Origin of the sequence: Sphingomonas sp. GC_Shp_5 (genome assembly GCF_026540855.1) — a bacterium.
Taxonomy (GTDB): domain Bacteria; phylum Pseudomonadota; class Alphaproteobacteria; order Sphingomonadales; family Sphingomonadaceae; genus Sphingomonas.
In genome coordinates, this window is record NZ_JALNUP010000003.1 from 57672 (window position 1) to 115342 (window position 57671).

A 57671-nucleotide genomic window follows, 5' to 3' on the forward strand; every position below is an offset into this window, starting at 1 on the left:
GCACGTATCTTGATTGTAGCGCGGACATGACCAAAGCTGCCCCGATGCCCGCTTCGCCGCCGTTCGCCCGCTGCCTCGTCGTCGATGATGACGAGGATATCCTGTTGTCGGCGCGGCTGTTGCTCGCGCCGATGTTTGCCGAGGTCACTACCACCATGTCGCCGGCCGAGGCGGTCGCGATGATGACGCGTACCCCAGTGGACCTGGTGCTGCTCGACGCCAATTTCGCGCGCGGCGCCACCGATGGCGCCGAGGGCTTCGCCTGGCTAGCGCGGATGATCGCGGCCGACCCCGCCGCCGCGATCGTGATGATCACCGCGCACAGCAGCGTCGGCGTCGCGGTCGCCGCGATGAAGCATGGCGCGACCGACTTCGTCTCTAAGCCCTGGAACAACGATCGCCTGCTGGCGACGGTGCGCAACGCCGCCTCGCTCGGCCGGTCGCGCCGCGGCAACGGCACCGAGGCTCCCACGGCGACGGCCGCTTCGCCGCTGCTCGGCGGCTCGCCGGCAATGGCGCGGGTCCAGTCGCTGATCGAGAAGGCGGCGCCGACCGACGCCAATGTGCTGATCCTTGGCGAGAACGGCACCGGCAAGGAACTGGTTGCGCGCGAGCTCCATCGCCTGTCACGCCGCGCCGCGCGCGAGATGGTGACGGTGGATCTCGGCGCGGTCGCCGAAACGCTGTTCGATTCCGAGCTGTTCGGTCATGCCAAAGGCGCCTTCACCGATGCCCGCGCCGACCGTGTCGGCCGCCTTCAGGCCGCCGACGGCAGCACGCTGTTCCTCGACGAGATCGGCAATCTGCCGCTGCATCTCCAGCCCAAATTGCTCACCGCGCTCGAACAGCGCCGGGTGACGCCAGTCGGCTCGAACAAGTCGATCCCGATCGACGTCCGCGTCATCTCCGCGACCAACGCCGCAGTCGACGACGAGCGCTCGTTCCGCCAGGATCTGTTGTTCAGGCTCAACACCGTCGAGATCGAACTGCCCGGCCTGCGCGAGCGGCGTGAGGACATCCCGCTGCTGCTCGCGACCTTCCTCGCCGAGGCGCGTGCGCGCTACGACAAGCCCGATCGTCGCCTGCCCGCCGAACTGCGCGCGGCGCTGGTCGCGCACGACTGGCCCGGCAACGTCCGCGCGCTGCGCCATGCCGCCGAGCGCGCGGTGATCCTCGCCGAGGGGCCAAGCTATACCGCGGACGACTTCCCGCTCGGCCGGACGGCGACGCCGCCGGTCGCGCCAGCGTCACCGACACCGGCCTCACCTGCCAGCGACGATCTCAACCTCGATCGCGTTGAGCGGCAGGCGATCGAACAGGCGCTGAAGAAACACGCGTTCAACATTTCCACCGCCGCAAGTGAGTTGGGGCTGTCGCGCGGCACGCTTTATCGGCGCATGGAGAAGCACGGTCTTTAGGCGGCGTTTCGCGCTGCGCCTCGCCGGCCGGGTGGCGCTGCTGCTGGCGGCGCTCGCGGTGGCGAGCCTGCTGGCCGCTTATGGCCGGGCGCCGACCGCGATGTTGCTGGCGTTCGCCTTTGCCGCGCTGCTCACCGTCAGCCTGTGGCGGCTGGTCGCCGAGAGCAACATCGAGCTCGCGCGGTTCGTCGCCGCGCTCGACCGCACCGATCTCAGCCAATCGTTCGCCTGGGCCGGGCGCGGCGCCGGCTTCGACCGGCTGGGCGACGCCTATGAGCGCGCGCTGGCGCGGCTCCGGCGCGAACGCGCGAGCGGCCTGGAAGCGACCACCTTTGCCGCCGCCCTTGCCGATGGTGCGCCGACGCCGCTGCTGGTGATCGGCCCGGGCGAGGCGCTCGTCCTCGCCAACAAGGCAGCGCGCCGCCAGTTCGGCCGCGGCGCGCCGACCAGTCTTGCCGCGCTTGCGCCGTTCGGCGAGCCGTTCGTCGAGCTGTTGCGCGGCGCGGGGCCCGGCCCGAGCCGGCTCGGCCGCATTCTCGCCGACGGGCTGTCGCAGCGCGTGGTCGTGGATACCACCGTGATCGAAACCGGGGGCGAGCTCAGGCGGATCGTCGCGGTCAAGGTGATCCAGGCCGAGCTCGACGGCGCAGAGTTGGCGGCGCAGATCGATCTGGTGCGCGTCCTCACCCATGAGATCATGAACTCGCTGACTCCGGTCACCTCGCTCGCGGCGACCGCCAAGCGGCTGCTCGACGGGCTTGACGACGACGGCAACCAGGGTGCCGCCGACGCCCGGCTGGCGGTCGATGCGCTGGCGCGGCGCGCCGGCGAGCTCGAGCATTTCATCGAGACCTACAAGGGTTTCAGCGAGGCGCCAGCACTACGCCGCGCGCCGATCGACGTCGCCGACTGGCTGATGCGAACCGTGGCGATCCACCAGGCCGGGCGCGACGGCACGCCGGTGACGCTCGACATCGCCGCGGGGCTGCCGCGGCTCGACGGCGATGTCGCGCTGCTCACCCAAGTGCTGCTCAACCTGTTGAAGAACGCCCACGAGGCGACTGCCGCGCTGCCCAGCGCTCAGATCCGGCTGGTCGCCACGACCGCCGGCGCCAGCCACCTGCGCATCGCCGTGATCGACAATGGCGCGGGCATCCCCGCAGCCCTCGCCCGCGAGGTGTTCCTCCCCTTCTTCACCACCAAGCCGCACGGCAGCGGCATTGGCCTCAGCTTCGCGCGCCAGATTGTGCTGCTGCACGGCGGCCAGATCGGCGTTGCCGCTGGCCTGCCCAATTGCGTAGAAATGTCGCTGCCGCTCTAGGGCGCTGGGGGGAACCCGAAGACAGCTATTTCACTTCCGCCTCCTTGTCTCGGGTCTTGGTGATGTAGCTCTCGAGGATCTCGCCCTCATGATCGACCGCTCGCCAGAGGTAGACCATCTCGCCATTGAGCTTCACGTACATCTCGTTGAGATGTCACCGCCAGTGGCGGAAGCCTCGCATCCGCGACACCTGTTGGCGGCGTAAATTACCGGCGAACATCGGCCCGAACCTGTTCCACCAAATCCGTACCGTCTCGTGGCAGATAGCAAGAACTTAACGCCTGCTCGCAGGCTAATAGGAGTCGCCGTGCGATATTTCTAGTTGATGCACAGCTATATAGGCAGCGGTCACGCTAACATCCTCGCACATCTTGCGCCACCGTCATCTCGACATGCCGCCCTGTTAAACGTACTTCTGTATTGAAGCGCAGAGCATTGGTGGAACGGCGTATTCTGGTCGAGAGCGGTCTGGCAGCTTGCGGCGGCTTGGACCCGCAACTGGACGTGGGCTTGTTCTTATCGGCTCCCTAACATCGGACATCCGTTCATCTCGATCAGCGGAGCCGTAGACGCGCTTCTCCATACTCCCCTGATGACTGTCCTCAGCGCAACTTTACAGGTACGTCTGCCGGTGAGCTACCGTCCCGCATGAATGATGGCTTGGGAGAATTTGGAAGCCGCCATCTCACGGCGCACATTGCGACCGGTAGGCGGCATGTTGGCTTTGAGCAGCAATGCGTCTAATGACTGCCGAATAGCCGAAGCGAAACCCGCCAGGCTGATCGCGACGATCCCGCTCCCCGCTATCAGCAACGCGCGCGCGCCGAACATCTCGATCAGCCGCGGCGCGCCCTTGCTGATCGCAAAGACCGTGATCGTCAGCGGCATATAGCCGAGCCCGGCGGCAAGTGGCGTCCAGCCCAGCACGCGCTCGAGATATTGCACGAGCAGGAACAGCATGGCGAAGTGCACGCCGACGATCAGCGCCATCACGCCAAGCCCGCCGAGCCGCGATCGGTCGCGCAATAGACCCAGGTCGAGCAACGGCGCCGCGTGGCGCTGCTCGATCCGGAAGAAGAGCACCAGCAGCGCTGCCGCGCTGGCGAAGGCGGCAAGCGTGCCCGTAGCGGTCCAGCCATGGTCCGCGGCGCTGATGAAGCCATAGACCAGAGCGACCGAGCCGAACGTCGCGGTAAGCGCGCCGGCCACGTCGAGCCGCGCCGGCCTCGGATGCGTTTCTGCGACGAGGCGACCGATAGCGGACACTACAAGTACCCCGACCGGCACGTTAATGAGCAGCGCCCAGCGCCACGACAGGAAATCGGTCAGCACTCCGCCAAGGATCAGACCGGCGGACGCGCCGATCGACGATACCGCAGTGAACAGCGAGAGGCCCCGCGCGCGCTCTGCCTCGTCGCGCGCCATGACCATCACCAATGCGAGAACGCTTGGCGCCGCCAGTGCAGCCCCTGCTCCCTGCGCTACGCGTGCCGCGATCAATATCGCGGGCATGTGCGCCAACCCGCCGACGAGCGAGGCAGCCACGAAGACGGTCAGCCCGATCCGGAAGGCGCGGACCTGCCCGACCATATCGCCGAGCCGGCCGCCGAGCAGCAGCAACCCGCCGAACGCCAAGCCGAAGGCGTTGGGCACCCAGGTCAGCCCGGCTGCACTGAAGCCGAGATCCGCCTGGATGCGCGGCAGCGCGACGACGACGATCAGGAAGTCCATCGCGAGCATGAGCTGCGCCGCGAGGACCGTCCATAACGCGAGCGCGCGACGATGGGCCGCGGGGACGGCGTCCCCGCGGTGTGAACTTGGCATGACGACATTCCCTATCGAAAGGAGAGCAAGCCCGGGGGCGTCGCCCCCGGCCTGCACCGTTCAGAGCCCGCGCGCGCCGCCGGTGACGCGGATCGATTCACCGCTGATCCAGTGCGAATCGTCCGAGGCGAGGAACACCGCGGTCGGCGCGATATCCTCCGCTTCGCCGACGCGGCCGAGCGGCGTCTCGGCGAGCAACCGCTCGCGCAGGTCGCCCACGAACGCGCCGTCGGTGGCGGGCGTGTTGGTATAGCCCGGCATGATCGCGTTCACCCGGATGTTGCGCGGCCCGAGCTCACGCGCGAGGCCGTAGGTCATGTTGTCGACCGCGCCCTTGGTCGCCGAATAGACGCTGCCGCCAGCGGACGGGTGCGTGCTGAGGATCGAGCTGATGTTGACGATGCTGCCGCCGGCCTCGCCGAAATGCTTCACCGCCTCGCGGGTGGCGAGGAAATAGCCGAGCACGTTGAGGTTGAACTGCTTGTGGAACGCGTCCTCGGTCAGGTCGGTGACCATCTCGAACACCGCGACGCCGGCATTGTTGACGAGCACGTCGACCTTGCCATGATCGGCGACGACCGTGTCGAACAGCCGCACGACATCGGCCGACTTGGACATATCGGCCTGCACCGCTACCGCCGTGCCGCCCGCTGCGACGATCGAGTCGACCACCGCGTCGGCGCGGTCCTTGCTACCCATGTAATTGACGATGACGACCGCGCCCTCGGCGCCGAACGCCTTGGCGATGCCGGCGCCGATGCCGCTCGATGCGCCGGTGACGATGGCTACTTTTCCGGTGAGTTTCATGGAAACTGTCCTTGGATGATCGCGAGTGACGGCGTCGCTCGCTTGCCTCCCCAAGATGGTGCCGCAGGCGGGCGACCCCATGCCGGTTATTCTCCCGTTCTTGCCCGATCTTCTCACAGCCGGTTGTTTCGGGGCCCCGCCCGGGCCACTTGGGGCTGATGGAAACAGCGATGGACGAGTTGCGCGGCATCGTGATGCGCGCGGGGAGCAGGTGGACCGATACCGGCATCCCCCGCGTGCAGATGGTGCGATCCGAGGGCTGTGCCGATCAGGTCTACGAGCCGATGCTGCACCTGGTGCTGCAGGGCTCCAAAAGTTTGTCGATCGGCGAGCAGAATCTGCGCTTCGACGAGGCGCGCTATTTCGTCGTGCCGGTGCATGTACCCGCGACCGGCGAAGTGCAGCCCGACGGCGCGGCGCCCTATCTGGCGGTGAGCCTGAAACTAGACCCGACGATCATCGCGTCGCTGATGGCGGAGATGCATGGTGCGGGGACGACGCCGCACCCAACGGGCTTTGCCGTATCGGCCGCGACGCCCGAACTGATCGACGCCTGGCTGCGGATGATGCGGCTGATCGACCGGCCGAACGAAGCGCCGATCCTCGCCGCGATGATCGAGCGCGAGATCCTCTTCCGCGTACTGATCGGCCCACAGGGCGACAAGTTGCGCGAAGTCGCCTGCGCCGACAGCCGGCTGGCGCAGGTACGGCCGGCGATCGACTGGATCCGCGACAATTTCGCCGAACCTATCCACGCCGAGCCGCTCGCCGGCATGGTGGGGATGAGCGTCGCGGCCTTCTATCGCCACTTCAAGGCAGTGACCTCGATGGCGCCGATTCAGTATCGGAAACGACTTCGCCTGCTGAAGGCGCGCCGCCTACTGCTGTTCGAGACGCACGACGTCGGCAAGATTGCCTATGCGGTCGGCTATGAAAGCGCGTCGCAGTTCAGTCGCGAATATGCGCGAATGTTCGGCCTGCCGCCGGGGCGCGACGCGGCGCGCTTCAAGATCGCGCTACCGGCCGAAGACGATGTGTTGCTGGCAGCGGAATAGGCGCCGGCCGGGAGCTTGATGCCCCCGGCCGACGCCAATCGCTTCAGAGATCGACGATGCTGGTGTCGGCGATCGTCTCGGCAAAGCCGGCGCCGAACAAACCCGCCGGCGTCTGGAAGCCGGGGCGCGCCTCGCCGCTCAGCACGCGCCGCGCCGCTTCCGCCGCTGCGATCGTCGTGAACGTATAGCCGTTGACGGTATCGAGCACCGAACGCACCACGCTGCTGTCGTCGCCGGTCACTTCGACTGCCGCATGATAACGGTTGGCCTCGCGCTGATCGAGCGTCGGACCATCGGGCATCGCGGCAAGATCGCCTTCGGGGAACGCGCCGTCGGTCAGATAGACATAGGTCGCGATGTTCGCGACGGCGGTGTCACGCCAGATTGTGATGAGATCGGGCAGCGTCACCGGGAACGACGTCGCTGGCCCATTGCCGAAATCGAAGTCGCGCACGTCGGCGCTGCGGTCGACCAGTTGGCCATTGATGCGATGAAGCAGCGCGGTGTTCAGATTCTCGCTCGCCGAGACCGCCGATCCGCGCGAGAAGCCCCCTGCCACGTGCATCGCGATGTTGATGCCGACGGGCTTGGTGACACGCTTCACGGCGTGCGCGGCGAGCGAACCCAGCATCGCCACGCTGCCGCCGCTGCCCGGCAGCAGCATCACGCCCGCTGCGGTCGCAGCCTCGTCCAGCTTCTCGGCGAGCTGATAGCTGTCCAGTTCGGCGGCGATATCGAGATAGTGCACTTCGCTGGCGATACTCGCCTGCATCAACGGCTCGGCGGTGCGCATGAACGGACCGGCGGTGTTGAGCAGCACGCCAACGTCGCTAAGCGCAGCCCGCACCGCGGCGAGGTCATCGACCGCGAACAGCCGGTATTCCGCACCGATCTCGGCCGCCAGCGCGGCGAGCTTCGCTTCGTCCTTCGCGCGGCCCGCGACGACGACATCCACGCCAGCGGCGCGGGCGTTGGTGGCGGCCATGCGGCCGGTATAGCCAGCGGCGCCGTAGATCAGCAGTTTCTTCATGATCGTTACTCCGGTCCCCGGGGTACTTCCGGGCTGCATCCCAGATAGGCGCACCTCTGCTCGCCCGCGCACCCGATCCTCCTCGAAACCTGCCTGATCCTGCTCGCACCTTGGTGCGAACGCACCCGTGCGGTACGACGAGGCATGAACGACAACCTCAACGAACTCCGCCAGCTCTGCGCCCGCGCGCAGAACCGCGCCACGCCGAGCGGCATCCCGCGCATCGCGATGGTCCAGGGCGAGATCCCCCAGCACAAGCTGGCCGCGGTCTATAGCCCGATGGTCAACCTCATTCTCACCGGCTCGAAGACGATGACCGTCGGCGAGCGCACCCTGCTTTACGATCCGGCGACCTATTTCGTGATGTCGGTCGACCTGCCCGCGATGGGCTCGGTCCACCCGTCCGAGAAGGGAGAGCCGTATCTCGCGGTCAGCCTGACGCTCGAACCGGCGATCATCGCCAACCTGCTCGCGGATCTGCCCAAACCTGCCGGAGGCGAGCTCTACAGCTCGGGCTTCTCGGTCGCTCCGGTTACCGACGAGTTGCTCGACGCCTGGGTTCGGATGCTCCGGCTGATGAACCGCCCCGACGACATCCCCGCGCTCGCGCCGGCCTATGAACGCGAACTGCTCTACCGCATCCTGCAGGGCCCGCATGGCTGGATGTTGCGCGACATCGCGTCGCCTGGAACGGCGCTGTCGCGCATCGGCGTGACCATCCGCTGGATCCGCGAGAATTTTACCGCGCCACTGAGGGTCGAGGCCTTGGCATCGATGGCAGCGCTGAGCGTCTCCGCCTTCCACCGCCACTTCAAGGCGGTGACTGCGCTCAGCCCGCTGCAATATCAGAAGCGGGTCCGGCTGCTCCATGCGCGTAACATGCTGATCGCAGGCGAAGGCAACACTACGTCGGTCGCGTTCGGCGTTGGCTACGAAAGCCCGACCCAGTTCAGCCGTGAATATTCCCGCTTCTTCGGTCTGCCCCCGTCCAAAGACACGCGCCAGATCGTGCGAGCGCTCCACCCGGCAACAATGTAGCGATCGGGAGGTGTCGGCAGGCCGCGGAGTTGACCCGTCCGCCATCAATGCCTGCGGCGGCCTCCAAAGGCGGACGTCCCATTATCGTGCCTGCCACTGCTCGCGCTCGGCGAAGATGCGCGTGACCTCCGCCATATTGTCAGTCCCCCAATTGCACAGGGGAACGAGCGCCTCGGCCAAGGTGCGGCCGAGCGGCGTCAGCGTGTAGTCCACGCCCGGCGGGACTTCCTGATAATCCTTGCGCGTGACGACGCCGTCGGCCTCCAACTCCTTTAATTGCTGGATCAACATCTTGTCGCTGACCCCGCGCACCGCCCGCTTGAGCACGCCGTAGCGGTTCGGTCCCTGGATCAGAAAATAGATGATGAGCGGGTGCTGTCAGTCTCGTTCATCGCTGCACGGTAGCTGCGCAGACATCGGTGGTGATCGCCTCGGGTGATCCATGGCGCTTTATTGACTTCTTCATGAAGGTTAGCGCCACGGCCTTGTTTCTCGTCTTCGTGACGTAGCTCTCCAGCACCTCGCCCTCGTGATCTACCGCGCGCCACAGGTAGACCATCTCGCCGTTAAGCTTCACGTACATCTCGTTCAGGTGCCACCGCCAGTGCCGAACCCTCGCATGCGGCTTACTCGCTGCCGCCTGATCTCGCCGGCGAACATCGGACCGAACCTGCTCCACCAAAGCCTGAGCGTCTCATGGCAGAGGTCGATCCGCGCTCGAACAGCTGGTCCTCCACGTTCCGCAAGGAAAGCGGGAAGCGAACATACATCAGTACCACAAGCCGAATCACCTCAGGCGACGAGTTGAAGTAGCGGAACGGACTGGCTGGCTTGCGGGAGCGAGGCATGTGCACGCCCTACCCTGCCCTCGTTGCCAGCCGGTGCACTTGCTTTAACGGTGCCAACTCCAACGATAGCGGGCCCTGCCTTAGCTACGCGGCGATGTTCCGCACCTGTAGCGGCGCCCTTCTGGCCATTTGCGAACGGGTGGGCGCTGTCCCGTGAGCCATGTCGCCATGGGTAAACGGCTCACCACCACGGGAATGACATAGCTTGTCGAGCCAGCGAAACTAGATTGGCATTGACTCTGCGAACGCGTCGCAATAGCGGCAGCCCCATAAGGGGGGACCATCATGGCCAACAACACCGTTTCATTCCTCGCGCTGTCGTGCGTCGGCGCCTTTGGCGCATCGCCGGTCTACGCGGCGGAGCCGACCACGCCTGCTGCGCCAGCCGCGCCAGCCGCTGCCGACGACCAGCGCACGCATCGTGATGACGACATCCTCGTGTCGACCGATCGCCTGCGCCAGCAAGAGGATCCCAAGGCGGTCGCGCCGCTGATCGATACGCCGCGGTCGATCGTGCTGCTGTCGAGCGAAGTGATCGAGCAGACCGGCTCGACCAGCCTGCAGGACGCTTTGCGCACCGTTCCCGGCATCACCTTCGGCGCAGCCGAAGGCGGCAATCCGATCGGCGATCGCCCGTTCATCCGCGGCTTCGACAGCCAGGGCAGCATCTATGTCGATGGCGTCCGCGATCTCGCCTCGCAGAGCCGCGAAGTGTTCGCCACCGACACCATCCAGATCGTCCGCGGCTCGGACTCGACGCTAGGCGGACGCGGGTCTGCGGGCGGCACGATCAACATCATCTCGAAGCTGCCCAAGCTCGACGATTTCGGCTCGGTCAGCGGCAGCTACGGCAACGCCGATTTCAAGCGCATTACCGGCGACCTCAATCTCAAGCTGTCCGACACGGCGGCATTTCGCGTCCAGGGCCTGTGGCACGACCAAGACGTGGCCGGGCGCGATGCGATCTGGTCCAAGCGCTGGGGCTTCGCACCGTCGGTGACGATCGGGCTCGGCACGCCGACCCGCCTGACGGCAAGCTATTACTATCTTGAAAGCCACGAGCTTCCCGACAGCGGCCTGCCGTATCTCTACACGCTCGCCAACGCCCCCGGCACCGGCAAGATCATCAGCCGACCGGTGCTCGGTGACGTTACTCTAGCCAACGGGCAGACCCGCACCGTCGACCGGTCGACCTTCTACGGCCTGGCCGACCGCGACTTCCGCGATGCCACTACCAACCAGGCGATGATCCGCGCCGAACATGACTTTGGTGGCGTGACGCTGCGCAACACGGCGCGCTACAACCACACCGATCAATCATACATCTACACCCAGCCCGACGACAGCCAGGGGAACGTCTATGGCACCACCGCGGCCAATCCGACGACGGGCGCCGGCGCTACGCGTGGCGATCAGACCTCGGGCGGCTATGTCTGGCGGCGCGGCAACACCCGCTATGGCTATACCGAAAGCATCATCGATCAGACCGATCTCTACGGCAAGTTCAACACCGGCAGCATCGAACACAGCTTCTCGATCGGCAGCGAGTTCGCCTGGGAGAAGACGCGTCGCGGCACCTATCTGCTGGCGACCGGGTCGACGGTGACGCCGCGATGCAACGCCTCGACCATCGCGCGCTATTATTGCACCAGCCTGTTCAACCCCAATCCGAACGATCCGTGGGTGAACTACACGTCGGACACCTCGACGGTGCAGGCGCCGATCGTCAAAGGCGCGCCGTCCACCGAAACGCAGAACGACGGCACTACCCAGGCCGTCTATGGCTTCGACTCGATCACGCTGCTGCCGCAGCTGATCCTCAACGTCGGCGCCCGCTTTGATCGCTTCAAGTCGACGACGATTCTGCCGGGGGCGACCCAGTTTCGGATCTCGCGCACCGACGAGCTGTTCAACTGGCAGGCGGGCCTGGTCGCCAAGCCGACGCCGGATACCAGCATCTACGCCAGTTATGCGACCTCTGCGACGCCGCCCAACAGCCTGCTCGGCGAAGGCCGCGAAGACAATGCGCTGCCGACCACCGCAGCCACCGCGTCGGTCACCGATCTGCTCAAGCCGCAGAAGACCCGCTCCTACGAGGTCGGCGCCAAGGCCGCGCTGTTCGCGCAGCGCCTGCAGCTCAGCGCCGCGGCGTTCCAGACCGAGATCAAGAACGCCCGCGTGCTCGACGACAACAACACCGCCTCGTTCATCGGCGAATCTCGGATCCGCGGCATCGAGCTGAGCGCGAGTGGCACCATCCTGCCCGGCTGGACATTGTTCGGCGGCTATACATATCTTGATCCCAAAATCATTGATGGCGGTTCGACCATCCTCACCGCCGCGGCAGTGACCCGGACGGTCGGCGGTGTTACCACCGTGCTGCAGCCGGCGCGGACGGTCGCGGTTGATTCGATCAACAACGGCAAGCAGATGCCGCAGACCGCCAAGAACAGCTTCACCGCGACCACCAACGTGACCTTGTTCAAGCGCCTCCAGATCGGCGGCAGCGCGATCTACATGGACAAGCAATATGGCGGCTATCAGGATAATCGCAGCGCCACCCAGGATGCCGCCGGCGTGGTGACGCTCAACGCCGCTACCAAGACCATCTACCGCGAGATCCCGAGCTATTGGCGCTTCGATGCCCGGGCAAGCTACGACCTCACCCATAATGTGGTGCTCAGCGTCAACGCGCAGAACCTCGCCGACAAGGCCTACTTCAACCAGGCCTTCGCTACCCATTATGCCTCGATCGCGGCCGGGCGCACGGTGTTCGGCACGGTCGGCGTCCGCTTCTGATGGACGCAGCGGCGCTCAACACGCTCAGCCGCGACGACATCGCCGCGCGCCTCGCCGGGTCACCGGCGGAGCGCGCGGCGTTCGTGCGCCAGGCGGCCGAGAGTGGCGTGGCGGAGGCGCAGGCGGTCTATGGGCAGATGTTGCTCGATGGCCATGGCGTCGAAGCCGATCAGGCAGCGGCGCTCGGCTGGTTCAGCAAGGCGGCGGCGCAGCACCATCTGATGGCGCTCAACATGGTCGGCCGCTGCTACGATCTCGGCTGGGGCACCCGCATAGACAAATCTCGCGCTGCGCAATGCTATCGGATCGCGGCCGAGCGTGGGCTCGATTGGGCGATGTACAATCATGCGACGCTGCTCGCGCTCGGTGAAGGCGTCGACGAAGACAAAGCGGCGGCGCTGGCGTGGCTCGAGAAGGCTGCGGCGCTTGGCAACGCCAAGGCGATCAATTTTGTCGGCAGCTTCGCCGAGGATGGTTGGGTCCGCCCCCGCGACATGAGCAGGGCCGCCGATTGCTATGCCCGCGCCGCGGCAGGCGGCGACTTTCGCGGCTGCTTCAACCATGCACGCATGCTGGGTGCGGCTGGGCGGGCCGACGAGGCGCTGCACTGGCTGCGCCGTGCGCGCGAGCTTGGTCATGCCCGCTTCGTTGGCCAGATGCGGCTGTGGCTGGCGACCTGCGACATCCCGGCATTACGGAGCCGCGGGCCGGCGGTGCTGGACGGAGAATGATGACATGCTGATAGCGGTTCCCGATGTGCTCGATGCTGCCGGCGTCAAGCAGCTGCGCGCCATCATCGACGCCGCCGAATGGGTCGACGGCAACGTTACCTCGGGCCACCAATCAGCGCTCGCCAAGCGCAACGAGCAACTGCCCGAAGACAGCGTCGCGGCGCGTGACGGCGGCGCGATGGTGCTCGATGCGCTCAGTGGTTCGGCGCTGTTCATCGCCGCGGCGCTGCCGCTCAAGGTCTTCCCGCCCCTGTTCAACCGTTATGGCATCGGCGAAACCTTCGGCACCCATGTCGACAATGCGATCCGCATCCGCCGCGGCAGCGATTTCCGAATTCGGAGCGATTTGTCGGCGACACTCTTCCTTGAAGACCCTGCTTCGTATGACGGCGGCGAGTTGATCATCGAAGGCCAATTCGGCGAGCAGGCGATCAAGCTGCCCGCCGGCCATCTGGTTCTTTACCCCTCGTCGAGCCTCCACCGCGTCGCACCGGTAACCCGCGGCAGGCGGGTGGCCTCGTTCATGTGGATGCAGTCGATGGTCCGTGACGAGGGCGAGCGGCGGACGCTGTTCGAGCTCGACCAGTCGGTGCAGAATGTCGCGGCAGAGCGCGGCCAGGGCGATCCCACCGTGATCCAACTGACCGGCGTCTACCACAATTTGCTGCGCCGCTGGGCCGACGCCTGAACGTCGCAGAGCATGCACCAGCCGTATACGGCAGATGTCTCCTTACTGGACTTAGTCGACATCGCCTGCGCGCTCATCGCGCTATTGTCCGCGCCGGCACTGCTCCTGATCCTGCTGGTGCGGCATCACCGCCTAGTGTGCTTCGCACGCATTGAAGTCAACAGTCGGCCTGCTTTCGAAGAGCCGAACGTGGAGTTCGCCCCGCAACAAGGATCATGGTTGATGATAAACCCGGTGGCAGTAGGCGCGTGGCCGCCGCCCGAAGGCTGCAACGAAGGCCGGCGTACACGGCGATGCTTCAGGCTCATGCAAACTATATTGCTAGTTGAGCATCAGCAGGAGCGGCAGCACTGTTCCCGCGAAAAGCGCCAGTAAAGACGCGTGCCGCGTCGTCCTGTTGTTCAGCGCAATCGCGACACCGAGCGATGAGGAGATAATCAGCCCGATCGACAGCAAGACTACAAATGCTCGCATCGGCAACCTGGAAGGGCCTTTATGTGTGGGTGGCGGATTGGAGCTGGCATCAGCCGTCTTGACCACGCTCGTAGCCGGGCGCCTATCCTTGTGCTCCGTTCCTCGATCCCTTGGCATCGACGAGTCCTTGTGCACGCTCGCCATCCACACGATCCACGCCGGAAGGGTGCCCCCGTAACCCTTCTCTTCCTGCAACCGGAACGTCTGCAACGCTCCACTAAGCGCGAATAAAAGGGTCGCGGGGGTGAAGAAGACGCCGATGTAGAGGTGAATGCGACGCATCTGTTTCATCGTCTGCGCTTTGATCATGAATATGCCATTCTGCTGGTGATTTGGAAAACACCAAGCCGATCGTATATCCTGCAAATGCGAATGGAAGGCCGCGGCTGTAGCACGGATGTCGAGCCCCTGCGGCCAGCAGGCTCGTCGTCACCTGCAAATCACCGCCGCAGTCACCTTTCACGGCAGGAACGCCAAGTGTCGCTCCGTCCAGCAGATCGCGCCCTACGCTGCTCGCTTTGACCCAGCCACGGTGACCGGCGGCGGCGGGGAAAAGCGCGGCCAAGACCCTCCCCAACGATGAGCACGCCATGTTCATTGCCGGCAGCTCACGGCACGGCATTACCGAACACGGCGGTGTTGAGGCATCCTCGCCTGTTGACCAAATTGCGGTTGGTCAGCATATGCGCGGCCACGGCGATGGATTTCCGCCGGGCCAACTGGCCGAACCGCCCTCGCAAGGGCCGATGATTCCTACCAGGCGCCGCAAGGCAGCAAGGAGGAATTGTGCGCGCGACATTTTGCAATCTCTACGACCAATTCAACGTGGCGGCTTTCGTTCTTGATCGTCACGGCCACGCCGTCTCTGTGCTGCGTTGGGGGCTGATCCTGGTCCCGATGGCCGCAGCCGTGGGAACGCTTTGCGCAGCCTTCCTATGGAGCCTTGATGCGGTGACGCGGCTTCGCTTCGCCTTTCCATGGCTGTTGTACCTGCTGCCGATCGGCGGGTTCGTCGTCGGGCTGCTGTACCATTTGACCGGACGCTCGGTTGAGGGCGGCAACAACCTCATCGTCGAGCAAATTCACGAACCTGGGGGCGGCGTGCCGCTACGCATGGCACCGCTCATATTCTTCGGCACGGTCGCGACGCATTTGTTCGGCGGATCCGCCGGGCGCGAAGGCACCGCCGTCCAGTTGGGCGGCAGCCTCGCCAGCGGGTTCGGGCGGATACTGAAGCTCGACGCTGAGGCGACACGAACCCTGCTGATGACCGGCATCGCGGCGGGATTCGGCGCGGTGTTCGGCACGCCGATTGCGGGGGCGGTCTTTGCGCTGGAGGTGCTGGCGATCGGCCGCGTCGAGTATCGCGCACTGGTGCCGTGTCTCGTCGCCGCGCTGGTGGGCGACTGGACCTGCCTTGCCTGGGGCGTTCATCACGGCGTCAATCATGTCGGTGCGCTGGTGCCGGTCGATGCGCTGCTCGTCGCCAAGGCTGCCGCTGCCGGTGTCGCATTCGGACTTGTCGGGCTGGCCTTTGCGGAGGCCAATCATGCGCTGGGCGGATGGCTGAAGCGCATGGTGCCCTATGGGCCGCTGCGCCCCGTCATCGGCGGCCTAGCCGTGATCGCCCTGGTCTGGCTGTTCGGCACGCGCGACTATCTCGGGCTCGGGACGGTAGCGGCGACACCGGACGGCTTGACCATCGCCAGCTTTTTCGATCCCGACACGCATCCGTGGAGCTGGGCACTGAAGCTGCTCTTCACCGTCGTTACTTTAAGCGCCGGCTTCAAGGGCGGCGAGGTGACGCCGCTGTTCTTTATTGGCGCTGCGCTCGGCAACGCGCTCGCGCCAATGTTCGGGGTCCCGACAGGTATGTTCGCCGCGATCGGTTTTGTCGCACTGTTCGCGGGCGCGGCCAATACGCCGCTCGCCTGCACCTTCATGGGGATCGAACTGTTCGGCGCGGCCTATGCGGTACCAATCGCGGTCGCTTGCTTCGTTGCCTACCTCTGTTCGGGACACAACGGCATCTACCTGTCGCAGCGCGTCGCCGTACCCAAGGTGCCTGCCGCGCACCTCTCACCCGATGCGACCCTGCGCGACGCCGGCACCCACCGTGCTTCCCGCCGACGCACACGCGTCTGATTACCGTCTCCTGTCGAAAGCTCTACCATGCCTGATCGTTTCACCGTCCAGCACCGCGAAGTCGGGATGCTGCGCATCTACCTAAAGCCCTCCGACAAGATCGGGTCGCGTCGCTTCTGGGGTGCCAAGCCGCTCTATCGCGAGCTGATCCGCACCGCGAAGGGGGACGGCATCATCAACGCCGTCGCGCAGCATACCCATTGTGGCTTCAGCAACCACGGCCCGATCCGCGAGAACGGTTCGGAAATTGCCGATTCGCAACTGACGATGTGCGTCGAGCTGGTTGGCGAGCGTGGCCAGCTCGACCTCTTTTGCCGCCAGCGTGGCGCTCTGCTTGGCAACAAAGTGATCGTCTACAAGCAACTGGAACACTGGTCCATCATGCCGCGAAAGGCCAACACATGATCGAATTTGCGGCGCTGCTCGCCGGGGCGTTTGCAGCGGCCGCGATCTCGGGCTCGGCCGGCTTCGGCGGTGCGCTCCTCCTGCCGCCGCGTCTGCCGTTTGGCCAACTCCGATCTCATCGCTGTCTCCCGGAACGACCTGAAGAGACGGAGAAGCGAGTCCCGCGCTTTCTCACCTACGTGCTTTTGGAAAACGCCTTTTGACCCAGAACTCGCCATTAAGAGTGGCCTTATCGCTCCCCGAAACCTGCCGGTCGTTAAGCTCGATTTATGCTTAATCGGAGCGGCAAGAGGGGAACGTCACTCAATCGTAACTGTGAGCCAGACGGTGCGGAAACCGCAGCTCGGGCCCTCCGCGATGCGGTCACAATCATCCCCCTGATTTTGGGGATGACGATGCGGTTCACGGAAATCGCAAGAGAGCAGTGGCGCGCAGGCACTGAAAGCGGGCGATCTCGCTACGCACCCCGCCTTTCCGCTGTAATGAAAACCGGCTGTATCGCCTCGTGGACGAGAATCATCGCTGGTCGGCCGGAACTCGGCACGGATTTGGTCCGATCGCGCGCAAACGTCTGGATTTTGCGAGCATTCTGTCGCTAGTCTACGCGAAACGAAAAGGCGACCGGGGGACGATCGTGGGAAATTGCGAAATAAGCGGCGCTGGCCGTGCCCGCGGGGGCGCCACAAAGCTCCTCATGTCCGCGTCGACGGTCCCCGCCGCATGAGCGCCAGCGCGACCGGGGCGCCGCCGATCGCCAGGCTGGTCGCGCACATGATCGCGGTCGACGGCCTCGTCGACGACGCCGAGCTCGCGGTGGCGCATCAGGCGCTCGCCCGCTTCGAGATAGCACCCGAGCAGCTTAGGTCCGCGTTAAACCTTACGGCGAGCGCAACGCGGAGCGAATTCGTGTCGACGCTTGACGAGGTGCCCGGGGAGCATCGCGAGGCGGTCGCCTCGCTCATTTTTGAAATCGCGTCGGCCGACGAGCGGTTGGACCGGCGGGAGGCGGAACTGCTGGACGCCATGCGCGAGGCATGGGGCGTCTCGGTCGCCTTCCTCAACAAGCCGATCGAGTGGGACGAGGAGCAGCAGCTCGTCATCGAGGCAGACCCCTCCGACAAGCTGCTTGTCTCGGCAGGCCCTGGGATGGGCAAGACCTCGGTCGCTTGCTCGCGCGTCGCGCATCTCGTGGACCGGGAGAACGTCACCGATTCGAACATCTGGCTGGTGAGCTTCACGCGCGCCGCAATCACCGAGGTAAAGGCTCGCATCTCAGACTTTGCCGAGAATCCGGACAACGTCTTCGCCGTTAAGATCTCCACGATCGACTCGCAGGCGTGGAAGATCAGATACGGCTTCTCGCCGGAGCAGGTTAGCGACCTGTTCGGCGGATTCGAGACCGGCATTTCCCGCGCGATCGAGGTGATGCAGGAGCGCGCCGAGGACTTCCGCGACTCTTTCTACGACATCGAGCACGTCATTGTCGACGAGGCGCAGGACGTCACTGGCGAACGCGCGCGCTTCCTGCTCGCGTTCATCGCCCTATTGCAGCCGTCCTGCGGGCTCACCGTGTTTCACGACCCCGCTCAAGCGATCTACGATTATGCTGAGGACGAAGAGACGCCGCTGCGCTTTACTGACGGGCTGAAAGAGATGCTCGGGGACCGCCTCCAAGAGCATTTCCTCAAGCGCATCTACCGGACCGAAGAGCCGGCGCTGCTCCGGCTCTACGAGGATCTCAGGCTCGACATTCTAGGCAACGCGGACACCACCCCCGACGACTTTAAAGCCCGCGCGGACCTGGTGCGCCAAGCGGCCGTCTCCATCGGGGGCAAGCAGTTCGACCAGGCTGAATTGGCCGGTTATGACGACGCGCTCGTGCTGTTCCGACGCAAGATCGAAGTCGCACAAGCATCGGCGTTCATGGCACGCGACGGCCTGCCGCATCGCCTCCGGATGTCCGGTCTGCCGAGACACCTCCAGCCTTGGCTCGCCCTCACCCTCTCCGGCACCAACGGGCGGAGCGTTTCCCGCGAGCAGTTCGCCGAAAGCCACGCCCGCGCGGCGGCGGCGCACACCGACCTCGTCGGCGGAGACGAGCAGGCCGAGCAGCGGTGGGACCAGATGATCCGTCACGCGCGGGGCCCACGCGGCGAGGTTGATTTGCTCAAGCTGCGGTCCCGGCTCGCGTCGAGCCCCCCGGACGAGTTCGTCTTGCCCGAGTTCGGCCACAAAGGCCCGATCTTGGGTACGATCCACGCCTCGAAGGGACGAGAGGCCGACCACGTTTTCTTGCAAATAAACGAGGGCTGGGGTGCCGGCGGGCGGACCGACCTCAACCTCGTCGAGGAATCGCGCGTGCTGTTCGTAGGGGCCACGAGGGCCAGACGCAGCCTCGCAGTGCAGGGCGGCTACGCGCTGCCGTTCGCCACGTCTACCAACAGCGGACGCTGCTACCGGTCGATAAAGAAGTATCGGACGGGGTTCCAGGTGCAGGTGGGGATCACCGGCGACGTGGACCCGTTCTCGGTCGCCCGCCTCGTCCTCCCCGTCGAGGAGCTGATCGACACCCCGACCCCTTTTCCCTGCATCGCAACGCTCGAGAAGGGCGTTTGGGTCTACCGTTTTACCACCGTGAAGGGTCGCTCGCTCGGCAGCACTACCACCGGACTCGGCGGCGACATGCTAGAGATCGGGCGCGAGAACCCGGGACGCGGGCGCAAGTCGCCTGACCGGATCGAGAACATCAGCGTGCTGGGCTTCGGCAGCGCAGTGGCGGCGCCTGGCGACGACCGCCTAGCGACCGCCAAGGGCACCGCCGCCTCGTCCGGGTTCTGGATCGTGCCGCAGGTCTGCGGCCTCCCTATGGCGTTCCTCCAGTGGTGAGCGCCCCGCCGCAAAGCGTTCGCACGCTGCTGCTGCTGCGGCTTAAGGCCGATCTTGTCGGCCCGAAGGACGGCCCCGAGGAGACGATCGACGAGCGTCCGTCGGCCCGATACCTAACAGGCATCCTCTATCCGCAGCAGAGCGAGTTCTCCGAGGAGGAGGACGACAGCCTCGACGCCGAGAACGGCGGCGGCTCAACCGGGGACGAGGACGAGCAGCGCGAGGCGACCTCGCTGTTCCGGTCATTCAAGCCCGCCACCTGCGGCTTCTCGTTCTCGGTTGAGACCGAGGAGGAAGCCGACCTCAGGCTCACCGTTCGGTTCGGCCGCTACGCCGCAGCCGAGATCCAGATCGAGGGCGGCGGCAGGCCGCACCTGACCTGGACGCGGACGCCGCACGAGCACGCCGACCTCGCCGTCCCGCTCGAGGCGGGCGTCGAGGAGACGCGGCTTGAGCAGGGGCTGACGCTGCACCGCCGCGTCCGCCGAGAGGGCGCGCGCGCCACCGTCACGCTCCAATTCATCAACGAATACCGGGAGGCGAAGACCGGCCGCGCGGGAGATCCGCTCGTCGTAACCGACATGATGGGACGGGAGGCCGCCGGGCTCCACCAGTTCGAGGCCAGCGTCGAGTGCCGGTCCGGATGCACGTTCGTGCCGCGCCGCCGGTCGTTCCGCGGGAACGACGAGGACGAGCGCATCGCCGACCTCATATACCGGGAGGCCGCGGAATACGCCGTCGGGCACACCGCGTCGGCGCAATGGGAGCCGGTCGACCACCCCACCGTCGTAAGGCTCGGCTGGTTCCCGACGGCGATGGTCAAGCGCATGGACGCCGACGGCGATCCGCTGCTGTCCTCCGCCATCGCGGCGTCTCCACTCGGCAGGCTTCACGGCCTCACGCTGTACGCCGCCGACAAGCCCAACCTGGTCGCGACTCTGGCGTCGGTAGCCGACGGATACGCCGCCTGGATCGCCGCCGAGCGCGACCGCAGCGCCGATCTGCCCGACTCGCTCGCCCTGCAAGCACGGCGCAACCTGGATCGGTGCGAGCGCGCTCTGGCGCGGATGCACGAAGGCATCGGGCTGATCGACGCCGACCCGCAGGTAGAGACTGCGTTCAGGCTCGCCAATCGCGCGATGTATCTGCAGGCGGCGTGGGCGGGCGAACGGCGGGCCGCGGCCGATGACGTCGACGGCTCGGACGCCTTCGACTTCCAGTGGCGCCCCTTTCAGATCGCCTTCGCGCTGCTGTGCCTGCCGTCGTCCGCAGACCGCGGCCATCCCGATCGCGAGATCTTCGACCTCATTTGGTTCCCGACGGGCGGCGGAAAGACCGAGGCCTACCTGCTGCTGACCGCCTTCGTGCTGTTCCACCGCCGAATGCTCCACGGCGACGAGGGCGCGGGCGTCGGGGTCCTGATGCGCTACACCCTGCGGACGCTTACCGTGCAGCAATTCCAGCGTGCCGCGGCGCTTATCACAGCCTGCGAGCAGCTGCGCCTCGACGGCGATCGTCCCCTCGGATCGACGCCGTTCTCGATCGGCCTCTGGGTCGGCTCGGACAGCACACCGAACAGCTACGACGCGGCGGTTGAGGCGCTCGCCGACCTCGACCCGAAATCAACCCCCAAACAGCTAACGCGTTGTCCCGTTTGCCGGGGCGAGGTGCATTGGCGCGCGGACGCGAAGACGCGCACGATAACGTGCGAGTGCCCCGACCCGCGCTGCAACGAGGAGCGGCCGCTTGGTCGACTAACTGTGCTGACCGTCGACGAGGATCTCTACGCCGCCCCGCCGTCGCTGCTCATCGGCACCGTCGACAAGTTCGCGCAGATCGTGCGCAAGCAGGAGTCCGGCGCGCTGTTCGGCCTCCGCCGCAGGCTGCGGCCGCCCGACCTGATCATCCAGGACGAGCTGCATCTGATCGGCGGGCCGCTCGGGTCGTTGACCGGCCTCTACGAGACGGCGATCGACGAGCTCTGCCGCAGCGAGGGTGGCCGTGCGAAGGTTGTCGGATCGACTGCGACGATCCGCCGCGCTGACGAGCAGATCAGGCATGTCTTCAATCGCTCGGTGTTCCAGTTCCCGCCGCCCGCGATCGACTGGTCGAACTCTTGCTTCGCGCGTGTCGACGAGGCCGACGAGGGCCGACTTTACGTGGGCGTCACCACGGCTGGCCGGTCTGAAAAGTTCGCGCTGCAGGCGGCCTCCGCGTCGCTGCTCCAGGCTGGCGCAGACCCGGCGATCCACGCGGCGGGCGACATCGATCCTTACTGGACCCTCGTCGCCTACTTCAACTCGCTCAAGGTCCTCGGCGGCGCCCTCGTGCTGATGGAAGACGACGTTCGCATCACGGTTGCCGCCCTCGCGCAGCAGCACGGCGAATTCGCGCGCCGCCTCGGGACGCCTGAGGAGCTGACCAGCCGCAAAGCGTCGTCGGAGATACCGATGATTCTCGACGCGCTGTCGCGGCGGCGGGGCGACGCGGAGTGCATCGATGTCCTGCTCGCCAGCAACATGCTCAGCGTCGGAGTCGACATCCCCCGGCTCGGGCTGATGCTGGTCAACGGGCAGCCGAAGTTCATGGCTGAGTACATCCAGGCGACGAGCCGCGTAGGCCGCCGGTCGCCGGGCCTCGTCGTGACGCTCTATAACAACAACAAGATCCGAGACCGCGCGCACTACGAGACGTTCGCGTCGTGGCACGGCGCGCTATACCGGTCGGTCGAGCCGTCGAGCGTCACGCCATTTGCGCCGCGGGCCCGCGACAAGGCTATCCACGCGCCGCTGGTGGCTCTGGTCAGGCACCTGATCAGCCCAGGAACGCCGAACCTGCGCCGCACCGACCGCGCGGCCGTACTCGACATGGTTGACCGGATCGTCGAGCGGGTCCGGACGATCGATCCCGGCGAGGCAGTTCAGTGCCGCGCTGAGCTGGGCGAGTTCGTCGAGGCGTGGCTCGACGGCGTCGAGGGCGGGCGGATTAAGGCCTATTGGAACGACAGGCGGTTCAACTCCAGCCTCCTCATGTCGGCGGAGGCGGCGGCGGCGCGCCGCGCCGTCGGCGCGGGACAGGCCGAGGCGCGGCCGACCCCGAACAGCGTCCGAAACGTCGAGCCGAGCGTTGACTTCGTGCTCAAGGAGCGCCCGTGAGCCGTAACAATCACCTCGGCAAGGTCCGCCGCGCCCAGGTCCTGGGCTACGGACCGGGCGCCATCATCGACTTCCGGGCCGGTGCCGAAGGCGGCGGGCCCGTGTCCGTCATCGCGTCGTCGCTCGAGAGCTGGGAGCAGACGGCGCGTACGTTCGGCATGAACGACCCCCACGTCGTGCGGGAGGTCCGGCTCGAGAAGGTCCTGGGCAAGACCCACTTTCGGCTTCCGCCGGTCGACGATTCCGACGGCGACGGCGCGTTCCCCGACCGATTCCTGCGCGGCTACCGCTTCCCGACCTGGCTGCAGTGCCCGTCCTGCAAGGAGCTGAAGTATGCCGGGCGCTGGCAGAGCGCGCAGGGAGATCCGTCCCGGTGGTGCGCCCCTTGCTCGCGCGAGCGGCGTACGTTCGTCGTCCCGTCGCGCTTCGTCACCGCCTGCGAGAATGGGCACATCGACGAGTTCCCTTGGACCTGGTGGCTGGCGACGCGCAGCGGTACGGAACTCGCCTGCGGCGGCGAGGGAGAGCGCCGCTGCCGGCTGCGTCTCGAGAGCTCAGGCGGCAGCGGCATCGAGGGGCTTCGCGTCTCGTGTCGCGCGGACGACTGCAACGCGTCTGCGAGCATGGCCGGCGCGTTCTCGGAGGGCGGCCTCGATGGCCTGCGCTGCTCGGGCCGCCGCCCGTGGTTGGACGGCGAGCGCGTCGCCTGCGACGCCCGGCCGCGGACGCTGCAGCGCGGTGCCTCAAACCTCTACTTTCCCGTCACCTACTCGACGTTGAGCATCCCGCCGTGGACCGACCGCGTCCAAGACGACCTCAGGGCGATCTGGCAGATGCTGCAGGCTGCGCAGGAGCCCATTTTGACGCAGCTGATCGACAGCGCGGCGGCGACGAACGCGTCCCTTCACGCGATGAGCGAGGCCGAATACGCCCGTGTCGTCCGCGAACGCGTGATGCTCGCGCGCGACGTGACCGCTGAGAACCTGCGCTTTGAAGAATACGTTCGGCTCGAGGGCGAGGACGCAACGCCCGACTTCCAGGTCGCGCAGGAGACGGTTTCCCCCGCGCTCTCTGGTCTAGTCGCGCGGATCGGCCGGGTTGAGCGGCTCCGCGAAGTGCGGGCGCTCACGGCGTTCAAGCGGATCTACCAGCCCGCCGGGCAGGACGATCCCGGGCGCGGCGAGTTCGGCGATCTCAGCATCGGAACGGTGCCGTGGCTGCCCGCCGTGGAGGTCCGCGGCGAGGGCATTTTTGTCGCGCTCGACATTGACGCGGTGGACGCTTGGCTCGCAGACGACGGCGTCGCGGCACGCGCGGTGCGCGTGGACGCTGCCCACGCCGCCGAGTTCGAGCAGCGACACGATGGCGAAGGGGTGCGCGAGCCGGTGCTGCCGGAGTTCCTGCTCATCCACTCGCTCGCACACGCGGTAATCAAGCGCCTCTCGTTTGAGTGCGGATACGACGTCGCATCGCTCCGCGAGCGCATCTACGTCTCGCGGCAGCCGCGGATGGCGGGATTCCTGATCTACACGTCGACGAGCGACGCCGACGGAACGCTCGGCGGGCTCGAGCGCCAAGGGCGAGGTGAGCGGTTCGAGGCCACGGTGCGCGCGGCGATCTCCGACGCGGTGTGGTGCTCGTCGGATCCGCTTTGCCGCTCCGGCGTGACCAGCCTCAGCGAGAGCCTCAACCTCGCCGCCTGCCACAGCTGCCTGCTGCTGCCCGAGACCTGCTGCGAACACGGCAACCGGTTCCTCGACCGCGCCGCCCTTATCGGCGACGGGATCGAGGATGAGGCGCCCGGCTTCTTCGACGGCTTGGAGGGGGTCACTCGCGGGTGAGCGCGCGCGGCCCGCGAATGGTGCCCGCCGCGCTGCCGGCAGCGACGCGGGCGGACCCCAGGCGAAGCGCGGAGGTCCAGGTCTACGACGCGATCGCGGGCGACCCGCTGCTCGACGGCTTCCTGGTTCTCTATTCCTGCGAGTGGGTGGACCACTTCGACGGTCTGCTGCGCGACGGCGAGGCCGACTTCGTGCTCGCCCATCCCCACGTCGGCTACCTCGTCGTCGAGGTGAAGGGCGGCAGGGTCGGGCGCCGGGTGGCGGACGGCAAGTGGACGACCAAGGACCGCCACGGCGACGTTCACGTCATCTCCAACCCGATCGCGCAGGCTCTCAAGTCAAAGAAAGTGATTCTTGAGGCCCTGCGGCGGCGCTGGCCAAAGTCGGGCGCCGCCCCGTTCATCTGGGCCCGGCACGGCGTCGTGATGCCCCACAGCGCGCGCCCCCCCTCGCCGACAGCGATGGGCGCCTCCGCGCCGCCGGAGTTGCTGGCGTTCAGAGAGGACATGCCAAAGCTCGGGGCGCACCTGTTCCGCATGCTCGCCTGGTCGCGAGAAGGCGCCACCGAGCGGCCTGGCGGGCTGGGCACGACCGGCATCGGGCTGCTCGAGGATTTCTACGGCCGCGACGTCGACCTCTCGCCGCGGCTGAAGACACTTGTCGACGACAGCGAGGCAGAGATCCTCGAACTCACCGCAACCCAATGCCGCTACCTCGACTTCCTTGCCACGACCCGGCACGCGCTGATCGAGGGCGGCGCCGGCACCGGCAAGACCACGCTGGCGGTCGAGTGGGCTCGCCGCGCGGCCGAGGCGGGCCGCAGCGTGCTGCTACTGTGCTTTAATCGGCCGCTCGCCCGGCATATCGCGCGCGAGCTCAGCGCCTCGCCCGCGTCGGTCGCGACGTTCCACGAGTTCTGCGGCCGGATGTGTGCCAGCGTCGGCATGGACGTCGACGCCGCGCGGGCCGGGTGCGACGAGCGGACGTTCTGGCAAAGGCGCATGCCCGAGATGCTCGCCGACGTCGGTCTCGAGCAACCGCCCGAGACATACGACGACCTCATCATCGACGAGGGCCAGGATTTCCGCGGCGAGTGGATCGAGGCACTACGCCTCTTCCTGCGGCCCGACGCCTCGATCTTCGTGTTCCGCGACGATTTTCAGAACATCTACGGCGGCGTCGACGTTGCGGAGGCGCTTGGCGCGACCCCTATGCCGCTGAACGAGAACGTCCGGAACACGCAGGAGATCTTCGCCGCCGGCTGTCGCTTCCGGCGGGGCAGCGAGCAACGCTGCCTAGGCCCGCGCGGCGAAGACGTTCGCTGGATGGAGTGCACCCCGGACCGCGCGCCGCGTTCGGTCGAGCGAGAGCTGAATCGGCTCGTCACGTACGAGGGTTTCGCGCCCGAGGACATCGCCGTGCTAACGGGCGGTGCGGTCGAGGCGAGCGCGCTGGCGACCGAGACGCTCGGTCAGCACCGATTTGCCGGTGCCGACGCCCCGGAAGCGGGGATGGTGGTCCGCGATAGCGTCCGCCGCTTCAAGGGGCTTGATCGCCCGGTCGTGGTCCTGTGTGAGATGGACCGCGAACGCGAGGCAGACCTTGCGTACGTGGCCCTCACGCGCGCCAAGAGTCTGCTCGTCGTGATCGGCGACGGAGCGACGCTCGACCGGCTCGGACGCCCGGTCGCCTAAGATGGACCGGCTGACCCCGCAGGAACGGTCGCGCAACATGTCGCGCGTCCGCTCCCGCGACACGTCGCCCGAGCTATTTGTGCGCCGGGCGCTTCATGCTGCAGGCCTCAGGTTTCGGCTGCACCGGCGCGAGCTGCCGGGCACGCCCGACATCGTACTGCCTGCGCTGCGGGCCGTGGTGCAGGTGCACGGATGCTTTTGGCACGGCCACGACTGCCGTCGCGGGCGCGCTCCGTCCGCCAACGCCGCGTTCTGGTCCGAGAAGCTGCGGCGTAACGTCGACCGCGACGGCCGCGCGACCGCCGCGCTCGAGGCCGCCGGCTGGAGCGTCCGGACGGTGTGGCAGTGCGAGCTGAAGGACGCCACTGAACGGCTGGTGCAAGATCTCGCTGAGCGGCGTGCCGCTCAGCGCGCGAGCGACCCGACCAAATAGTCGGCGAAGAACCGCGCTAACCGGGGCGGCACGGCGTTGCCGATCATCCGCGCGACCGGCTCAATCATGTTCGTAGGGTGAAATACGTAGTCGTCGCCGAACGACTGAAGGGCCGCAGCTTCACGTAGTGAGATGCCACGCAGCTGCTTGACGTCGTAGTGCCCAAAGCGGCCGTTCGAAATGCTGTGGCAGCGCGTCGTGATTGTTGGTGAAGGGCTGTCCGGCCGCATTCGCCCGTAAACGTCGTTAAATCCGCCGCCTTTGGCGCGGATGCGCTGGTGGCACGCCAGGCTCAGGTCGCCGTGCACGGTATCGACCATGTAGCGATTCGTCTCGCCTGGTTTGGCGACGCCGATGCGCTTGAGGTTCAGTTCGCTGAGCGAACGGGTGCGGTGGTTTGGGATCGTGGCGTGCGTCTCGCCAGCGCCAAGCGGCGGCAAGTGGCCGATGGCCGATTGGACATCAACAGCTGGCGCGTCGGGATCGCCTTCCGGCACGAGAAGTTCGCCGCGCAGCAGGTCGGCGAGGTGCGACGCGGCCGTTAGGTCGCGCTTGGAGGCGAGCAGGATCGAGCGCTTGCGGAACTGCGGCACACCGAAGCGCGACACACAGACCGTCCGAGAACCGGTCACGAAGCCAAGCTTGCCCAGGTCGCGCCTGAACTCGGCCCAAATGCCGCCGAAGCGAGGATCGCTGATGCCGGCGACGTTTTCCGAAAGCACGAACTCGGGATCGTGCTCGGCCACGAACGCGAGCGCCGCGCACAGCAGATTGCTGTCGCGGTCGCGCTTCTCGAGCCGGCGGTCGCTCATCGCGTTTCGGGAGAGTGTGGTGAATGGTTGGCAAGGCGCGCAAATTGCGAAGAGCAGGGGCACGCCAGGGAACCGCCGCCGCGCCGCCTCGATGCCCTGAGCTAGCTCGGCAGCCAGCTCGGTCTGCTCGCCCGCTGGATAAGCGTCCGTGCGTGGGAAAACGTCGCGCGCCAGGAACAGCGGCGGCTCGCGGTCCCCGTACTCGTTGCTGTTGTTCTCGACGTAGGTGCGCTTGCACCGAAGCTCTTTGTCGATGCCCGCGACAACGTAGCCGCCCGCGTCGATCAGGCCTCGGGTCGTCCCGCCAGCGCCGCAGAAGAAATCGACCGCAATAAACTTCGGCATCGCTTCGACCTTGGCAGGCTCGGATTGCGCCGCCTTGGCGCGGCGGACACGGGTGGTCGGTCGTCGCCTCACAAACTCGCGCCGAGCGCGCGACCTGTTCAAAACCAATCTCATCGCGCGCAGTTTGCCTCCGGCATAATTACACCATGCGCGGGACGCGCCGTCAACGCGGCCCGTTCGGAAATAGCTGCGTGGTCCCTTGCCGCATCGCGATTCTGGGGTCGGAACAGCTGTCGCTGACGGTGGCTAGGATAGTGACCAGCGGTAGACACCGGGGCGACTACGTTCCGCCCAGCACTCCCAGACCTTCCGTTGGTGACGTTTGCAAGGAATTCGCCACCTTGCCGCGGGGCGACCTTTATTGTTCCAAACCGACCGATGACTTACGACCGTACGAGTGCCACCAACGACCACTCAGCGGGCGATCAGCGGCCCGCCCCGACTATCTGAACGAAAGGCCGCTTCCAATAATCGACGCTCGAAAGCGGCCAGGCTGTAATCCACCATTTTCGCCCAAGAATGCCTTCGAATCGCCTGGTTTGAACCCGCCGTTTCCGTCGTCGCATTCGACGACGGGTCTATCCTAGACGCCAATGCGATAGCCACGCATCCGCGGACGAGCGATGCATTTCGTATCCTGCAGCGTTGGCTTTTGGTCCGAAATCCGGCGATCGTGAATTTCGTACTGCGGGTCCCCCTCCGGAGAAACAGGCGCCCGTTGGGCTTCTGCCATGGTTATCAGTACCGCTCCGTGGTACAAAAAAGTGTTCCCCCAACCGCAGAATCGGCAGAAAACTGCGACTTTCGAGTCTATATCAGGAAGAGGGCGCCACGGGGCTGACTAGGTGGCGGAGCGGGAGGGATTCGAACCCTCGATACGCTTTTGACGTATACTCACTTTCCAGGCGAGCGCCTTCGACCACTCGGCCACCGCTCCGCATTTCTCCTGGAAGGGCGCGCCTAGCGTGTTGATCGGCATCTCGCAAGCGATTGCGCGCACGCGCGGGCTCGGGCAGTTTCTCGCCCATGCTTACCATGCTCGCGCTCGCCGCGCTTCAGGCTGCCACGCCTGCCGCCGTCACCCCCGCCGATCCGATCGAGGCGGACTGGCGGGCGATCCCCGATGACCAGTTGCTGGTGATCACGCTCGGCACCGGCAAGAGCGTCGTGATCCGGCTCGCGACGGCTTATGCGCCGGCGCACACCGGCAACATCCAGGCGCTCGCGCGGGCGCATTGGTGGGATGGTACCAGCGTCTACCGGGTGCAGGAGAACTGGGTGACGCAATGGGGGGACGAGAGCGAGAAGAAGCCTCTCCCCGCGGGCGTTGCACGCGCGCCGCGGGCCGAGTTCGAGATCGACCGCTTTTCGCCCGCGCAGCGTATGGCAAAGGCAGACGGCTATTCGACCGCATCGGGGATCACCGCCGACGGCTGGCCGGTGGCGACGGACGGCAAGGCGGCGTGGCTGACGCATTGCTACGGCATGGTCGGGGTCGCGCGCGACGCGCTGCCCGATACCGGCAGCGGCGCCGAGCTGTTCACGCCGATCGGCCAATCGGCGCGGCGGCTCGATCGCAACTACACCGTGGTCGGCCGGATCGTCGAGGGTATGCAGTATCTGTCGGGGCTGCCGCGGAGCGACGCGGCGATGGGCATGTATGCCACGGCCGCCGAGCGCGTGCCGATCGTGTCGGCCCGGCTGGCGTGTGACCTGCCGGCGACGAGCCGCCCGCATTTCCAGTATCGCGCCGCCGACAATCCGCGCTTCGCCGCCGCGATCGCCAAGCGCGAGAACCCCGCGCCGCCGACGGTGTCGCTCGGCGGCGCCGCGGTGTGCGACGTGCTACCCGCCGTCCGCCGCGCTCCTTAGGCGGCCCTCGCCGGCCACGGGTGCGGGGTACAGCCTCAGCGAGCGGCGCCGACCCAGTCCGCCGCTTCCGCCGCCACCTGGTTGGCGGCCTGGCTGAGCGCAGGCCCGGCCGAGCCCGCATCGATCGATGTGACCGGCACGCGAGCCTCGAAGCGGCGCTTCTCGACGCTGGTCTCGCCGGCGCGGGTCAAGGCCGCGTCATAGGTGACGACCGCCTCGTGGGTAGCGGCATCGAGCCCGAAGTTGCGCAGCTCGCCGGTCAGCACCGCGCTGGGATCGCTGATCGACTGGACGGTGGAGAGCACTACCATGTTGGTGCGCGCCGACACCGTGTCCGACAGCAGCCGCGCGAACAACCGCGCGGGCGGCTCGGCCCATTGCGCGTTCTTGACATAGGCGATCGTCGTCGGCGTCGATTGCACCGGCACCCGTGCCGTGGCGATTGCGGTCGGCGTCGCGGGCACCTGGATGGTGATCGAGCGCGCATGGGCCGAGCTCTGCTCGGCGCCGACCGCCGGCGAGGCGGCGGCCTGCAGCGTCAGCAGCGTGGGCGGGGGCTTGGCGCCGAAGCTGATGCAGCCGGCGAGCGGCGGCGTCGCGACCAGCAGCAATGACAGGGTGGCGAGCTTGGTCTTCATGGTCACTTGCCCTTGTAATCGGGGAGGCGCTGCTGGCCGACCAGCGACGTGGCGCCGCCCTGGTCGACCTTGTCGGCGATCGAGGACAGCGCGGTCGCGGTCACGCGGAGATCGCGGACCAGGCGGTTGGCCTCGGGGATGGTCTGCTTGGAGAAGGTCTGCAGGCCGGGGCGTGCATCCTGGATCGCCGAGTTGAGCGTCTCGGCGCTCTGCTGAGCCGAGGCGATCGCCTTGTTGAGGTTCTGCATCGCCGGATGGACGTCGTCGGTGAGCACGCCGTTGGTGGTGTTGGCGAGCGCGCCGATCGACTGGGCGGCATCGCCCGCCTGCTGGATCGCGACCCGGGTCTGCGCGAGCGTCGCCGCGATCTCGGGCCCGCGATCGGCGAGCGCATCGGTCAGCCGGTTGGTGTTGTCGAGGATGCCGGCGATCGACGCCTGATTGCGATCGGTGAGCAGGCCGGTGAGCCGCTCGGTGAGCGTCGACAGTCGCTCGAGCAGCTGCGGCGCCGAATTGAGGATCGCGCCGAGCCCGCCCTGCTTGGTCGGGATCACCGGCACGCCATAGGGGCAATCGTTGGCGGCATTCTGCTCGGGACAGGCGATCGCGGGCGCCCCCTTGCGGGCGCCATCCAGCGCGACCTGGCTGACCCCGGTGAAACCGACGCCGGAGATGGTCGCGGTGGTGCCGAGCAGCACCGGCGTGTCGTTGTTGACGCTGATCCGCACCCGCACATATTGCGGGTCGTTCTTCCACAGGTTGATCGCCTTCACCTGGCCCGAGGGCACGCCCGAGAAGGTAACCGACGACCCCTTGGCCAAGCCATCCACCGATTGCTTGAAGAAGATGTCATACTCCTTCTCCTCGGTGCCGCCGAGACGCGCGATCCACACGGTGAAGATCGCGAGCACGGCGAGCAGGATCAGCACCACCGCGCCGACGATCACATGGTTGGAACGCGTTTCCATCAGTTAGTCCTCGCCTGTTCGGCCGGCGTTTCGGTGTCAGCGGCACCCGTCGCCTTGAGTTCGGTTTGCTTAACGCCGGTGGGGTGCGCGGCCGCCTCGGCATCGGCGCTGCGATGCGCGACGATCCCGGCCTGCGCTTCTTGCGTCGCCACCGCGGCGCGACCGCGCGGGCCCTTGAAATATTCCTCGATCCACGGGTGATCGAGCGCGAGCAGCTCGTCGATGGTGCCGACCGCGATTACCTTCTTGTCAGCGAGCACCGCGACGCGATCGCAGATCGCATACAGCGAGTCGAGATCGTGGGTGATCAGGAACACCGTGAGCCCCAAGGTGCGCTGCAGCGAGCGGGTGAGTTCGTCGAACTGCGCCGCGCCGATCGGGTCGAGCCCGGCGGTCGGCTCGTCGAGGAAGAGCAGCTCGGGATCGAGCGCCAGCGCGCGGGCGAGGCCGGCGCGCTTGCGCATGCCGCCCGACAGCTCGGCGGGGAATTTAGGCCCGGCGTCGGCCGGCAGCCCGGTCATCACCACCTTGTAGGCGGCGATCTCGTCGAGCAGCGCCTGATCGAGCTCGGGATAGAATTCGCGCAAGGGGACTTCGACGTTCTCGGCGACCGTCAGCGTCGAGAACAAGGCGCCGCCTTGGAACAGCACGCCCCAGCGCTTGCGGATGTTGGTCGCCTCGGTTTCCTCGCGGCCGATGGTTGGCTCGCCAAACACGGTGATCTCGCCCGCGATCGGGGTCTGCAGCCCGATGATCGAGCGCATCAGCACCGACTTGCCGGTGCCCGAGCCACCGACCACGCCGAGGATCTCGCCGCGGCGGACATCGAGATCGAGTCCCTCGTGGACGACCGAATCGCCGAACGCGTTCTTGAGGCCCCTGACCTGGATGACCGGCTCGTCGCGGTCGCGGCCTGTGGTGCTGCGTGCCATCAGTTCCACCCCACCCAGGTGAAGAACACCGCGAAGAAGGCGTCGAGCACGATCACCAAGAAGATTGCCTGAACGACCGCGGAGGTGGTGCGCAGGCCGACCTGCTCGGCATCGGATTCGACCAGCATGCCCTGGAAACAGCCGGCAACGGCGATGATCAGCCCGAACACCGGCGCCTTGATCAGGCTGATGAACAGATCGGTGATCGGCACCACCTCGCGGATGCGCTGGATGAAGGTGACCGGCGGGATATCGAGGCTGATCCAGCACAGCAGCCCGCCGCCGATCATCGCGATCAGCGACGAATAGAAGGCGAGCAGCGGCATCAGCAGCACCGCCGCGAGGGTCCGCGGCAGCACCAGCGCCTCCATCGGCGAGACGCCGATGGTGCGCATCGCGTCTATCTCCTCGGTGAGCTTCATCGTGCCGAGCTGCGCGGCGAACGCCGAGCCCGATCGACCGGCGACCATGATCGCGGTCATAAGTACACCAAGTTCACGCAAAGTGAGCCTGCCGACCAAGTTAATGGTAAACACTTCTGCCCCAAATTGCCGAAGCTGGACCGCACCCTGCTGGGCGATGACGATGCCGATCAGGAAGCTCATCAGCCCGACGATCGCCAGCGCCTGGACGCCGACCACCTCGAAGCGGTGCACCGTGGCGTTGAAGCGGAAGCGACTCGGGTGGCGGATCACCATGCCAAAGGCGATGGTGGTGGCGCCGAGGAAGCCGAGCAGGCCGTAGAGGGTACGGAACGTCACCATCACGGCGTCGCCCACCTCACCGAGCAGCGCGCTGAAGGCGTTCTTCTTGACCGGGCGCATCGCCACCGGCTGATCGGCGGCGACCACCTGGTTCATCAGCTGCTGGCCGTCTTCGTCGAGCCCCTCGACCTTGGCATCGTGCCTGACCGCCAGCCGGTGGACCAGCCAGGCGCCGACGGTATCGATGCGGTCGATCCCGGACAGATCGATCTGCGCGACTCGGCCATCGACCGAATCGAGCCGCTCGGGCAGCTTGCCTAGCGAACGTAGTGAAAGATCACCGGAAAAGCGCAGCGTCCCGCCGCTATCCTGCTCGAAATCGGCCATCGCGCTCATCGCCGTCATCCTTGGGCGAAAGCAACGCGAACGGCAAGCTGATTGCTGAACGTGCCGAACCGAGTGGCGGCGGGCGATCGCATCAGAGCAGCACGTCCACCGTGTGGATGGCGAGGCCGACGAGACCGCCGACGATGGTGCCGTTGACGCGGATATATTGGAGATCGCGGCCGACGGCATTTTCAAGTCGGCGGGTGATGGTGCGCGCATCCCAGCCGCGGACCGTTTCCGAGACCAGCCTGACGATACCGTCGCCATAATCCGCGGCGACGCCCACCGCGGTGCGGCGCACGAAGCGGTTGATGGTCCGCGCCAGCCGCGGATCATGCTGCAGCGTCTGGCCGAGCTGGCGCAGCATGTCGCCGAGCTTGCCGGCCATCGCAGCCTCAGGATCGCGCGCGATGCGCAACAGCCCGGCGCGGGCCTGCTCCCACAGCCCATCGAGCCAGCGCTGCATCGCCGGATTGTCGATCAGCTCGTTCTTGAGCGCCTCCACCCGAGCGCGGGTGCGGCGATCGTGCTGGAGATCCCAGGCGAGGCGGTCCAGCCCCTCCTCCGCCTTCAGCCGCAGCGGATGATCGGGATGCTCGGCCATTTCCGCGAGCAATTTGTCGAGCCCGTTGATCAACTTGTCGGCGACCGTCTCGTCGAGCCCGGTCCAGCGCAGGATCGAGCCGGCGCGATCATGGACCATCTCGCGGATCATGTGGTCGTTGACCGCCAGCGTCTTGCCCGCCCAGCGGATCGCGGCGTCGAGCAGCGGCGCGTGGCGGTTCTCGGCAATCGCCGCCTTGAGCAGCTGACCGAGGATCGGCGACACCTCGGTGCCCCGCAGCCTCGCGCCGATGGTGGTCTTGACCATGCCGCCGAGCCGCGCCGGATCGAACGCGGCGAGCATCTCGGCAGCCATGCGCGATGCGCCGCGGCGGACGCGACCCCCGCCATGCGGCGGGTTGGCCAGCCAGCGGCCTGCCGCGCCGGCGACATCGAGCCGATACATCCGCCGACCGACCACCCGGGGGGTGAGGAAATTGGAGCGGAGGAACTGCGCCAGCGTGTCGCCGATCCGGTCCTTGTTGCGCGGCACGATCGCCGTGTGCGGGATCGGCAGCCCGAGCGGATGGCGGAACAGCGCGGTGACCGCGAACCAATCGGCGAGGCCACCGACCATCGCCGCCTCGCTGAACGCCTGGACGAAGCCCCAGGCCGGATGACGATCGACCAGCGCGCGGCTGGCAAGGAAGATCGCCGCCATCAGCACCAGCAGCCCAGTCGCGATCATGCGCATGCGCGTCAGCGCCGGCGGGGCGCCCTCTGGGTCGGCGCTCGCGCGGGAAAAGGGCATCATCGGAAGGACAATCCCTGAATGGCAGGATTGTTCAAGGACGATGTCGCTCGCCGGTGAAGGTAAACGGGGGTGATGGGCAGTCGTGGGTCGCTACAGCTGCGCACGACCATGGTGTCACCTGTGCCGGACTGGTCCCTAGAAGCATCGTGCCAGCGAAGGCTGCGGCCTCTGGCGGTACCGTCCCCGCTCCCCGACACAGATCCCCGCCTTCGCTGGGATGACGCATGGGAGGACGGCGCGGACGGGCCTCGTAGCCCAGCCCGCGCCCTCACCTCACTCGGCCGGCTGGGCACCCTCGTCGCCGTCGTGATAACCGATCCGCCCGGGGACCGGCCCCAGCGCCGGCGCATTCGGGCCGGCGATGCCGACCACGGTCGAGCCATCGTCGCCGGGGCGGTAGGTGAGCAACCGCCGGCCGAGCCGCGGCCCGACATAGCGCTCGATCCCGACCGCGAGGCTGAACGCCGCCGGCACGATCACCAGGGTAAGCACGGTGGAGAGGATCAGCCCGCCGATCACGACGATGCCCATCGGCGCGCGCCACGAGCCGTCGCCGCCGAGCGACAGCGCGGTTGGGATCATGCCTGCGACCATCGCCACCGTGGTCATCACGATCGGCTGCGCGCGCTTGTGCCCGGCATCGATGATCGCGGTCAGCGTGTCGACGCCCTTGCCCATCTCCTCGAGCGCGAAGTCGATCAGCAGGATCGAGTTCTTGGCGACAATGCCGATCAGCATCAGCAGGCCGATGAACACCGGGAGCGACAGCGGGTTGCCGGTCGCCCACAAGGCAAGCAGCCCGCCCAAAGGCGCGAGCAGCAGCGACGCCATGTTGACGAAGGGCGGCAGCGCGCGGCGGTAGAGCAGCACCAGCACCGCGAAGACGAGGAAGGTGCCCGAGATCACCGCGACCACGAAGTTGTTGAGCATCTCCTGCTGCCACTTGGCCTGGCCGAGCGTCAGCCGGTTCACGCCGAGCGGCAGGTCCTTCATCACCGGCAGATTGTCGATCTGCTTCTGCGCGATCCCCGAGACGATGCCCGGCGCGAGATCGGCGCCGATCGCGATGCGGCGCTGCTGGTTGACGCGGTCGATCTGCGTCGGCCCCGATCCCAGGCTGATATCGGCGATCAGGCTGAGCGGCACCGAGCCGCCGGTGGTGGTGGAGACCGGCAGGTTCTGGATCGTCGACAATTCGGTGCGCGCGCCTTGATCGAGCGCGACGCGGATCGGCACCTGGCGATCGGACAGCGAGAAGCGTGCCGAGTTCTGATCGATGTCGCCCAGCGTGGCGATGCGGATCGCGCTGGACAGCGCCTGGGTGGTGACACCGAGATTGGCGGCGAGATCGAGCCGCGGCTTGATCACGATTTCGGGCCGTTGGAGATTGCCCGAGATCCGTGGCTGGGTGATCGTCGCCAGGTGCGACATCTGCTCGACCAGCGTGTTGGCGGTCTTCTGCAGCAGCTCGGGATCGTCGCCACCGAGCACCACCGTCATGTCGCGGCCGGACGAGCCCCAGCCAAACTGCGAGCGGAAGCCGACGCGGGCGTCGGGGATCTTGGCGAGCTCGGGCGCGAGGTTGCGCTCGAACTCGGTGCTGGTGACCTTGCGGCCATCCTTGAGCGTCGCGGTGACGCGGCCGGTGTTGACCGCCCCGCCCGTGCCGGTGCGCGAATAGACCGACTGCACCTCGGGCTGGCGCCCGAGCAACGCCGCGACCCGGCTAACAACCGCATCGGTCTGGGCGAGCGTGGTGCCCGGCACCATCTCGATCGTCGCGGTGGAATCGTCATTGTCCTGCGGCGGCGAGAATTGCATCGGCACCACGCCGAACATGAAGATGGTGGCGACGAACGCCGCCAGGCCGAGGCCCATCACCCACATGCGATGATCGCGCCAGCGGCTGGTGAACCGGTGATAGCCACCCTGTGCGGCGCGCGCCTTGGCGCGCGTGCTGTCCAGCGTCCAGCGCAGCACCGCCATATAGGCGTCCATCAGCCTGCCCTCGCCGTGGCTGGCGTGGCCCGCCGCCTTCAGGAAATAGGCGGCGATCATCGGCGTGATCAGGCGCGCGACGGCAAGGCTCATCAGCACCGAGACGACGACGGTAAGGCCGAAGTTCTGGAAGTACTGCCCCGAGATGCCGGGCATCAGGCTGACCGGCATGAACACCGCGACGATCGACATGGTAGTGGCGAGCACGGCGAGGCCGATCTCGTCGGCGGCGTCGATCGAGGCCTGATAGGCGGATTTGCCCATCCGCATGTGGCGCACGATGTTCTCGATCTCGACGATCGCGTCATCCACCAGCACGCCCGCGACCAGGCTGAGCCCGAGCAGCGTCATCTGGTTGAGGTTGAAGCCGAGCAGCTCCATGAACCAGAAGGTGGGAATTGCCGACAGCGGGATGGCGAGCGCCGAGATCAGCGTCGCACGCCAGTCGCGCAGGAAGATCAGCACCACCAGCACGGCGAGGACGGCGCCCTCGATCATTGCATGGATGGCCGATTCATACTGCATCTCGGTGTATTTGACGCTGTTCGAGCGCAGCACGAAGTGAACGCCGGGGTTGCGCTTCTCGAGCGCCTCCAGCTTCTTCACCGCCTCCTTGAACACCGCGACGTCCGAAGCGCCCTTGGCGCGCTGGAAATCGAAGCTGATCGCCTGGCGCCCGTCCACCGCGGCACGGCTGCGCTGCTCGGCGTAGAGATCGCGGACGATGGCGATGTCGCCCAGCCGGACGGTGCGACCGTCACCGACGTTGATCTGGGTGGCGGCGAGCTGGTTGGCGTTGCGGGCGTTGCCGAGCACGCGCACCGATTGCTCGGAGCCGGCGATCTCGGCACGGCCGCCGGCGGCGTTGAGGTTGATCAATCGCAGCTGCTGATTGACCTGGCTGGCGGTAAGCCCCTGGCTTTGCAGCTTGAGCGGATCGAGGATCACGCGGATCTCGCGGCTGACGCCGCCGTTGCGGTTGACCGCGGCCATGCCGGGCACCGACAGCAGTTCCTTGGTGACGGTATTGTCGATGTACCAGCTGAGCTGCTCCACCGTCATGTCGCTGGCGATCGCCGAATAACTGGCGAGATCGTTATCGGTGGTGTCGGCGCGGAAGATCTGCGGCTCGAGGATGCCCTCGGGCAGGTCGCTGCGGATCTGGGCGATCTTGTCGCGCGTATCGTTGACCGCGCGATCGATCGGCGTGCCGATCGCGAGCTGGACCACGGTGGTGGAGCTGCCCTCGGTGACGGTGGAGGTGATCTCGTCGATGCCCTGCAGGCTGCGCACCGCCGCCTCGACGCGGTTGGTGACCTGGTTTTCAAGCTCGGTCGGCGCCGCGCCGGGCTGGCTGATGACGACGATCACGACCGGGAAATCGATATCCGGATCGTTGTTCACGTCCATCCGCATGAACGCCACGATCCCCGCCAGCGTCAGCGCGATGAACAGCACGATCGGGGGAACCGGGTTGCGGATCGCCCAGGCGGAGATGTTGCGGAAGCTCATGTCAGCTCGCCTTCAAATCGGCCGCGGCTACGGCGGCCTTGATCACCGGCTTGACCTTCTGGCCCGGCGCCAGGAAGCCACCGGCGGAGAGCACCACGCGCTCGTTGCCGGCAAGGCCGCCCCGCACGATGACGCCGGCATCCGAGACCTGGCCGATCTGGATATTGCGCCGTTCCACCTTGTTGTCGGCGCCGACGATGTAGACGAAGCTGCCCTTGTCGTCGCTCTGCAGCGCCGAATCGGGGAGCAACGGGGCCATCGCGGTGCCGCCGACGATGGTCGAGGCGGCAAAGCCGCCCGGGCGCAGCGATGGATTATAGGTGAGCGCGATGCGGGCGATGCCCTGGCGGGTCTGCGGATCGATCACCGGCGATACCTGCCACACCTGACCCTGATAGCCCTGGTCCGAACCGACCGGGGTGACGGTCGCGCGTGCGCCGACATGGATGCCGGCGAGATCGGCTTCGCTGAGCTGGGCGCGCATCTCCATCTGCCCGTCCATTGCCATGCGGAACAGCATGCCGCTGCCCGAGCTGACGATCTGGCCGGGCTCGGCCTGACGGGTCAGCACCAGCCCGGCCGCAGGCGCGCGTATGTCGAGCCGGCCGGTGCGCGCATTGGCCTCACGCCACGATGCCTGGGCGACGCGGACGCGCGCAGCGGCGGCATCGCGGGTCGCGGTCAGTCGCTGGAGATCGGCCTTGGAGATGAAACCGCGATCCACCAACTGCTTGGCGCGATCGAGCTCGGCCTGGGCGATGCTCTGGTCTGACTGCGACACCGACACCTGCGCGGCGAGCGATTGCGCAGTCTGCACCTGGACCGAGCGATCGATGGTCGCGAGCACCTGGCCGGCGCCGACCCACTGCCCGGGCTCAACGAGCACGCGGGTGATCATCCCGCCCTCGCCGGCGACGCCGACCGGCATCTCGCGCTTGGCGGCAAGCGTGCCAGTCGCCGAGACGGTGCGGTCGATCGCCTTGCGGCCCGGCACCACCACCGACACCGACGGCAGCTGCTCGGTCGGCCCAGCCGGCTTGGCGTCCTTCTTGCCCGCGGCGAACATCCACCAGCCGAGCGCCAGCAGCACGATCAGCACGAGCGCGCCGATCACGATCCTGCGACCACGGCGCGACGGTGCCGCCTCGCCCGGCAAGGCCAGCCGCTCGTCGTGCCCCAGCGATCCCGTCTCGTAGTCCATGCGTGTTACATCCCCGTCCCGGTCACGCGGGCCGCCGCGTCGCGCAGCTGTGTTATATGAATAAGTCACCGCGCTCAAGCCCCCCGGTTGGCGCGGCGCTGCTCATGCCCGATTTATTTGGCGCGCGCAATATAGTGGCGCCGTTCAGCCGGGGTTGATCTTTGTTGCACCAAGCGACGGCGCGTCACGCAAGTAACGGGAGAGAATATATGAACAGCACATCTGCAGGCTCGATCGCAATCCTGGCGCTGCTCGGCGCGGTGCCGGGCGCCGCCGCGGCGCAGAGCGCGACCACGGTGGAGCCGCTGGTGCCGGCACAGGGCACGATCCTCGACGTCAGCGCGGAAGGGCGCACCACGCGGGTGCCGGATCTCGCCACGGTGCGCGCCGGCGTCGTCTCGCAGGGCGATACCGCGGCGGCGGCCCTCGCCGACAATGCGGCGCGGATGGCGCGGGTGCTCGCCGCGGTGAAGCGCGCCGGCATCGCAGCCCGCGACGTCGCCACCGCCAGCGTTCAGCTCAGCCCGCAATATCGCTACGCCGATGGCCAGCCGCCGGCGATCACCGGCTATCAGGCGAGCAACACCGTCTCGATCCGCTTTCGCGACGTCGCCAAGGCAGGGCCGGTGCTCGATGCGCTGGTCGCGCAGGGCGCCAACCAGATCGACGGGCCGTCGCTGTCGATCGACCAGCCCGATGCCGCGCTCGACGAGGCACGCGGCGATGCCGTCAAGCGCGCCCGCGCCCGCGCCGCGCTATACGCCGCGGCGGCAGGCCTGCGGGTGGTGCGCGTGATCTCGATCGCGGAGGCGGGCGAGGATGCCGGCAATCCGGGACTGCAACCGATGTTCATGGCGCGGGCGAAGGCCGCGGATGCGAGCACCCAGATTGCCGCGGGCGAGAAGCAGGTCAGCGTCACGCTCTCGGTGCGCTTCCTCCTGCAATAGGCCATGAAAAAGGGCCGCCCGGTCGCCCGGACGGCCCTTTCCACTGTTTCGCGTGACGAAGCGAAAGCTTAGCGGACGCTGCCGCGACGCACCAGGTTGACGATCGCGAGCAGGATGATCGCGCCGAGCAGTGACACCAGGAACGAATAGATCGTCAGCGGCGCGTTGTTGATCGAGCCACCCGACATGATCAGGCCACCGATGAACGCGCCGACGATGCCGACCACGATGTTAAGAAAGATGCCCTGCTGGCCATCGGTACGCATGATGATGCTGGCCAGCCAACCGATGACGCCGCCGATGATCAGCCACAGAATGATACCCATAAGTCCCTCCATTGCACCCCTAGCGGGCTCTGGCGGAAAGACTCACGAGCGCAGAAATTTGTTCCGTTCGCGTTTCGTTATGCCCGGGCTCAATATTTCTGCTGGCGCTCGTACAGCGATTTATAGTGCTGGATCCGCGTCACCCGCAGCCCGGGCATGCCGGAGCGGTCGATCGCGCGCTGCCAGCCGGCGAATTCCTCCACCGTCAGATTGTAGCGCGCGCAGACGTCGTCCACCGAGAGCAGCCCGCCGTTGACGGCCGCGACCACCTCCGCCTTGCGGCGCACCACCCACCGCGTCGTCGACGGCGGCGGCAGCGAATCCAGGGTAAGCGACTCGCCGAGCGGGCCGATTACCTTGGCGGGGCGGATTTTCTGGTTCTCGATCATTACTCAACCTCGATCGGGGCGGGGGCCCCCTACCTGAACTCTGTGACGTGACCTTAAAGGTGGGACTTGAAGATCACCTGAAACGCCAAGGTTAATAGTCCGTTTACTCGTCCTTCCATCGCAGCAGCGCTGCGGCCATCGGCCCGTTAAACGCGCCGTCCAGTGGCGCGAGCAGCCGCGACGTATCGGTCAGTCGCCCGAAGCTCGCCTGCACCGCCGCCGTCTGGCTGCCGGTCTGCCGAGCCGCAATCCCCACCATCAGCACCGCCAGGTCGCTGGGTAGCTGGGTGACCTCTGACTCTCTGTCAAAACCGGGGAAGCTCAGATCCAACGAACGGTCTTTCCTGTCGTTATCGTCGGCAACCCCTAGCCCCGGTCTGGTGAAGGCGGGGTAAAGCGACCCGCAAGGGATCGTGAACCTTCCCTAATTTTGCGGTGAGCCGTGGAAGCGCCTATGTAGGCCGCCATGAACGAGGTGGATTTCCAGCTGTCCGGCCCTGCCGGCGCGCGGCGCATCGTCGTCGCCATGTCCGGCGGCGTCGACAGTTCCGTGGTGGCCGCGCTCGCAGCGCGTACCGGCGCCGAGACAATCGGGGTGACACTGCAGCTCTACGACCATGGCGAAGCCGTCGGCCGCGCGGGCAGCTGCTGCGCCGGCCGCGACATCCGCGACGCGCGCGCGGTGTGCGACACGCTCGGCATCGCGCATTATGTGTTCGATCACGAGACGAGCTTTCGCGAACAGGTGGTCGACCGCTTCGCCGATGAATATCTCGCCGGGCGCACCCCCATCCCGTGCGTCCAGTGCAACACCGGGCCGAAGTTCACCGACCTGCTCACGCTCGCCCGCAATCTCGGCGCGGATTGCCTCGCCACCGGCCATTACGTTCGCCGGATCGAGGGTGCGGCGGGCGCCGAGCTCCACCGCGGCGCCGATCCCGCGCGCGACCAGAGCTATTTCCTGTTCGCGACCACGCAAGCCCAGCTCGATTACCTGCGCTTCCCCCTGGGCGGCCTGCCCAAGGCGCGGGTGCGCGAGATCGCCGCCGAGCTCGGCCTCGGCGTCGCCGCCAAGCCGGACAGCCAGGACATCTGCTTCGTGCCCGACGGCGATTATGCCGGGCTGGTCAAGAAGCTGCGCCCCGAGGCCGATACCGCCGGCGACATCGTCGACCTCGGCGGCCGCAAGCTCGGCGAGCATCGCGGCATCATCCACTTCACCGTCGGCCAGCGCCGCGGGCTGGAGATCGGCGGCAGCCCCGAGCCGCTCTACGTGGTGCGGGTGGACGCGGCCGCACGCCAGGTGGTGGTCGGCCCGCGCGCCGCACTAGCGGTGGAGGCGGCGCAGATCACCGGGCTCAACTGGATTGGCGGCGACCATCACGGGCCGCTCACCGCCAAGGTGCGCTCGATGGCCAAGCCGGTGCCGGCGCGGCTGGCGGGCGACCGGCTGGTGTTCGACGCGCCGGAATATGGCGTCTCGCCCGGGCAGGCGGCGGTGCTCTATGCCGGCGATCGCGTGCTCGGCGGCGGCTGGATCGCGGCAACCGAGGCGGCACTCGCCGCCGCGGCATGACCGGTTCGATCGCAGCCTTGCGCGAGGCCATGCAGGCAGCCGCGGCCGCGCTCGACTTCGAGGAGGCCCAGCGGCTGCGCGACCAGATCAGCCTGTTGCGCGCCGCCGGCGAGGCGAGCGGCACCGGGATCGACCCCGCTGCTATCGACCCGAGCGGTCTGCAGCGCCAGCAGCCCGGCGCGATGGGGCTCGGCACCAGCCAGCAGCGGGTGACGCCGCCGGCGGGATGGGTGAAGCCGCGCAAGCCCGATCCGATGACCAAGGGCCGGTCGCGCGGGCGCAAGCCCCTGCCGTAACTCCCTCTCCGTTCGTGCTGAGCCCGTCGAAGCATCGTGCGACTGATGCCCTTCGACAGGCTCAGGCGAACGCAAGGGTCAGTCAGCCTAGATTGTTCGTGCTCGCTTAACCTTGCCCGTTAGGGCAGCAGGAACGTCCCCTCGATCACCGTCACGCAGCTGCCGCCGAGCACCACCCGGTCGCCCTCGAGCGAACAGGTCAGCCGGCCGCCGCGCGCGCTGGCCTGATAGGCGGTGAGCCGGTCGCGCCCGAGCCGCTGCGCCCAGTAAGGCACCACCACCGCGTGCGCCGATCCGGTAACCGGATCCTCGTCGATGCCGCCGCCCGGCGCAAAGGCACGGCTGACGATATCGGTGGTGTCGCCGGGAGCGGTGACGATCGCGAGCCAATCGCCCTGCTGCGCCAGCTTGCGGAAATCGGGATCGACGGCGCGGACCTGGTCCTCGCTTTCGAGCACCACCACGCCGTAGCGATGCTCGTGCCACAGCGTCTCGACCGCCGGATCGACCCCGAGCGCCTCGACGATCTCGGGCAGCGGCTTGGGGCTCGGCACCCACGCCGGCAGCGCGAGCAGATAACCATCGTCGCGCCGGCTCACCTCGAGCAGGCCGGCCTGACGCGTGCGGAAGCGGACCCGATCGAGCGTGTAGTCCGACGACAGCACGAAATGCCCGCTCGCCAGCGTCGCATGGCCGCACATCACCACTTCGTTGGTGGGGGTGAACCAGCGCAGCTCGAACTCGGCATCGCTGTCGGCGGACGGTACGATGAACGCGGTCTCGCTGAGGTTGTTCTCGGCGGCGATGCGCTGCAGCACCGCGTCGTCGAGCCACGCCGCCAGCGGCATCACCGCGGCGGGATTGCCGGCGAAGGGCGTGTCGGTGAAGGCGTCGATCTGGGCGAACGGTATTCTCACGCGATCAATCCTCTGCGGGGCCGGGCAAGCGCGTCGCCGCGCCTATAGCCGCTTGCTGAACCAATGGGGGGTAACGTCGGCCTCGACCAGCGGGTTGTCGGTATCGACATGGCCCTCGGGATCGAGGTGGATCAGCACCTCCACCTTGGGAAAGGCGCCACGCAGCTTGACCTCGACCGCCTCGACGATGTCGTGCGCCGCGCTCACCGTGAGGTTGCGATCCACCTCCATGTGGAATTGCGCGAAGTCATGGCTACCCGAGCGCCGGGTGCGGAAATCGTGGATGCCCCTGATCCCGGGCTGGCGCGCCGCGACCTCGAGGAAGGCGTGGCGCTGGTCCTCGGGCCACTCCTTGTCCATCAACTGGTCAATCGCGTTGGACGAGGCCTGGAACGCGCCCCAGGCGAGCCACAGCGCGATGGCGATGCCGAAGATCGGATCGGCCTTGTGCCAGCCGAGATATTGATCGACGACCAGCGCCACGATCACCGAACCGTTGAGCAGCACGTCCGACTGGTAATGGACATTGTCCGCCATGATCGCGACCGAGCCGGTCTGGCGGATGATGCGGCGCTGGTACCAGAGCAGCACGGCGGTGGCGGCGATCGCCACCACCGACACGCCGATGCCAAAGCCCGCGTCGCCGGTCGCGCCATTCTCGCCGAGCGCGGTGATCGCGCGCCAGCCGATCGCGGCTGCCGAGGCGGTGATCAGCGCGACCTGGAACAGCGCTGCGAGTGCCTCCGCCTTGCCATGGCCAAAACGGTGATCGTGATCGGCGGGCTCGGCGGCGAGGCGGACGCCGTAGAGCGTCACCAGGCTGGCGAGCAGATCGAGCACGGTATCGGCAAGGCTGCCGAGCATCGCCACCGAGCCGGTCTGCCAGGCGGCAAAGCTCTTCAGCGCCAGCAGAAAACAGGCCATCGCCACGCTGGCCAGCGCGGCGCGCGTGGCCAAAGGCAGGATCCGGCGGCGTTCGTCACCCGTCATGGGAACAGCAATCCCTCGCTCCACCCGTCGCCATCGCGGGTGAACAGCCGACGCTCATGTAGCCGATGCGCCCGGTCCTGCCAAAATTCGATGGCATCGGGGGTGACGCGGTAGCCGCCCCAATGCGGCGGCCGCGGCACCGGACCGCCCTCGAACTGCGTCGTCATCTCGGCGACCCGCGCCTCGAACGTCTCGCGCGCGTCAAGCGGGCGCGACTGGTCAGATGCCCAGGCGCCGAGCTGCGAATCGCGCCCGCGGCTGGCGAAATAGGCATCCGACTCGGCATCGGTGGCGAGGCTCACCTGGCCTTCGATGCGGATCTGCCGGCGCAGCGACTTCCAGTGAAACAGCAGCGCCGCCTGCATGTTCGCGCCAAGGTCGGCGGCCTTGCGGCTGCCGCGGTTGGTGTAGAACACGAAGCCATCGGGGCCATGGCCCTTGAACAGCACCATGCGCACCGAGGGGCGGCCCGCTCCATCGGCGGTGGCCAGTGCCATCGCATTTGGGTCGTTGATTTCTGATGCGCGTGCCTCGGCATACCAACTGTCGAACAGCACAAAGGGATCGGTGGTCATCCGCCGCCCTTAGCGACTTTCGGCGACGCCGTCATGCCGGGCCGTCAGGCAGCCAGCGATGCGGTTTCGACGGCCACGGAACGACTCCGTCGCCGGGGAATTGAATCGGCCCCGCAACGAGGTGTTTTTCCGCATGGCCGCACGCGCTTACTGGCAAGGGCAGATCAGGCTCGCCCTCGTCTCGATCCCGGTCGAAATTTATTCGGCCACCAAGAGCGGCGCGGCGGTGTCGTTCAAGCAGATCCACGAGCCCTCGGGACAGCCGATCCATTACGAGAAGGTCGTCACCGGGATCGGCCCGGTGGACACCGACGAGATCATGAAGGGCTATGAGGTCTCCAAGGGCGAGTTCGTGCTGCTCGAGCAGGACGAGATCGATGCGGTGAAGCTCGAATCGAAAAAGACGCTGGAGCTCACCCAGTTCGTCGATGCGAGCGAGATCGACGTCATCTATTACGAGAAGCCCTATTTCGTGGTCCCGGCCGACGACCTTGCCGAAGAAGCGTTCATCGTGCTGCGCGAGGCGCTCAAGCGGACCAAGAAGGTCGGGCTCGGCCAGCTAGCGCTAAGGGGCCGCGAATATGTCGTCAGCCTCAAGCCGTGCGGGCGCGGCATGGTGCTGGAGACGCTGCGTTACGCCGACGAGGTCAACAAGGCGCAGAGCTATTTCCGCGAAATCCCCGAGGGCAAGCCCGACGAGGATCTGCTCGATCTCGCCGAAGCGCTGATCGAGAAGAAGACCGGCGCGTTCGATCCGCAGGAGTTCCACGATCGCTATGTCGATGCGCTGAAGGAGCTGGTCGAGCGCAAGCGCAAGGCCAAGGGCGGCAAGATCATCGAGGAGAAGGACGATGGCGGCGGGCGCTCGGCGTCCAACGTCGTCGACCTGATGGCGGCGCTGAAGAAATCGATGGAAAAGCCCGGCGCGGCCCCCGCCAAGGCGGCACCGGCCAAGAAGCCGGCGGCGAAAAAGGCGGCGGCCGACGACGCCCCTGCCCCGGCGAAGAAACCAGCGGCGAAGAAGCGGGCCTGAGGGCTAGATGGCCACCACCGATCCGCTCTCGCGCTACAACGCCAAGCGCGATTTCACCAAGACCGCCGAGCCCGCGGGCACGCTGGCGCCGGGCCACGGCAACAGTTTCATGGTCCAGAAGCATGACGCGACCCGGCTGCACTGGGATTTCCGGCTGGAGATAGACGGCGTGCTCAAGAGCTGGGCGGTGACGCGCGGCCCCAGCCTGGATCCCGCCGAGAAGCGCCTCGCGGTGCGCACCGAGGATCACCCGCTGTCCTACGCGACCTTCGAGGGCACCATCCCGGCGGGCGAATATGGCGGCGGCACGGTGATGCTGTGGGATCGCGGCACCTGGTCGCCGATCGCGGGCAAGAGCGCCAAGGACATCGAGCACGGCCATCTCCACTTCGTGCTCGAGGGCGAGCGGATGAAGGGCGAATGGCTGCTGATCCGGCTGAAGCCGCGCGGCCGCGAGAAGAACGAGAACTGGCTGCTGCGCAAGATCGACGATGCCGCCGCCGGCGGCACCGACACGCTGGTCGAGGAGGCGCTGACCAGCGTCGCCACCGGGCGGACGATGCAGGAGATCGCCGAGGGCAAGAGGCCGGCCAAGGCCGCGCCGGCGAAGAAGGCCGCCGTCAAAACCGCCGCTAAGACCAGGGCCAAGGCCGCCGCGGCCGCCAAGGGCAAGCCGCCGGCCTTCCAGGAACCGCAATTGTGTACGCTGGTGGACAGCGTCCCCACCGGCGGCGGCTGGCTCCACGAGGTGAAATATGACGGCTATCGCGCGCTGGTCGCTGTCGGCGGCGGCACCGCCAAGGTCTATACCCGAAGCGGGCTCGACTGGACCGACAAGTTCGCCGCGATCGCCGAGGCGGCGGCGGCGCTGCCGGTGACGTCGGCGCTGATCGATGGCGAGATCGTCGCCTTCAAGGACGGCCGGCCGGATTTCTCCACGCTCAAGGACGCGATCTCGGCGGGCGGCGACATGACGTTGTTCGCCTTCGACCTGCTCGAGCTCGACGGCGAGGATCTGACCGGGCTCGCGAACATCGCCCGCAAGGAGCGGCTGCACGCGATCATTCCGAACAGCGATCGGATCCATTATTCCGATCACGTGCTCGGCTCGGGCGAGCAATTGTTCGAGACGATGTGCCGCGAGGGGCTGGAGGGTGTCGTCTCAAAGCAGGCCGATGCACCCTATCGCGGCCGCCGCACCAAGGCGTGGCTCAAGGCCAAATGCACCAGGCGGCAGGAGTTCGTGATCGTCGGCTGGACGCCGTCGGACAAGAACCGCGGCTTCAAGTCGCTGCTGCTCGGCGTCCATGAGGCAGGCGTGCTGCGCTATGCGGGCAAGGTCGGCACCGGCTTCGGCGCCGCGCTGATGGACGAGATCGGCGACAAGCTCGCCGCGCTGGCGCAGGCGGAGCCGACGGTGAAGGCGCCGCGCGCGATGGTGCGCGGCGCCAAATGGGTGACGCCCGAGCTGGTCGCCGAGATCGCCTTCACCGAGGTGACGCCCGATGGCGTGCTCCGCCACCCGAGCTTCCTCGGCCTGCGCGGCGACAAGAAGGCGGCGGACGTGGTGGTAGAGACGCCCGAGCCGGCACCCGCGACGCTCACGGCCGAGCTCCCCGAGGTCCACGTCAAGGTGAGCAGCCGCGACCGGGTGATCTTTCCCGAATCGGACGTCACCAAGGGCGAGCTCGCGGACTATTACGCGCAGGTCTCGCCGATCATGCTGCCCTGGGCCGGGCGCCGGCCGGTCAGCCTGGTGCGTTGCCCGCAAGGCCGCGCCAAGCAATGCTTCTTCCAGAAGCACGATGCCGGCAGCTTCGGCGAATGGGTCCACCATGTCGACGTTACCGAGAAGGACGGCACCGTCGAGCCCTATCTCTACGTCGACGACGTCGATGGCCTCACCGCCTGCGTCCAGATGGGCACCATCGAATTCCACGGCTGGGGCTCGTCGATCGACGCGCTCGAGCAGCCCGACCGGCTGGTGTTCGATCTCGACCCCGACGAGGGGCTCGATTTCGGCGACACCAAACGCGCCGCCGACTATCTCAAGAACCAGCTCGCCGAGATCGGGCTGGTAAGCTTCCCGCTGCTGTCGGGCGGCAAGGGCGTTCATGTGGTGGTGCCGCTGACGCCGCAAGCAGAATGGCCGGCGGTGAAGGACTTCGCCGATCGCTTTGCCCGCGCGCTAGCCGCCGCGGACCCCGAGCGGTTCGTCGCGGTGATGTCCAAGGCCAAGCGCAAGGGCAAGATCTTCATCGACTATCTGCGCAACCAGCGCGGCGCTACCGCGATCATGCCCTATGCCGCGCGGGCGCGTGCCGGCGCGCCGGTCGCGGCACCGGTCTCCTGGACCGAGCTGCGCGACCTAGACACCGCGGCGCGCTGGAGCGTGCGCGATGCCGCGGAGCTGCTCGAACGCGCCGGCTCGCGTGCGCTGGAGGGCTGGGGCATCGCTGATCAGGTACTGCCGGACCTCTAACGCCTCATCATCCAGGGCTCGACGTGGGCTGACCAAGGATCAGCGCCCTTTTATGTTGCATGGCAGCGCGCAAGCGTAGACGGTGCCGCTCACACCGCAGGGACATACAAAGGCAAGCGATGGCGACGGCGCCCCTGTTCGACGCGGCGACGCATGCCAAGCGCTGGATCGCGGATTACTGCGCCCGCGCTACCGCGGACGACGTGCTGTGCAGCAGCGACGATCCGGCCTGGGCGGCGATGTTCGAGGAACTCGCCACCGTCGCGTCCGACGATCTCGACCACATCCGCGAACGCGTCCGCCGCCATGCCGCCGACATCGGCATGGGCTTTCGCATCTCGGGCGAGGCCGATGAGCGACCCTGGCCGGTGTCCCCCGTGCCGCTGCTGATCGACAGCGCGGAGTGGCGCGAGATCACCCGCGGCGTCGTCCAGCGTGCCGATCTGCTCGAGACCGTGATCGCCGATCTCTATGGGCCCGGCCGGCTGGTCGAGCGCGGCCTGATCCCCGCCGCGCTGGTGACCGGCAGCCCCTATTTCCTGCGGCCGATGGTGGGGCTCGAACCGCCCGGCGGTCGCCACCTCCATTTCATCGCGATGGATCTCGGCCGCGGCCCCACTGGCGAATGGCGGATCCTTGCCGATCACCTGCGTGCGCCTGCCGGCGCCGGCTATGCGCTCGAGAACCGGCTGGCGGTGAGCCGCACGCTCGGCGGCCTGCAGGCGCGGCTCAACGTTCAGCGCCACGCGCCCTTCTTCGCCGCGTTCCGCGCCGGCATCGCCGCAATGTGCCGCCGCGCCGAGCCGCGGATCGGCCTGCTCACGCCTGGACGGTTCAACCCGAGCTATCCCGAACAGGCGCATCTCGCCCGCTACCTCGGGCTGCTGCTGGTCGAAGGCGCCGATCTCGCCGCGCTCGAGAACCAGCTCTATGTCCGCACCATCGGCGGGCTCAAGCGGGTGGACGCGCTGTGGCGGCGGGTCGATCCGCGGCTGCTCGATCCGCTGGCGTTTGATTCCCACTCGCAGATCGGCGTGCCGGGGCTGATCGATGCCTATGCGGCGGGTAATGTCGTGCTCTCCAACCCACCGGGGTCGGGCGTGCTCGAGGCGCCGGCGTTCAGCGCCTTCCTGCCGCAGCTGGCGACGCGGCTGCTCGGCGAAAGCCTGCACATTCCCAACATCGCCACCTGGTGGTGCGGGCATGATCGCGAGCGCGTGCATGTCGAGGAAGACCTTGATCGGCTGCTGATCGGCCCCGCATTCGGCGCGGCGCCGCTCGGCCTGCCCGGCAACAAGCCGATTCCTGGTGCGGAGATCACCGGCGCGGCGCGCATCGCGCTGCTCGCCGACATAGCCCGCCGCCCGCAGGATTATGTCGGCCAGGAGATCGTCCGCCTCTCCACCATGCCCGTCGTGATCGGCGACCGGCTCGAGCCGCGGCCCTTCACCCTGCGCGTGTTCCTGGCACGCGATGCGCACGGCGCGTGGACGGTGCTGCCCGGCGGCTTCGCCCGGATCGGCGACGATCCCGATCCGCGCTCGACGGTGATGGGCGAGGGCACCTGGTCGGCCGACGTCTGCATCCATGGCCATGAGGCGGTGGATCAGGTGTCGCTGCTGCCCGCGCAGGATTCGCTCGCCGTGCGCCGCAACCCGGGGACGCTGCCGAGCCGGGTCGCCGACAATTTTTACTGGCTCGGCCGCTATCTCGAGCGCGGCGAGGCGCTGCTCGCGGCGATCCGGGTCATGCTAGGCAACTCGATCGATGCCGATGGCGGCGCGGCGCTGTCGTCGGCGACGATGGGCAAGCTCGTCGGCCTGATCGCGGGCGGTGGATCGGCGCCGCACCCGCTGTCGCTGCGCCGCGGCGACCTGACGCTGTTCGCCCGCCAGGCGATGGAGGACGAGGACTGGCATTCGGTGGCGACGATCAACCGCCTCGCCCGTTGCATCGGCGAGGGCTCGCGCGACCGGCTGTCGGCCGACATGGTGCGGCTGCTCGAGGCGCCCTTCCCCAGCCACCGCGGCATGCTCGATCGCGCCGGCTCGCTGCAGCGACGCTATGCGGCGATCGCCGGCCTGTCGGCCGAGCATATGGGCCGCACTTCCGCCTGGCGATTCCACGATCTCGGCCGCCGGCTGGAGCGCGCGATGGCGATGACCAGGGCGGTGCGCTTGTTCGGCATGCCCGGTGCGACTGCGGACGATTTGTCGACACTGCTCGATCTCGCCAACAGCCAGATCAGCTACCGCCAGCGCTATCTCACCGGCATCGCGCGGGTGCCGGTGGTCGATCTGGTCGCGCTCGATCCGGGCAACCCGCGCAGCCTCGCCTATCAGACCGAGCGGCTGAACGAGCGGCTTGGCGAACTGCCGGTGCTGAGCGACGATGGCATGGCCGAGCCGCAGCAGGCGCTCGCCAAGGCGCTGACCGCGATTCTCGCCACCACAACGGCCGCGACCATGACCCCCGACACGCTCGGCGACATGGAGCGCCGGCTCGCCCAGTTGTCCGACGCGGTGGCGCGCCGCTATTTCCTCCAGGGTGCCGAGCCGCTGCGCGCCGTGGGGCTGACGCTGGCATGAAGCAGACCGTTCGATGATCTACGACATCCGCCACGTCACCCGCTTCGATTACGGCGGTTTCGTCAAGTTCGCGCGCTGCAACCTGCGGCTCCAGCCGATCGACTGGCCGGGCCAGACGGTGGAGGATTATGCGCTCACCGTCGAACCGGTCGGGCGCACCTCGCCGGCGCGCGCCGAGGCGGGGCTCGCCAACGTCACCCGGCTGGTGATCGATACGCCGGTGCGCAGCCTGACCATCGAGAGCCGCGCGCGGATTGCGGTCGACCGGCTGATCCCGATCCCCGACGCGTCGGACCCGACGCTCGCCGAGGTCGCGGCGATGGCGCGCCACAGCCGCGATCTTTCGGCGATCGGCCCGGCCAATTACCTGTTCCCCTCGCCGCTGATCCCGCTCGACCATGGCATCGCCGATTATTGCGCGGCGGATCTCGATCCCGCGCGCGGCAGCCTCGAGGCGGGAATCGCGCTCGCGCAGCGGATCCAGCGCGATTTCACCTTCGACGCTACGGCGACTCTGGTCGACACGCCGCCGCACGAAGCCTTTCTGCATCGCAAGGGCGTGTGCCAGGATTTCGCGCAGATCATGATCACCGGGCTGCGCGCGGCAGGGCTGCCGGCGGCTTATGCGTCGGGCTATATTCGCACCATCCCGCCCCCCGGCGAGCCGCGGCTGGTCGGCGCCGATGCGACGCACGCCTGGGTGCTGCTGTGGTGCGGGCCGGTGCAGGGCTGGGTCGGGCTCGATCCCACCAACGGCATCTGGATGGCGGGCGATCACATCGTCATGGCCGTTGGCCGCGACTATGCCGAGATCGCGCCGGTCGACGGCGTGGTGCTCGGCTCGCATGCGCAGAACATGGAGGTGTCGGTGGATGTCGCGCCGCTGGAGGATCTGGTCGCCGCCTAGTCCTTCCCCCCCTCTACCGTCATCCCAGCGAAAGCTGGGATCTCCTGGTGGCACACAGGGATGGAGCCGCCGGAGACCCCAGCCTTCGCTGGGGTGACAGAGAAAGTAGGTGCCGGACGGCGGGGAACGGCCTATTTCGTCACGGCATTCTCATTGCCGACGTCGTCGTCGGTGTCCTTATCGCCGGTGCCCGAATATTCCATGCCGCTCTGGCCGCCATGGCCCATGAAGCCGCCGCCGGCGCCGCCGGGCTTCTTGCCGGTATGCGGATTGGGATAGGCGCCGCCGCTGCTTTCGCTGCCGCCCGCGGTCTTGCCCGGTGCGTCGCCGACGCCGTCCTTGCTGCCGTCGTGCTTGGTATCCATCGCCTGGGTGGGTTGCTTGTCGGTCATGATCGCGTCTCCTCGATGCCACCAACGATGCAGCCACCGATTGCGTTGCGCCGCTCCCTCCCCCACATAGCCGGCTAATACACCAACGGGGACTCGATGGCCGATCCATATCAGACCTTGGGCGTGGCGCGTGGCGCGACCGAGGCCGACATCAAGAAGGCGTACCGCAAGCTCGCGAAAGAGCTTCATCCGGACCGCAACAAGGACAATCCCAAAGCGTCCGAGCGGTTCAGCCAGGTGACGAGCGCCTATGACCTGCTCACCGACAAGGACAAGCGCGCGCGCTTCGATCGCGGCGAAATCGATGGCGACGGCAACCCTGCCGCACCGTTCGGCTATGGCGCCGGCAGCCCGCGCCCCGGCGGCCCGGGCAGCGGCGGCTTCAACAGCGCCGGATTCGAGTTTGGCGGCGACACCGCCGACATGGGCGACATCTTCGAGGGCCTGTTCGGCGGCGGCCAGCGTGGCGGCGGCTTTGCCAGCGGCTTCGGCCGGCGGCCGCAGCCCAAGGGCGCCAACATCGCCTATCAGCTGCGCGTGCCCTTCGTCGATGCGGCGACGCTCAACCCCCAGCGGGTGACGCTCGGCGACGGCAAGGCGATCGACCTCAAGCTGCCGGCGGGGGTGGAGACCGGCACCCAGATGAAGCTGGGCGGCAAGGGCGAACAGGGCCCGGGCGGCGCCGGCGACGCCATCGTCAGTATCGAGGTGCAGGCCCATCGCTTCTTCACACGCGACGGCGACGACGTTCGGCTTGATCTGCCGATCACCCTCAAGGAAGCGGTACTCGGCGGCTCGGTGCGAGCGCCGACCGTCGACAAGGCGGTGATGCTGACGATCCCCGCCGGCACCACCTCGGGCAAGACGCTGCGCCTCAAGGGTAAGGGCTTCTACCGCAAGGACGGTACCCGCGGCGACCAGCTCGTGACGCTGATGGTCGACGTGCCTGCGCATGATGCCGCGCTGCAAGCCTTTGCCGAACAGTGGGATGGAGCCGGGAACCCGAGGGCGGCGCTGGGCGTCTGAGCCGCGTGACAGACGCTGCCCCCGCCCTAACCCCCGAAGACCGGGCGAAGCATCGCCACGGCGCCCACCACCACCTCGCCAAGCTGAAGCCCGGGCCGGCCACCATCGAGGTGTTCAAGCGCGCCGCGTTCGGCGTGTTCAACGACGGCTTCATCCACGCCGGCAATCTCGCCTATCTCGCGTTGATGACGGTGTTCCCGTTCTTCATCACCGCGGCGGCGCTGCTGTCGCTGCTCGGCCAGAGCGCCGAGACGCAGCGCACCGTGGCCTCGTTCCTCCACGTGCTGCCCCCCGATGTCGCCGACATCCTGCGCAAGCCGATCGCCGACGTGCTGGTGGCGCGCACCGGCAACCTGCTGTGGCTCGGCGGGCTGGTCGGCTTGTGGACGGTGGGCGGCTTCGTCGAGACGATTCGCGACATCTTCCACCGTGCCTATGGCGTCAAATCGACCGCGCCCTTCTGGCGCTCGCGGCTGTCGTCGTCGGGGATGATCATCCTGTCGGTGATTATCGCGCTGATCGCCTTCCTGGTGCAGGGCATCCTCACCGCCGCCGAACAGTTCATCTATCGGCTGCTGCCCTTCGCCGAGAACGCCGCCGGCTGGGTCGGCCTGTCGCGGATCATCCCCGGGCTGCTGATGTTCGGCGCGCTCTACATGCTGTTCTATTCGGTGACGCCGTCCAAATACCGCTACACCGAGTGCAAGAAATGGCCGGGCGCGTTGTTCACCACCGCCTGGTGGGTGGGGATGACCGCGCTGCTGCCGATCGTGCTCGCGCAGCTCGGCGGCTATGACCTCACCTATGGCAGTCTGGCCGGCGTGGTAGTGATGCTCCTGTTCTTTTATCTGATCGGCCTCGGGCTGGTGTTTGGCGCCCATCTCAACGCGGCACTGGCGGAACCGCCCGAACCGGCGCTACAGGGTGCAGCGACGAGCAAGACGGAGGCGGTGACGGCGTGACGGGGTTGATGGCGGGAAAGCGTGGGCTGATCATGGGCCTGGCCAACGACAAGTCGCTGGCGTGGGGAATTGCCAAGCAATTGTCGGCTGCCGGCGCCGAGCTCGCTTTCTCCTACCAGGGCGAGGCGATGGAGAAGCGCGTGCGCCCGCTCGCCGAGCAGCTCGGCGTCGCCCGGCTGTTCGACTGTGACGTCTCGGACATGGACGCGCTCGATGCGACCTTTGGCAAGCTCGCCGCGGAATGGCCGACGATCGACTTCGTGGTCCATGCCATCGGCTTTTCGGACAAGTCGCAGCTGCGCGGTCGCTATTACGATACCACGCTCGACAATTTCCTGATGACGATGAACATCTCGGCCTACAGCCTGGTCGCGGTGGCCAAGCGCGCACGGACGATGATGCCCGAGGGCGGCTCGATCCTGACCCTGTCCTATTACGGCGCCGAGAAGGTCATCCCGCATTACAATGTCATGGGCGTCGCCAAGGCGGCGCTCGAGACCAGCGTCAAATATCTCGCGGTGGATCTCGGGCCGGAGAACATCCGCATCAACGCGATCTCGGCGGGCCCGATCCAGACGTTGGCGGCGCGCGGGATCGGCGACTTCAACTATATCCTCAAGTGGAACGAGCTCAACTCGCCGCTGCGCCGTACCGTGACGATCAACGACGTCGGCGGCGCCGGATTGTACATGCTGAGCGACCTGTCGAGCGGCGTCACCGGCGAGATCCACCATGTCGATGCCGGCTACAACGTGATCGGCATGAAGGCCGAGGACGCGCCGGATATCGCGCTCGCCTGAACCGATTACCCGACGCTACAGCTTGACCCCTCCCCTCCGTCGCGAGAGGGAGGCATCATGAGCGTCAATTCCTTCGGCCACGTCTTCCGCTTCACCACCTGGGGCGAGAGCCACGGTCCCGCGATCGGCGCGGTGGTCGACGGTTGTCCGCCGGGGCTCGCGCTCGCCGAGGCGGACATCCAGCCCTGGCTTGACAAGCGCCGCCCCGGCACCTCGCGCTTCACCACCCAGCGCCGCGAGCCCGATCAGGTGCGCATCCTCTCGGGCGTGTTCGAGGGCCGCACCACCGGCACCCCGATCAGCCTGATGATCGAGAATGTCGACCAGCGATCGAAGGATTATTCCGAAGTCGCGCTCGCCTACCGCCCGGGCCATGCCGATTACGCCTATGACGCCAAATACGGCTTCCGCGACTATCGCGGCGGCGGGCGGTCATCGGCGCGCGAGACGGCGAGCCGGGTGGCGGCTGGCGCGGTCGCCAGGCTGGTGATCCCGCAGGTGCGGATCCGCGGCTGGGTGGAGGCGATCGGCGGTGATGCGATCGATTACGCCGCGTTCGACGACGCGACGATCGACGCCAATCCCTTCTTTTGCCCCGACCCTGCCGCGGCGGAGCGCTGGGAGGCGCTGGTTGACGGTGCGCGCAAGGCCGGCTCGTCGCTCGGCGCGGTGGTCGCCTGCGAGGCGGTGGGCGTGCCCGCCGGCTGGGGCGCGCCGCTCTATGCCAAGCTCGACGCCGAGCTGGCGCATGCGGTGATGGGCATCAACGCCGTCAAGGGCGTCGAGATCGGCGACGGCTTCGCCGCCGCGGCCCTCACCGGCGAGGCCAATGCCGATGCGATGCGCCCGGGCGACGACGGCCCCACCTTCCTCGCCAACCACGCCGGCGGCATCGCCGGCGGCATCGCCACCGGCCAGCCGATCCGGCTGCGCGCCGCGTTCAAGCCGACCAGCTCGATCCTCACCGCGGTGCCGACGATCGACCGCGACGGTCAAGCCGCCGAGATCGCCACCAAGGGGCGCCACGATCCGTGCGTCGGCATCCGCGGCGTGCCGGTGGTGGAAGCGATGATGGCCTTGGTGCTCGCCGATCAGGCGTTACTCCACCGGGCTCAATGTAGTTAATCAAAGGGAACACCTGCCCCTGCGAGCCGTTGATACGATAACGAAAAGCAGGAGAGAACGATGCGAAAGATCATGACACTTACCGTCGCCGCGCTGTTGTTGCCGACCGCCGCCATTGCGCAGACGACAACTGGTGGGTCGACCTCGGGCACCATGGGTGGCTCGACGGGGACCATGGGTGGCTCCACCTCGGGCACGATGGGCGGCACGACATCGGGCACCATGGGCGGCACCACCGGTGACATGTCGATGGGCCAGACCGGCACCGGCCAGTCGACGACCTCCGGCACCACCGGTGGCACGACCAGCACCACCCGCAGCAAATCGACGCGCAGCACTCATCGCGGCACCACCGGCACGCGCTCGGGCACCGGCACGACGACCACGGGGACGACGTCGACCACCGACTCGACCATGTCGCCGGACTCGATGACCAGCCCCGATGCAACCGGCACGACCACGCCGGGTACGACCACGGGAACGGGCACGACGAGCAGCTCGGGCGGCGCGACCACGCCGCGCTAAGCTCGTCGCCGACGAGTGAAAGGAGAGGCCGGGCAAGCGATCGTCCGGCCTCTTCTTTTGCGATCGGCTACAGGCGAAGCGTCGACGGTCCCGTCGCACGAAACCGCGGATCGCTACCGGGCGGCGGAGGCATCCAGCAAGAATTGGCGCATCGAGGCGGCAGCCTCGTCGGTCAGCGTCACCAGGATCCGGTCGCTTTTCACCGTTCGCGCGACGCGCTTGTCATGCTCCAGCATCGACAGCCAGCGCAGGCCGGTGGGCAGGCGGGCCGCCGTCTCGGTGATCAGCTCGATATCCTCGATCTCGCGCCCCTCGCTGCGCGCGACGAACAGGATCATCAGCATGTCCCATGCGTGTTCGTCGAACAGCGCGTGATCGAAATGGGTGTAGCGCAACCGGCGGAACGCAAGCTGGGACTTGGCCAGTCGGACAAGATCGTCGTCCATCCTTCTTCTCCCTGTTGATCTCCACAACAGGCCAGACAGTAAAAGGATGCT

General features: G+C 67.2%; 51 protein-coding genes, 1 tRNA gene and 1 riboswitch (1 of these 53 only partly in view). Of the genes, 28 read left to right on the forward strand and 24 right to left on the reverse strand.

The genetic code is table 11. The features are described 5' to 3' along the window. Positions 1–26 precede the first annotated feature (26 nt). Entirely contained in the window at positions 27–1418 is a 1392-nt protein-coding gene (locus OXR60_RS03660; RefSeq protein WP_267394167.1) for a sigma-54 dependent transcriptional regulator, read from the forward strand. 31 nt (positions 1419–1449) lie between these two features. Continuing rightward, positions 1450–2739, forward strand: coding sequence for a HAMP domain-containing sensor histidine kinase (locus OXR60_RS03665; protein ID WP_267394168.1), 1290 nt, complete (start codon positions 1450–1452; stop codon positions 2737–2739). A gap of 25 nt (positions 2740–2764) precedes the next feature. Here OXR60_RS03665 and OXR60_RS03670 read toward each other — a convergent pair whose 3' ends face one another. The 3 genes from OXR60_RS03670 to OXR60_RS03680 all read right to left on the reverse strand — a co-directional run bounded on the left by OXR60_RS03670 (position 2765) and on the right by OXR60_RS03680 (position 5370). Beyond that, positions 2765–2881: a DDE-type integrase/transposase/recombinase gene (locus OXR60_RS03670; protein ID WP_267394170.1), complete on the reverse strand. Its 117-nt coding sequence runs from the start codon at positions 2879–2881 to the stop codon at positions 2765–2767. A gap of 494 nt (positions 2882–3375) precedes the next feature. Next, complete coding sequence (locus OXR60_RS03675; protein ID WP_267394172.1) at positions 3376–4563, reverse strand: MFS transporter; 1188 nt, start codon at positions 4561–4563, stop codon at positions 3376–3378. Between the two features lie 60 nt (positions 4564–4623). Next, on the reverse strand, positions 4624–5370 hold the full coding sequence (locus tag OXR60_RS03680; protein WP_267394174.1) for a 3-oxoacyl-ACP reductase family protein: 747 nt from the start codon (positions 5368–5370) through the stop codon (positions 4624–4626). Positions 5371–5540: 170 nt separating this feature from the next. Here OXR60_RS03680 and OXR60_RS03685 point away from each other — a divergent pair, with 170 nt between their 5' ends. Continuing rightward, a complete protein-coding gene (locus OXR60_RS03685; RefSeq protein WP_267394176.1) occupies positions 5541–6425 on the forward strand; it encodes an AraC family transcriptional regulator in 885 nt (294 codons plus the stop codon). A 43-nt stretch (positions 6426–6468) separates the two neighbouring features. Here OXR60_RS03685 and OXR60_RS03690 read toward each other — a convergent pair whose 3' ends face one another. Further along, complete coding sequence (locus tag OXR60_RS03690) at positions 6469–7455, reverse strand: saccharopine dehydrogenase NADP-binding domain-containing protein (protein WP_267394178.1); 987 nt, start codon at positions 7453–7455, stop codon at positions 6469–6471. A 144-nt stretch (positions 7456–7599) separates the two neighbouring features. Here OXR60_RS03690 and OXR60_RS03695 point away from each other — a divergent pair, with 144 nt between their 5' ends. Beyond that, entirely contained in the window at positions 7600–8493 is an 894-nt protein-coding gene (locus OXR60_RS03695) for an AraC family transcriptional regulator (protein WP_267394180.1), read from the forward strand. Positions 8494–8574: 81 nt separating this feature from the next. Here the strand turns inward: OXR60_RS03695 and OXR60_RS03700 are convergent, their stop codons facing one another. Next, on the reverse strand, positions 8575–8859 hold the full coding sequence (locus tag OXR60_RS03700; RefSeq protein WP_346732024.1) for a helix-turn-helix domain-containing protein: 285 nt from the start codon (positions 8857–8859) through the stop codon (positions 8575–8577). Positions 8860–8881: 22 nt separating this feature from the next. Continuing rightward, entirely contained in the window at positions 8882–9070 is a 189-nt protein-coding gene (locus tag OXR60_RS03705) for a DDE-type integrase/transposase/recombinase (protein ID WP_267394182.1), read from the reverse strand. A gap of 556 nt (positions 9071–9626) precedes the next feature. Between OXR60_RS03705 and OXR60_RS03710 the strand changes: the two genes are divergently transcribed. Genes OXR60_RS03710 through OXR60_RS03720 form a run of 3 tightly spaced genes read left to right on the forward strand, consistent with a single transcriptional unit; the run spans position 9627 to position 13559 of the window. Further along, positions 9627–12140 (forward strand): TonB-dependent receptor, encoded by a 2514-nt coding sequence (locus OXR60_RS03710; RefSeq protein WP_267394184.1) that lies wholly within the window; start codon positions 9627–9629, stop codon positions 12138–12140. Beyond that, positions 12140–12871: a tetratricopeptide repeat protein gene (locus OXR60_RS03715; protein WP_267394187.1), complete on the forward strand. Its 732-nt coding sequence runs from the start codon at positions 12140–12142 to the stop codon at positions 12869–12871. Before OXR60_RS03710 ends, OXR60_RS03715 begins: the two co-directional genes overlap by 1 nt. Positions 12872–12875: 4 nt before the next feature. Next, entirely contained in the window at positions 12876–13559 is a 684-nt protein-coding gene (locus OXR60_RS03720) for a Fe2+-dependent dioxygenase (protein ID WP_267394189.1), read from the forward strand. A gap of 321 nt (positions 13560–13880) precedes the next feature. Here the strand turns inward: OXR60_RS03720 and OXR60_RS03725 are convergent, their stop codons facing one another. Continuing rightward, a complete protein-coding gene (locus tag OXR60_RS03725) occupies positions 13881–14342 on the reverse strand; it encodes a hypothetical protein (protein WP_267394191.1) in 462 nt (153 codons plus the stop codon). A 377-nt stretch (positions 14343–14719) separates the two neighbouring features. Further along, a riboswitch (Fluoride riboswitch) is annotated at positions 14720–14796 on the forward strand. A 23-nt stretch (positions 14797–14819) separates the two neighbouring features. On the opposite strand from OXR60_RS03725, the gene OXR60_RS03730 reads away from it, so the two are divergent. The 8 genes from OXR60_RS03730 (at position 14820) to OXR60_RS03765 (ending at position 26592) form a co-directional block, all read left to right on the forward strand. Continuing rightward, positions 14820–16178, forward strand: coding sequence for a voltage-gated chloride channel family protein (locus OXR60_RS03730; RefSeq protein WP_346732023.1), 1359 nt, complete (start codon positions 14820–14822; stop codon positions 16176–16178). 27 nt (positions 16179–16205) lie between these two features. Beyond that, on the forward strand, positions 16206–16583 hold the full coding sequence (locus OXR60_RS03735) for a DUF190 domain-containing protein (protein ID WP_267394194.1): 378 nt from the start codon (positions 16206–16208) through the stop codon (positions 16581–16583). After that, entirely contained in the window at positions 16580–16786 is a 207-nt protein-coding gene (locus OXR60_RS03740; protein ID WP_267394195.1) for a hypothetical protein, read from the forward strand. The genes OXR60_RS03735 and OXR60_RS03740 overlap by 4 nt, the downstream gene beginning before the upstream one ends. A gap of 517 nt (positions 16787–17303) precedes the next feature. Continuing rightward, entirely contained in the window at positions 17304–19469 is a 2166-nt protein-coding gene (locus tag OXR60_RS03745) for a UvrD-helicase domain-containing protein (protein WP_267394197.1), read from the forward strand. Next, positions 19466–22624, forward strand: a complete 3159-nt coding sequence (locus OXR60_RS19950) for a helicase-related protein (RefSeq protein WP_267394199.1) — start codon at positions 19466–19468, stop codon at positions 22622–22624. Before OXR60_RS03745 ends, OXR60_RS19950 begins: the two co-directional genes overlap by 4 nt. Next, positions 22621–24465: a DUF1998 domain-containing protein gene (locus tag OXR60_RS03755; protein ID WP_267394201.1), complete on the forward strand. Its 1845-nt coding sequence runs from the start codon at positions 22621–22623 to the stop codon at positions 24463–24465. Before OXR60_RS19950 ends, OXR60_RS03755 begins: the two co-directional genes overlap by 4 nt. Before the next feature lie 17 nt (positions 24466–24482). Further along, complete coding sequence (locus tag OXR60_RS03760) at positions 24483–26159, forward strand: AAA family ATPase (RefSeq protein WP_267394203.1); 1677 nt, start codon at positions 24483–24485, stop codon at positions 26157–26159. A gap of 1 nt (position 26160) precedes the next feature. Continuing rightward, positions 26161–26592 (forward strand): very short patch repair endonuclease, encoded by a 432-nt coding sequence (locus tag OXR60_RS03765; protein ID WP_267394205.1) that lies wholly within the window; start codon positions 26161–26163, stop codon positions 26590–26592. Here OXR60_RS03765 and OXR60_RS03770 read toward each other — a convergent pair. Both OXR60_RS03770 and OXR60_RS03775 read right to left on the reverse strand, forming a co-directional pair. After that, on the reverse strand, positions 26565–27863 hold the full coding sequence (locus OXR60_RS03770; RefSeq protein ID WP_267394207.1) for a DNA cytosine methyltransferase: 1299 nt from the start codon (positions 27861–27863) through the stop codon (positions 26565–26567). The two genes, OXR60_RS03765 and OXR60_RS03770, sit on opposite strands and share 28 nt — an antisense overlap. Positions 27864–28595: 732 nt before the next feature. Beyond that, positions 28596–28686, reverse strand: a tRNA-Ser gene (locus tag OXR60_RS03775). 89 nt (positions 28687–28775) lie between these two features. Here OXR60_RS03775 and OXR60_RS03780 point away from each other — a divergent pair. Then, a complete protein-coding gene (locus tag OXR60_RS03780) occupies positions 28776–29621 on the forward strand; it encodes a peptidylprolyl isomerase (RefSeq protein ID WP_267394209.1) in 846 nt (281 codons plus the stop codon). 35 nt (positions 29622–29656) lie between these two features. Here the strand turns inward: OXR60_RS03780 and OXR60_RS03785 are convergent, their stop codons facing one another. From OXR60_RS03785 to OXR60_RS03815, 7 genes are all read right to left on the reverse strand, one after another. Next, complete coding sequence (locus OXR60_RS03785; RefSeq protein ID WP_267394211.1) at positions 29657–30259, reverse strand: ABC-type transport auxiliary lipoprotein family protein; 603 nt, start codon at positions 30257–30259, stop codon at positions 29657–29659. Between the two features lie 2 nt (positions 30260–30261). Continuing rightward, positions 30262–31227 (reverse strand): MlaD family protein, encoded by a 966-nt coding sequence (locus OXR60_RS03790; protein ID WP_267394214.1) that lies wholly within the window; start codon positions 31225–31227, stop codon positions 30262–30264. Beyond that, positions 31227–32159, reverse strand: a complete 933-nt coding sequence (locus OXR60_RS03795; protein WP_267394216.1) for an ABC transporter ATP-binding protein — start codon at positions 32157–32159, stop codon at positions 31227–31229. The genes OXR60_RS03790 and OXR60_RS03795 overlap by 1 nt, the downstream gene beginning before the upstream one ends. Further along, positions 32159–33259, reverse strand: coding sequence for an ABC transporter permease (locus OXR60_RS03800; RefSeq protein ID WP_267394219.1), 1101 nt, complete (start codon positions 33257–33259; stop codon positions 32159–32161). Before OXR60_RS03800 ends, OXR60_RS03795 begins: the two co-directional genes overlap by 1 nt. Before the next feature lie 82 nt (positions 33260–33341). After that, positions 33342–34547, reverse strand: coding sequence for a DUF445 domain-containing protein (locus OXR60_RS03805; RefSeq protein WP_267394383.1), 1206 nt, complete (start codon positions 34545–34547; stop codon positions 33342–33344). A 333-nt stretch (positions 34548–34880) separates the two neighbouring features. Next, positions 34881–38117 carry an efflux RND transporter permease subunit gene (locus tag OXR60_RS03810; protein ID WP_267394221.1) on the reverse strand — a complete coding sequence of 1079 codons (3237 nt, stop codon included), beginning with the start codon at positions 38115–38117 and terminating at the stop codon, positions 34881–34883. A gap of 1 nt (position 38118) precedes the next feature. Continuing rightward, complete coding sequence (locus OXR60_RS03815) at positions 38119–39318, reverse strand: efflux RND transporter periplasmic adaptor subunit (RefSeq protein ID WP_267394223.1); 1200 nt, start codon at positions 39316–39318, stop codon at positions 38119–38121. A 209-nt stretch (positions 39319–39527) separates the two neighbouring features. On the opposite strand from OXR60_RS03815, the gene OXR60_RS03820 reads away from it, so the two are divergent. Continuing rightward, entirely contained in the window at positions 39528–40265 is a 738-nt protein-coding gene (locus OXR60_RS03820; protein WP_267394226.1) for an SIMPL domain-containing protein, read from the forward strand. Positions 40266–40333: 68 nt separating this feature from the next. Here the strand turns inward: OXR60_RS03820 and OXR60_RS03825 are convergent, their stop codons facing one another. From OXR60_RS03825 to OXR60_RS03835, 3 genes are all read right to left on the reverse strand, one after another. Continuing rightward, on the reverse strand, positions 40334–40591 hold the full coding sequence (locus tag OXR60_RS03825) for a GlsB/YeaQ/YmgE family stress response membrane protein (RefSeq protein WP_267394227.1): 258 nt from the start codon (positions 40589–40591) through the stop codon (positions 40334–40336). Positions 40592–40680: 89 nt separating this feature from the next. Then, a complete protein-coding gene (locus OXR60_RS03830; RefSeq protein ID WP_267394229.1) occupies positions 40681–40980 on the reverse strand; it encodes a DUF1153 domain-containing protein in 300 nt (99 codons plus the stop codon). Between the two features lie 103 nt (positions 40981–41083). Further along, positions 41084–41311 carry a hypothetical protein gene (locus tag OXR60_RS03835; RefSeq protein ID WP_267394231.1) on the reverse strand — a complete coding sequence of 76 codons (228 nt, stop codon included), beginning with the start codon at positions 41309–41311 and terminating at the stop codon, positions 41084–41086. A 135-nt stretch (positions 41312–41446) separates the two neighbouring features. Here OXR60_RS03835 and mnmA point away from each other — a divergent pair, with 135 nt between their 5' ends. Next, complete coding sequence (gene mnmA, locus OXR60_RS03840) at positions 41447–42556, forward strand: tRNA 2-thiouridine(34) synthase MnmA (RefSeq protein WP_267394233.1); 1110 nt, start codon at positions 41447–41449, stop codon at positions 42554–42556. After that, positions 42553–42852, forward strand: a complete 300-nt coding sequence (locus OXR60_RS03845; protein ID WP_267394235.1) for a UvrB/UvrC motif-containing protein — start codon at positions 42553–42555, stop codon at positions 42850–42852. The genes mnmA and OXR60_RS03845 overlap by 4 nt, the downstream gene beginning before the upstream one ends. 119 nt (positions 42853–42971) lie before the next feature. On the opposite strand, the gene OXR60_RS03850 is transcribed toward OXR60_RS03845, so the two are convergent. Genes OXR60_RS03850 through pdxH form a run of 3 tightly spaced genes read right to left on the reverse strand, consistent with a single transcriptional unit; the run spans position 42972 to position 45334 of the window. Further along, positions 42972–43769 carry a PhzF family phenazine biosynthesis protein gene (locus tag OXR60_RS03850; protein ID WP_267394237.1) on the reverse strand — a complete coding sequence of 266 codons (798 nt, stop codon included), beginning with the start codon at positions 43767–43769 and terminating at the stop codon, positions 42972–42974. Between the two features lie 42 nt (positions 43770–43811). Beyond that, complete coding sequence (locus OXR60_RS03855) at positions 43812–44759, reverse strand: cation diffusion facilitator family transporter (protein WP_267394239.1); 948 nt, start codon at positions 44757–44759, stop codon at positions 43812–43814. Further along, the gene (gene pdxH, locus OXR60_RS03860) at positions 44756–45334 is read right to left on the reverse strand and encodes a pyridoxamine 5'-phosphate oxidase (RefSeq protein ID WP_267394240.1); all 579 of its coding nucleotides are present in this window, start codon (positions 45332–45334) and stop codon (positions 44756–44758) included. Before pdxH ends, OXR60_RS03855 begins: the two co-directional genes overlap by 4 nt. Before the next feature lie 133 nt (positions 45335–45467). Here pdxH and OXR60_RS03865 point away from each other — a divergent pair, with 133 nt between their 5' ends. From OXR60_RS03865 to OXR60_RS03880, 4 genes are all read left to right on the forward strand, one after another. Continuing rightward, complete coding sequence (locus OXR60_RS03865) at positions 45468–46367, forward strand: Ku protein (RefSeq protein WP_267394242.1); 900 nt, start codon at positions 45468–45470, stop codon at positions 46365–46367. Between the two features lie 7 nt (positions 46368–46374). Then, positions 46375–48849, forward strand: a complete 2475-nt coding sequence (gene ligD, locus OXR60_RS03870; protein WP_267394244.1) for a DNA ligase D — start codon at positions 46375–46377, stop codon at positions 48847–48849. Positions 48850–48968: 119 nt separating this feature from the next. Then, on the forward strand, positions 48969–51437 hold the full coding sequence (locus OXR60_RS03875; RefSeq protein WP_267394246.1) for a circularly permuted type 2 ATP-grasp protein: 2469 nt from the start codon (positions 48969–48971) through the stop codon (positions 51435–51437). Between the two features lie 13 nt (positions 51438–51450). Further along, a complete protein-coding gene (locus OXR60_RS03880; RefSeq protein ID WP_267394248.1) occupies positions 51451–52344 on the forward strand; it encodes a transglutaminase family protein in 894 nt (297 codons plus the stop codon). A gap of 131 nt (positions 52345–52475) precedes the next feature. Here the strand turns inward: OXR60_RS03880 and OXR60_RS03885 are convergent, their stop codons facing one another. Further along, positions 52476–52736, reverse strand: a complete 261-nt coding sequence (locus tag OXR60_RS03885) for a hypothetical protein (RefSeq protein WP_267394250.1) — start codon at positions 52734–52736, stop codon at positions 52476–52478. 96 nt (positions 52737–52832) lie between these two features. Here OXR60_RS03885 and OXR60_RS03890 point away from each other — a divergent pair, with 96 nt between their 5' ends. Genes OXR60_RS03890 through OXR60_RS03910 form a run of 5 tightly spaced genes read left to right on the forward strand, consistent with a single transcriptional unit; the run spans position 52833 to position 57174 of the window. After that, the gene (locus OXR60_RS03890; RefSeq protein WP_267394252.1) at positions 52833–53762 is read left to right on the forward strand and encodes a DnaJ C-terminal domain-containing protein; all 930 of its coding nucleotides are present in this window, start codon (positions 52833–52835) and stop codon (positions 53760–53762) included. Between the two features lie 5 nt (positions 53763–53767). Next, entirely contained in the window at positions 53768–54724 is a 957-nt protein-coding gene (locus OXR60_RS03895; RefSeq protein ID WP_267394254.1) for a YihY/virulence factor BrkB family protein, read from the forward strand. Continuing rightward, positions 54721–55524, forward strand: coding sequence for an enoyl-ACP reductase FabI (gene fabI, locus OXR60_RS03900; protein ID WP_346015430.1), 804 nt, complete (start codon positions 54721–54723; stop codon positions 55522–55524). The genes OXR60_RS03895 and fabI overlap by 4 nt, the downstream gene beginning before the upstream one ends. A 57-nt stretch (positions 55525–55581) precedes the next feature. Further along, positions 55582–56649, forward strand: coding sequence for a chorismate synthase (gene aroC, locus OXR60_RS03905; protein WP_267394256.1), 1068 nt, complete (start codon positions 55582–55584; stop codon positions 56647–56649). 60 nt (positions 56650–56709) lie between these two features. Beyond that, entirely contained in the window at positions 56710–57174 is a 465-nt protein-coding gene (locus OXR60_RS03910) for a hypothetical protein (RefSeq protein WP_267394258.1), read from the forward strand. A gap of 113 nt (positions 57175–57287) precedes the next feature. Here OXR60_RS03910 and OXR60_RS03915 read toward each other — a convergent pair whose 3' ends face one another. Continuing rightward, positions 57288–57671: the 3' portion of a hypothetical protein gene (locus tag OXR60_RS03915; RefSeq protein WP_267394260.1), read on the reverse strand. 27 nt of this gene lie beyond the right edge of the window; the window shows 384 of its 411 coding nt (coding positions 28–411); its start codon lies beyond the right edge, outside the window; the stop codon is at positions 57288–57290.

Coding starts and splice junctions, on each gene's coding strand:
- OXR60_RS03660 (WP_267394167.1), top strand. CDS start 27: ATGACCAAAGCTGCCCCGATGCCCGCTTCGCCGCCGTTCGCCCGCTGC.
- OXR60_RS03670 (WP_267394170.1), bottom strand. CDS start 2,881: ATGTACGTGAAGCTCAATGGCGAGATGGTCTACCTCTGGCGAGCGGTC.
- OXR60_RS03675 (WP_267394172.1), bottom strand. CDS start 4,563: ATGCCAAGTTCACACCGCGGGGACGCCGTCCCCGCGGCCCATCGTCGC.
- OXR60_RS03680 (WP_267394174.1), bottom strand. CDS start 5,370: ATGAAACTCACCGGAAAAGTAGCCATCGTCACCGGCGCATCGAGCGGC.
- OXR60_RS03685 (WP_267394176.1), top strand. CDS start 5,541: ATGGACGAGTTGCGCGGCATCGTGATGCGCGCGGGGAGCAGGTGGACC.
- OXR60_RS03690 (WP_267394178.1), bottom strand. CDS start 7,455: ATGAAGAAACTGCTGATCTACGGCGCCGCTGGCTATACCGGCCGCATG.
- OXR60_RS03695 (WP_267394180.1), top strand. CDS start 7,600: ATGAACGACAACCTCAACGAACTCCGCCAGCTCTGCGCCCGCGCGCAG.
- OXR60_RS03710 (WP_267394184.1), top strand. CDS start 9,627: ATGGCCAACAACACCGTTTCATTCCTCGCGCTGTCGTGCGTCGGCGCC.
- OXR60_RS03715 (WP_267394187.1), top strand. CDS start 12,140: ATGGACGCAGCGGCGCTCAACACGCTCAGCCGCGACGACATCGCCGCG.
- OXR60_RS03720 (WP_267394189.1), top strand. CDS start 12,876: ATGCTGATAGCGGTTCCCGATGTGCTCGATGCTGCCGGCGTCAAGCAG.
- OXR60_RS03725 (WP_267394191.1), bottom strand. CDS start 14,342: ATGATCAAAGCGCAGACGATGAAACAGATGCGTCGCATTCACCTCTAC.
- OXR60_RS03735 (WP_267394194.1), top strand. CDS start 16,206: ATGCCTGATCGTTTCACCGTCCAGCACCGCGAAGTCGGGATGCTGCGC.
- OXR60_RS03740 (WP_267394195.1), top strand. CDS start 16,580: ATGATCGAATTTGCGGCGCTGCTCGCCGGGGCGTTTGCAGCGGCCGCG.
- OXR60_RS03745 (WP_267394197.1), top strand. CDS start 17,304: ATGAGCGCCAGCGCGACCGGGGCGCCGCCGATCGCCAGGCTGGTCGCG.
- OXR60_RS03760 (WP_267394203.1), top strand. CDS start 24,483: ATGGTGCCCGCCGCGCTGCCGGCAGCGACGCGGGCGGACCCCAGGCGA.
- OXR60_RS03765 (WP_267394205.1), top strand. CDS start 26,161: ATGGACCGGCTGACCCCGCAGGAACGGTCGCGCAACATGTCGCGCGTC.
- OXR60_RS03770 (WP_267394207.1), bottom strand. CDS start 27,863: ATGAGATTGGTTTTGAACAGGTCGCGCGCTCGGCGCGAGTTTGTGAGG.
- OXR60_RS03780 (WP_267394209.1), top strand. CDS start 28,776: ATGCTTACCATGCTCGCGCTCGCCGCGCTTCAGGCTGCCACGCCTGCC.
- OXR60_RS03785 (WP_267394211.1), bottom strand. CDS start 30,259: ATGAAGACCAAGCTCGCCACCCTGTCATTGCTGCTGGTCGCGACGCCG.
- OXR60_RS03790 (WP_267394214.1), bottom strand. CDS start 31,227: ATGGAAACGCGTTCCAACCATGTGATCGTCGGCGCGGTGGTGCTGATC.
- OXR60_RS03795 (WP_267394216.1), bottom strand. CDS start 32,159: ATGGCACGCAGCACCACAGGCCGCGACCGCGACGAGCCGGTCATCCAG.
- OXR60_RS03800 (WP_267394219.1), bottom strand. CDS start 33,259: ATGAGCGCGATGGCCGATTTCGAGCAGGATAGCGGCGGGACGCTGCGC.
- OXR60_RS03805 (WP_267394383.1), bottom strand. CDS start 34,547: ATGCGCATGATCGCGACTGGGCTGCTGGTGCTGATGGCGGCGATCTTC.
- OXR60_RS03810 (WP_267394221.1), bottom strand. CDS start 38,117: ATGAGCTTCCGCAACATCTCCGCCTGGGCGATCCGCAACCCGGTTCCC.
- OXR60_RS03815 (WP_267394223.1), bottom strand. CDS start 39,318: ATGGACTACGAGACGGGATCGCTGGGGCACGACGAGCGGCTGGCCTTG.
- OXR60_RS03820 (WP_267394226.1), top strand. CDS start 39,528: ATGAACAGCACATCTGCAGGCTCGATCGCAATCCTGGCGCTGCTCGGC.
- OXR60_RS03825 (WP_267394227.1), bottom strand. CDS start 40,591: ATGGGTATCATTCTGTGGCTGATCATCGGCGGCGTCATCGGTTGGCTG.
- OXR60_RS03830 (WP_267394229.1), bottom strand. CDS start 40,980: ATGATCGAGAACCAGAAAATCCGCCCCGCCAAGGTAATCGGCCCGCTC.
- mnmA (WP_267394233.1), top strand. CDS start 41,447: ATGAACGAGGTGGATTTCCAGCTGTCCGGCCCTGCCGGCGCGCGGCGC.
- OXR60_RS03845 (WP_267394235.1), top strand. CDS start 42,553: ATGACCGGTTCGATCGCAGCCTTGCGCGAGGCCATGCAGGCAGCCGCG.
- OXR60_RS03855 (WP_267394239.1), bottom strand. CDS start 44,759: ATGACGGGTGACGAACGCCGCCGGATCCTGCCTTTGGCCACGCGCGCC.
- pdxH (WP_267394240.1), bottom strand. CDS start 45,334: ATGACCACCGATCCCTTTGTGCTGTTCGACAGTTGGTATGCCGAGGCA.
- OXR60_RS03865 (WP_267394242.1), top strand. CDS start 45,468: ATGGCCGCACGCGCTTACTGGCAAGGGCAGATCAGGCTCGCCCTCGTC.
- ligD (WP_267394244.1), top strand. CDS start 46,375: ATGGCCACCACCGATCCGCTCTCGCGCTACAACGCCAAGCGCGATTTC.
- OXR60_RS03875 (WP_267394246.1), top strand. CDS start 48,969: ATGGCGACGGCGCCCCTGTTCGACGCGGCGACGCATGCCAAGCGCTGG.
- OXR60_RS03880 (WP_267394248.1), top strand. CDS start 51,451: ATGATCTACGACATCCGCCACGTCACCCGCTTCGATTACGGCGGTTTC.
- OXR60_RS03885 (WP_267394250.1), bottom strand. CDS start 52,736: ATGACCGACAAGCAACCCACCCAGGCGATGGATACCAAGCACGACGGC.
- OXR60_RS03890 (WP_267394252.1), top strand. CDS start 52,833: ATGGCCGATCCATATCAGACCTTGGGCGTGGCGCGTGGCGCGACCGAG.
- aroC (WP_267394256.1), top strand. CDS start 55,582: ATGAGCGTCAATTCCTTCGGCCACGTCTTCCGCTTCACCACCTGGGGC.
- OXR60_RS03910 (WP_267394258.1), top strand. CDS start 56,710: ATGCGAAAGATCATGACACTTACCGTCGCCGCGCTGTTGTTGCCGACC.